The sequence below is a fragment of the Serratia sp. Tan611 genome (genome assembly GCF_905188235.1).
GTDB lineage: Bacteria > Pseudomonadota > Gammaproteobacteria > Enterobacterales > Enterobacteriaceae > Serratia_B > Serratia_B rhizosphaerae.
In genome coordinates this window covers 3,898,954-3,956,624 of sequence record NZ_LR994655.1, presented here as the reverse complement: position 1 = coordinate 3,956,624, position 57,671 = coordinate 3,898,954, and the positions used below count along the sequence as shown (strand labels likewise).

Here is a 57,671-nt window from a genome sequence, read left to right as displayed (position 1 = left end):
CTGAGGTATATCAGGAACAGGCGCGCAGGCAGGGCGGCGTTAATCTGGACTATTGCTCGATCCATGATGATAACCGCGCCATTGCCGGCAATCTGACGTCCGCGCTGCTGGAGGCGGCCGACCATCAGCGCAATATCATTATTTTTCCGGATATTACGCCGGATTATACGGTAACCACCAACCGTGCCCGTACGGCGAAACTCCCTTGCCGATTGTTTGACCGTCCTGCCAATGTGCACAGCGGCGTGGTGCGTTTGGCGCGCGCGCTGTCCGCCAGCGTGGTGTTTTATTACCTCTACTATGACCGCGGCATCAGGATTCATATTTTCCCGCCGGTAGAGGCCGGTGCACTGCAGCAGGCGTTGCCGACGGTTATTGAGACCGCATTGCGACAGCGCCCTGAAGCCTGGATGCTCTGGCATGCGCATTCGTTGTTTTTTATCAATGAATAACCTGGAACTGTAAAAAAAGATCATGGAAAAGATAATCCCGACGCAGGTGTTTCAAAGCGAAACCAACGAATGCGGCCTGGCCTGTATTGCGATGCTGGCGGAAACACAGGGAATTGATGCGCCACTGGAAGCGTTGCGCACGCGTTTTCCTGCCTCCCAGCACGGCATGTCGCTGGCGACCTTAACCACCATCCTCGGCGAATTGGCTATTCCAGCCTATCCGGTATCCTTTGAGCACCAGGAACTGGCGGAGCTGCCGCTGCCGGCGATCTTACACTACGGCGCCAGCCATTACGTTCTGTTGGCCTATCGTAAAGGCAACCACGTCTGCGTGATGAATCCGGCGATCGGTCAGCAGTTACTGCCGCTGGAGGCGCTCAAACAGGAAATCAGCGGCTATGCGCTGGTGCTGGATCATGAAACGCCGCCGGATGCCGCGGCGCTGGCCGGTGTGAAGCGCAGCCAGCGTTTCAGCGCGCTGGAGTGTATGAGCATGCAGGAAACCTCGCGTCTGCCGGGCATCTATCGCCTGATGACGCTGGCGTTTCTGATATCTCTTACGCTGTTTATTATGCCGGTGATGGTCAGCAGCGCGATTAATGACGTTTTTTCAAGCGCCGGCGAGACCGATTTCCCCTATTTTTATTACCTGTTGGCGTTTGTTATCTCCACCTCACTGGCCTTTGGTGTAAGGCTGATTACCGAACGCTTTATCAAACGGTTCGTGGTGCTCAACAGCGTGGCCGGTTTTTCCCGGCTGTTAGCCAACTCGTTAAACTTTTTTGATAAACGCGCGCCCGGCGAAATATTCAGCCGTTTTGCTAACTGGCAGTCGGCCGCTGGGCAAAAGATAGAGCTGGATAACGGCCTGCGTACCGACTGGATCGTCGGGGCGATCGCGCTGGGAGTGATGTGCTATATGAGCCCGCTTCTGGCGCTGGTATCCGTCGTCGGCGTGACGATGATGGGGCTGGTCAGCGTATGGGCCATTTACCGCGACCGTTACTATACCCAGCAGCTGCAGGAAAAAAGCGCCGAACAGAGCGACTTTATTCTGGAGACCATTCAGGGATTCTCCACCATCAAATCCGCCGGGCTGGCCAGCCTGCGCAAAGGGGCGTTTGCCCAGTATGCGCTGTCGCTGTTCACCTGCCGGCAAAAGCAGAAAGTTTATGAGCAGATCAAGGGCAGTATCTATCAGCTGATCGGCAGCCTGGAGATGGTGTTCTTTATGTTGCTGGCTCTGCCTTTGCTAAAGAGCGGCGCGTTAAGCCTGGGGGAGTTTTTTGCCTACAGCTTCGTGCGTGAGATTTTTACCTCGTATATCACCAAAATCTTCTTTGCCATTTTGCAAAAAAACCAGCTGCACGTGATAGATAAGCGTGCGCGCGACTTATTCCCTGTGGGGGAGACGACGTCGGCTGGGGCATCGTCGGTTCCAGCGGCCGTGCCGCCGTTTATCCGCAGCCTGGGGTACCACGATATCGTGTTCGCCTATGATGCCCAGCAGCCGGTGCTGCAGGGCCTGTCGTTTTCGCTGCGGCGGGGGGAAAGCATTGCCATTGTCGGGGAGTCCGGTGCGGGTAAAAGTACGCTGTTGAAAGTGATGTGCGGCCTGATTCCTCCCCAGCAGGGCGATATCGTCGTGGATGACGGCCCGATTGACTATCACCAGGCACACGCGCTGTTTTTCCTGCAGAGCCAGGAGGATATTTTGTTTAACGCCTCTGTTCTACAAAATATCACGCTGTTTGATGAAGATTTTGATGAAGGCCGGAGAGCCGAGATTGAGCGCTCTCTGCGAGGGCTTAACCTGGAACCGGCGATCGCCAGGCTGCCGGGCGGCATGAACGCGCTGATTCGTGAAAGTCACGCCGGCCTGTCGCTGGGGCAGCGCCAGCGGCTGCTGCTGGCGCGCGCCATGTACAGCGGCCGTCCGGTTCTGGTACTGGATGAGCCTACCGCCAATCTGGATGAAGAGACGGCTCAGCAGGTGATGGACACCCTGCTGGCGCACTGTCGCGAGCAGGGAAAAACGCTGATTACGGTGACGCACAGCGAAAGCGTGCTGCCGAAGTTTGACCGGATTTACCGTATGGCGGAAGGCCGGATAGAGACGATGACGTCATCAGCAGTGCGGCCGGCACCCTCGCCGATACCGTGCGGAGAGGTCTGCTGATGCCGTTACGAAAAAATCGCAAAGCTGCTCTTGCGCTGCTGCTGTTACTGGCGATGGCCATTGTGGCGGCCATCAGTTTTTACATGCGCAGCTCGGCAGAGCATATCCCTGAACTCACCGCCGTAGTCAGCCGCGGCGATATCGAAAAAACCGTATTAGCGACCGGTATTTTGAAACCGTCGCTGCAGGTTAACGTCGGCGCACAGGTCAATGGTCAGCTGACCAAGCTGTATGTCAGTCAGGGGGACCGGGTGACCAAAGGTCAACTGCTGGCAGAGATTGATCCGACGCTGCAGGAAAATGAAGTTCGTAAATCGGAAGCACAGCTGCAAAGTGCGGTCGCGCAGAAACAGGCTTCAGAAGCGAGCTTGCTGCAGTATCAACTGGAGCTAAAACGTCAACGCCAGCTGGATCGCGATGGCGCCGGGGTGAAAAGCGATTTGGAAAAGGCGCAGGCGCAATACGCCACCCAGGTTGCCCAGGTGCGGATGAACGAAGCGCAAATCGTGCAAATGGAAATGGCGCTGGAGACGGCCAGGGCCAACCTGGGCTATACCCGCATTCTGGCGCCGATTGATGGTGAAGTGCTGGGTATTGTCACCAAAGAGGGGCAGACGATCGTATCGTCACAGAGCGCGCCAACGATTCTGGTGTTGGCGAATGCCGACACCATGACGGTGCATACCCGTATCTCAGAAACCGATATTTTGAAAGTACGTGTCGGACAACCGCTGTGGTTCTATGTCGTGGCCGATCCCAAACGCCGTTATGACAGCGTGATGGGCTCGGTGCAGGAGGCACCGAATGAAGCACTGCGGGAGGACAGTCCGGCCTCATCGTCCAGTCAGCAGCCGACGGCGGTGTACTACAACGGCGTATTTGCCATTGCCAACCTTGAGCGCCAGCTGCGTACGTCGATGACCGCGCAGGTGTTTATCATCACCGACCAGGAGAAAGATGCGTTGCGGATCCCGTTGGCGGCACTCGGGCAGCCACAGGGAAAAGACCGTTATCAGGTACAGGTCCGGCGGGGCGCTACGCTTGAGCCGCGCACGATCGTCACCGGCATCAGCGACCGGCAGTTTATCGAGGTTAAAAGCGGGCTGAAAGAAGGGGAAAAAGTGGTGCTGACGCAGATTGCAGGAGGGCAATAATGGCCGCCGCTGAACCTATCATTGCGTTAAACGACATTTCACGCCGTTTCTCTTCAGGCACTGAAACCGTAGCGGTGCTGAAAAATATCTCGCTGACGATTAACGCGGGAGAAATGGTGGCTATCGTCGGCGCCTCGGGATCCGGTAAGTCGACCCTGATGAATATCATTGGCTGCCTGGATAAACCTTCGTCGGGCGAAATGCGCATTAAATCGCTGTCGACACGGTCAGCGAGTGGTGAGCAGTTGGCACAGCTGCGCAGCCAGTATGTCGGCTTTATTTTCCAGCGTTATCACCTGATGCCCTATCTGAATGCCGCGGAAAATGTGGCTATTCCCGCGCTGTATACCGCAATGCCGACGAATCAACGTCAGGAACGGGCTGAGTACCTGTTGCAGCGGTTGGGATTGCCGCATCGTATGGCATACAAACCGGCCCAGCTTTCCGGTGGTCAGCAGCAGCGGGTCAGCGTTGCCCGGGCCCTGATGAACGGCGCTGAAATTATTTTGGCCGATGAGCCGACGGGAGCGTTGGACCGCGCCAGCGGTCAGGAACTGATGGGAATATTGCATTCGCTGCATCAGAGTGGCCATACCATCATCATCGTGACCCACGATCGCGACGTTGCCAGACAGGCGCAGCGCATTATTGAAATCAGCGACGGTGAAATTATTGACGACCGTTTGAATGATGGCGTCGCCCAGAGCGAGCAGCCTCAGGCTCTGCCTGTGGCGGCGGCCACCGGGCGGGCGCCCTTGTGGCAAAGCATACGCGAGGCCGTGCGTATGGCATGGCGTTCTTTGTTAGGCCATCGGGTGCGCGCTTTTTTATCGATGCTCGGCATTATTATCGGGATCTCATCGGTGGTATCCGCTATCGCCGTGGGAGAGGGCGCCCGACAGAGCATTCTGGAAAAGATCAGCCAATTGGGCACCAGTTCGTTAGAGATTCGTCCCGGCCTTGGCTGGGATAAGCCGCGTCCTGATTTTGAACGTTCGCTGACGATAGAGGACGTGGAGATGTTGGCAAAGCAGCCCTATATCGATGGTATTTCGCCGCTGATTAATAAATATATTCGCATTATTCGCGGCGGAAAGGAGGTGATGGTCTCGCTCTCCGGCATCAGCGGTGATTATTTTCATGTGCAGGGCGTGACGCTGGTCAGCGGCAATGCGTTAACCGAGCGTGATCTTGAAGAGCGCGAACCGGTGGTGGTCATCGATGCAGAGCTGGCAAAAACCCTGTTTCCGGATGGCGAACAACCGCTCGGCGCGATCGTACAAATCGGCGGGACGCCGTTTCGCGTGAGCGGCATCGCAACGAAAAAGGGCCCGTTTATGGGCGGGCGACTCAATGCCTGGATGCCGTATACCTCGCTGCAGGTGCGTCTGGCGGGCGATGCGCCGTTGGAATCTATCTCACTGCGGGTGGCCGACGGTTATCCGTTGGCGCGTGCGCAAAAAGACGTGGAGCAGCAGTTGGAGGTGTTCCACGGCCGCCGCGACTTCTTTACCCAAAGCAATGACCAGATGACGCAGACCATTCAGCAGGCGTCTGATTCCATGCAGCTGTTGATCACCGCGATTGCCGGCATTTCTCTGCTGGTCGGCGGGGTTGGCGTAATGAATATCATGCTGGTGTCCGTTACCGAACGGACGCATGAAATCGGTATCCGCCTCTCGGTCGGTGCCCGTCCGGTGGACATTATGCGTCAGTTTTTAATTGAGGCGATGGTGATCTGCACGTTGGGGGGGATGGTCGGCATCGCCGGCGCGACGTTGGCGGGCGTTATTTTCTCCTGGTTCACCGATGAGTTCACGATGGTCTTCACCTGGCCGCCGATTGCGCTGGCCTGTGGATTTTCCGCGCTTATCGGGCTGGGATTTGGCTTTTTCCCCGCGCGTAATGCGGCGCGGCTTCACCCTACGGAGGCGCTGGCGCGCGAATGAGGCAGAAAATAATCGTGGTTCTGTTGAGCAGCTTGACGTTGTCCGGCTGTGGCGCGTTGGTAAAAAGCGAATATCAACAGCCAACGGTATCGGTTCCGGCGCAGTGGCGTACGGAGATTACCGGGCCGGCTTATTTGGCAAATAGCGAACATTGGTGGGATAGCTTCAACGATCCGCAGCTTTCGCAGCTGATAACCAACGTATTAAGTAGTAATAACGATCTGGCGCAAGCGGGCCTGCAGTTGCAGCAGGCACGCCTGGAAGCCGGGTTGAGCAAAACCAATCTGACGCCGGACGTGACGGTGAGCGGCGGCGCCAGCAACAGCCAAATGATGCGCGGCGGCAGTGCGAGTGAAGATTATCGCTCTTCACTGAACCTGAGCTATGAGCTGGATCTGTGGGGAAAACTGGCGCGTACGCGCGAGCAGGCCGGCTGGTTGGTGCAGGCTTCTGAACAGGATCGGCAAAACGTTGCGCTGACGCTGATTGGCAATACTGCTGACTATTATTGGCAGATTGCCAGGCTCAATCAGCAGCTTGAGGCGCAGCAAGCGATGATGACTAACGTACAGGAGACGCTCCGCCTGGTGCGCGCACGTCATGCCGCCGGCGCCGCCAGTCAAATTGAACTCCTGCAGGCGCGTCAATCGGTGAACGACAGGGAAAATCAACAGCGAAGCCTGCAGCAGCAGCGCGAAGCGGCGCGCAATGCTCTGGCTATTTTATTCAATAACTCGCCAGACGTGCGTCAGCCGGAGCTGCGTGGGCTGGATATCAGCCAGGAGGTACCGATCGCCACGAGCGTGCCGCTGGCGGTAATCGGCCGCAGGCCGGATGTGCAGGGGGCAGAGAGGCGCTTGCGTGCCGCGCTGGCCGGCTCTGATGTAGCGCGGCTCAATTTTTATCCGTCGCTGTCGTTGACGGCTTCGCTGAGCGCCGGCAGCGCCATATTTCAGCAGTGGTTTAGTCAGCCGATCAGAACGCTGGGCAGCAGCGTCGCGTTGCCTTTCGTGCAGTGGAACACGATGAGGTTAACGGTAGAAAAAGCCCAACTTGATGTGCAGCAGCAGATCATTACGTTTCGTAGTGCGGTATATAACGCGCTTTCTGACGTGGATAACGCGATGGCGCAACGGTTGAGTTATCAGCAACAGAGGCTGCGCCTGCTGGAAAACTTACGGCTCAGCCAACAGCGGCTGACGTTGGCGGAGAGCCAATACCGCGCTGGTGCGGTGTCGTTCCAAACATTGATCGATGCACAGGATGCCCGCCTGAGCAGTGAAAACAGCCTGGCGGAAATGCAATACAACTACCTGAATGCCACGATGAAATTATGGCTGGCATTAGGGGGCGCAGTGGGTAAGGACGTAACGACAAAGGGAAATGCTCATGAATAACATGTCTTCGCCACGCCGGGTAGTGGTTACCGGCTACGGGGCGGTTACGCCGCTGGGAGAGAATGCGCAGCAGAGCTGGGCGGCAATAATGGATTACCGGTTAGGCTATCAATATCACGATCGGTCCGCTGCGGGGATTCAGTCGCGCTTCTTTGGACTGGTTGCGTCAGAACCTGATTTGAAGTCGGTACCGGCGGCGATTCGCCGCCGCTTGCCGCGCTTTGCGCGTTTGGCGCTTGGGGCGGCTAAAGAAGCCGTCGAGATGGCCTTCCAAGGCGCTGCGCCCGTCGATTCTTACGACCCGCTGGAGTGCGGCGCGATTATCGGCAGCGGCTGGGCCGGGCAGGATGAAAGTTACGACAATTTTGATATGTATCAGCGCAGCGGCTTGGGATCGCCATTTGCCTGTTTCCTTTCCATGCCGAACGTCGCGACTGCCGCCTGCAGTTTGCTGTGGGGGCTGCGCGGCTATCAGAATACGCCAATCGCCGCCTGTGCCACCGGTACTATTGCAATCGGTGATGCGTTTGAGGCGATTCGCCACGGGCGAGCATCCATGATGTTGGCAGGCGCGGGCGAATCGCTGCGCTCCGATCCGGCTGTGTGGGATATTGACGTATTGCGCGCTTTGGCGCGAGAACAACAGGATGCCGCCAAAGCCTGCTGCCCATTTAGTCTGGACCGCAACGGGTTTGTGCTGTCGGAAGGGGCGGCGGTGCTGTGCCTGGAAGAGCGTGATGCCGCACTGGCGCGTGGCGCCGTTATCCTCGGCGAGATAAAGGGTTACGGCAACTATTCCGATGCGTTTGATTTCACCGCGCCGGCCGACGATAAGGTCGCCAGGGTTAAAACTATCCAGCGGGCGTTGGTGCAGGCCGGTATTGGCGTGCATGACGTGGATTACATCAATGCGCACGGGACGTCGACGCCGCTGAACGATCTTAATGAGACCGAGGCAATTAAACTGGCCTTTGGCAAGGCGGCATATACCACGCCGCTATCGAGCACCAAGTCTTATTCCGGCCACCTTATCGCCGCCGCCGGTAGTTTTGAATCCATTATTTGCTTACAGGCGATGCAACATCAGCTGATGCCAGCGACCTGTAACCTGAAAAGTCCCGATCCGGCCTGCGATCTGGATTACATCAGCGAAGGCCACCGGGCGGCGAAGTTGCGCCACACGCTAAACCTGAGTTTTGGCTTTGGCGGCGCCAATGCCGCACTGGTGATCGGCAGAGGTAACGATGCGGTTTAACTATACGCGTAGCGATGCGGAGCAATGGGCGGCATTTTCCGGAGACTACAACCCGATACATTTTGACCTGCAATGGGCGCGTAAGATTGGCAGTGAGCGGCTGACGGTGCACGGCATGCGCGCCATGCTGGATATGAAGCAGGCTCTAAGCGAGGCGTTGCGGCCTGCATCGCCGGATGCGCATTTTTTCCGCTTTAGCGCCCGACTGCGACAGCCGGTACGCTGCGAACTTGATTATCGCCTGGACGTCGCCACCACGGAGCATCAGGCAAGCGGCAGACTGTTGGATGAGTGCAACGATGAGTGCTGTTTCAGCGCCAAATTGATCCCTTCTGCGGCGTTTGACATCACTGACGCACCTCTTGTTCAGCGGCTGGAACGGCAGGAAGTTGAGATGCTTCGGCGGCGCTTTCCAGGAACTCCGGAGGCAGCGCTGTTGCAGTGGAGCTTTTTGGATGCGCTGTTGTTCCAACGCATCGTGTCGTCGACGGAGATCTTGTCGGCCATCAAAGAGCGATTGCCGACAATGCAGGCGCAGACGCTGATTGATGTTTTTGCCCAGCTGTCGGTAGTACAGACACATCATGACGTGCATTTTCACGCCAGTTTGTTTATGCCCGGAGCACTGGGCTGCGTTGAGAGCGTTTTGCACTACGCCATTTTGCCGCCGCTTATTGTCGGTGATGGCGACAGCGGATTGGTGGTGCAGATAGAAGTACAGTGCTGGACGCCGCAAGGCCCTCTGCTGGCAACTGCGGTAACGTTAAAAACGGCGAGTTATACGCAACGGTAAGATTGCATAAAAACATTGATAAATAAGGATTTAATCATGGAAAGATATCAACAAGTTTATGACATCCTGTGCGAGATGATTTGTGATGCCAAAGATCTGGATTCATCTCAGCTTTCCCCTGATATGCCGCTGCACCAGCTGAAGCTGGATAGCCTGGACTATGTCGAGATGATGGTGCTGGCGAAAAGGGAGTTTGGCGCTACGTTGAACGCGGAAATGTTTATTGAGCATCCCAATATGACGCTGGGCGAGCTGTGTCATGCTCTGGCCGAACAGAAAAAGTAAGCCGATGGATAACTGGGTGTTAGTGACCGGCGGAAGCCGGGGTATCGGCCGAGCGCTGGTGGAGGAACTGGCACAGCGCTGGAATATTGTTTTTACCTGGCGCAGCGGCGAGCTGGCCAGTAACGAGGTGGTTGCCGCCTGCACCGGCTTACCCGGTTGGGTGGTTGGTTATCAGTGTGACGGCAGTAAGCAAGACGATGTTGACCGCTTGGCGCCTGAATTGCTGGCCCGTTATGGTGCCCCCCATGCGGTTATTCATAATGCCGGCGTTACGTTAGACGGATTGCATATTCAGCAACATGGGGATACCTGGCGTCAGGTAATGGAAACCAATCTTAATGCGGTTTTCTACTGGAATAAGCATCTGTTGCCGGCAATGATATCGCAAGGGGAAGGCGCGCTGTTGCTGATGTCTTCGGTCAGTGCGATTAAAGGTAATGTAGGACAAACGGCCTACGGTGCCAGTAAGGCGGCAATGGTGGGGTTGGGGCGTTCCTTGGCTCAGGAACTGGGGCGCTTTGGCATTCGTGTCAATTGTCTGCTGCCGGGGATTATCGACAGCGATATGACGCGTAATATGCCGCCGGAAGCGTTAAAGGGGCTACGTAAACAAGTTCCGCTGCGACGGCTGGGGACAGCACAGGAAGTCGCGAGCGTGACGGCGTTTATGATTGGTGAAGAGAGCCGTTATATGACGGGACAGGCGTTGGTGCTTGATGGAGGGCTAACCGCCTGACTGACGCGTTATCAGTATGACAACGACAGCTCAAAAGGAACAAGCTTGGCTTGTTCCTTTTTTTATCCGAATTGGCTCGAATAGATACTATTGATGATACTAGTGCTTATTTTGATAAATATATCTGTGACATATTTAACCCTCGCCGTGGGATAAATAAGTATAGTGAATGTCATGTGGTGTTTATTCAGGTTTTTTTACCGATCGTTCAGAATTTTCTCTGTTATTAGCGTAGGAATGCTATTTTTTATCGCCATTTTTTCTCTGACCTTATAGGAAAATCCGGGGAGCCGTTTTTATTGATATTGGTTTTTTACGGGGTTCATATTTTCTCTATTTTATGTCGACTTTAAAATTCTCCATCTTTCGTTCGTTATGGGGAATATCAATCCTTTGATCCCGGTAGAAACATCCGCGTTAACAGGTCAATAATCACCCACCTCCAGGGGAGAGCTGTATGCGGCTGTTCCCTGAAAACAAATCCGCTATACTCGTCACAGGATTGAGGATCTATCCTTTTAGATGGAGTAACGGCTCCAAACATCAGTTGTGGACATAAAGAGGGAATTAATAAATCCACATTTCCTTTGTGAGAAACAATGAGGCACTATGAAAAACCGCAAACACCTAACCCCATCCGAAGTGGAGAAATTGCTTGAGGCAACACTGAGAGGTAAGAATCCAGAGCGAGATTACTGCTTGATTTGGATGTGTTTTATTCATGGGTGCCGCGTCAGTGAGATCAACAGTTGGCGGTTGTCAGACATCGATCTGGAAGGGGGGAATATTTATATTCATCGCTTAAAAAATGGTTTTTCAACCATTCATCCAGTATACGTGCGTGAAAGAAAATGTTTGCAGCGTTGGTTGGCGAAGAGGAAAACCTACCGTGGGGCAGACAGCGAATGGTTATTTCTTTCCAACCGTGGCTCCCGACTGTCTCGCCAGCGGATTTACTGGCTGATTAGAAATTATAGCCAGGCCGCAAATTTGGAAGTGAACGCACATCCTCATATGCTACGCCATGGCTGTGGATATGCATTAGCCGATCGTGGAATTGATACGCGCTTGATTCAGGATTATCTTGGCCATAGAAATATTCAGAACACCGTATTATATACGGCAAGTAACGCCGGGAGGTTTAAAGAAGTATGGTAACTAGCTAGTTACTAAATATTACTAATGAGTCATTTTGAACTAAATTGCAACATACTCTAAATTCGCCCCCAAATAATGTCAACACTCGTAATGACAGAATTGCATTTCCTGTGAAAAATCCTTTTTAAACATCGTGTTGTCTGCGATTTTTCCGTCGCCCATCACCTTGGGTGGGAAGGGAGTATTCTCGTAAAAACATAGAGAAAAATCCCAGCAAGATTTCCCACGCTTAACTCATTAGTTTAAAGTAACAAAGATTGGTGAGTTTTAAGTTTTATATTCTGAGATGTTCATTTTTATTGTTGTGATTTAGTTTTATAAACTAAACGAGTCATTTTAGTTCAAAATGAATCGTTTGGTTGGAAAAGTTAACACTGCCCAAACTTACGGCTGAGGTGGCTTCCGCGGTTCACGAACTAAATATCAAGGAATGGCGTAACGTTACGCCAGGAATATTCAAATGCATTTCAATGCATTATTTCTAAAGGAAAGGAAGTATGAAAAAGAATCTGCTCGCTGTTGCTGTGTTGGCCGCATCTGCGTTTTCCACCGCGGCTCTGGCTGCTGATGGTCAGGTTAACTTCACCGGCTCCATTACCGATGTAGCTTGTGAAATTGACGCGAACTCCAAGAATCAGACCGTTAACATGGGCAAGATTGCCACGACCGCGTTTGCTGGCGCAGGCTCCACTGACAAAGTCACCGCAGGTGACAGACGCTTTAGCCTGATTCTGAAAAACTGCCCAGCTTCTGTAACGGCGGCGACCGTACGCTTCGGCGGTAAAATGGTTCCGGGTGCTGACGGCGTACTGGCGCTGACCGATATGCCGGATATGGCTGAAGGCGTTGGCGTTCAGATCACTGACGAACACAATAACGTGATCAACCTGGGCCTGGATTCTGCAGTATTCCCTCTGGTTAGCACCGCTGACAACAAACTGAACTTTATGGCGAGCTACTACGCGCTGGCGAGCACGGTAACTCCTGGTTCTGCTAACGCTGTAGCACAGTTCACCATTGTCTATCAGTAAGGTTCTAACCGCCTGAGTTTGTTCAGGCGGCGTAAATCCAGCCAGGGTAGTTCAGGCTGCCCTGGTTGTTTTCTTCACGGTTTAACCAGGCAGGCAATACGAATGAAAGTTTGGCAGAGAGCGCTGGTCGCAGCGTTATTGATGACAATGGGTGCTCAGGCTCAGGCCGGTGTGATCATCGGTGGGACGCGCGTGGTATACGACGGTGGGAAAAAAGAATCTTCCCTGAGCATCAGTAATCCGGACAAGGTGCCGTATCTGGTTCAGTCCTGGATTGATGCTGGCGAAGACAACGCCGTTAAGGCACCGTTCGTTATTACTCCACCTTTATTCCGTCTGGACGATGGACAAAATAACATCCTGCGCATTGTGCGGGCTGGTGGTGCGTTGCCGGAAGATAAAGAGTCATTATATTGGGTCAATATTAAATCGATCCCTTCCGCACCGAAACAGGATAATACGCTGCAAATTGCGGTGAAAACACGTATCAAACTGATTTACCGGCCGAGAGGCCTGGAAGGAACGCTGAATGACGCCGCGCAGAAGGTGACATGGCAGCGTAATGGCAATGCCCTGCAGGTTTCCAATCCCTCGCCTTATTACCTTACTTTTTTTGACGTTAAGGTCAATGGCGTAGCAGTAAAAGACGCCACGATGGTTGCTCCGCGTTCTAGCGCGCGTTTCACCTTGCCGTCAGGTAATTCCGGCGGTGCATTGACTTGGAAAATTATTAATGACTTTGGTGGGGCCAGTAAAGCGTTCACGGCCAATTTATAAGGCACTTTGACCGTCTTTACATAAATATCCTTGGGCACAGGCAGTGCCGGGGAAGGACGCGACTGCCGGCGAGTCGGCATCGCTGAAAAATGGAGTTATAAGGATGAATAACCCGAAGCGTAGCAGCCCTCGAGGGTTCAGACAAACCCCGCTGGCTTGGTTGATCTCTTGCCAAGTAGCGATAGTGATGGGCTTTTCCGGCTTGGCGCAAGCACGTGACTACTTTAACCCTGCGCTATTGGAAATTGATAATCCTGACCAACGAGGTGTCGACCTTTCGGTGTTCGAAATGGGGGATACTCAGGCACCAGGAAAATATCGCGTAGATGTCTATGTTAACCGTGAAATGGTAGAGACCCGCGATATTGATTTCTTTCTGAGTCGAGACAGCCGCGGTCAGAATAGTTTGCAGCCATGCCTGGACAGTGAGCTGTTGGAAACCTTGGGGGTGCGTGTCGATGCTATTCCCGCCATAAAAACGGCTGGAAAATGCGTTAATATCGCGCAGGTGATTCCCCAGGCTTCATCTACGTTCCGTTTCGGCCAGCAGCGCCTGGAATTAAGTATTCCTCAGGCGGCCCTTAAGACGCAGGCTCGTGGTTACGTTTCACCCCAAAAATGGCATTCCGGCATACCGGCATTGCTCGCCAACTATAGTTTCAGCGGCGCTAACGATAAGGCGCGACGCGGTGATAGTCATAACAGCGACAGCTACTATCTGAATTTGCGCTCCGGGCTCAATCTAGGCGCTTGGCGTCTGCGTAATTACTCCACGTGGAATCGCGACAGCACCGGGGGGAGCCAGTGGCGTTCCATTAATACCTACCTACAGCGCGATATTATTGCGTTAAAAAGCCGTTTAACCCTCGGCGATAGCAGTTCGGCTAGCGATATCTTCGACAGCGTACCGTTCCGTGGTGCCCAGTTAGAGTCTGATGACGACATGCTGCCAGACAGCATGAAAGGCTATGCGCCAGTGGTGCGCGGCATTGCTAAAAGCAACGCGCAGATCACCATCCGGCAAAGCGGCTACGTGATTTATCAAAGCTATGTGCCGCCAGGACCATTTGAAATCAATGACCTCTATCCGACTTCGGGTAGTGGTGACCTGAAAGTCACGATCAAAGAAGCCGATGGCAGTGAACAGAATTTAACGGTGCCGTTTGCCTCGGTGCCGGTGCTGCAGCGTGAAGGGCGTTTCAAATACAGCATCGCCAGCGGTCAGTTCCGTTCTTATCTCGATAACGTAGATAAGCGGCCGTTCACCCAGGTGACAGGTATCTATGGTCTGCCGTGGGGGGCAACAATTTACGGTGGTATGCAAGCGGCCAGTAAATATCAGGCGTTAGCATTGGGTTGGGGGCAAAACCTGGGCTTGCTGGGGGCTCTTTCTGCCGATGTTACACAGGCTTGGACCAAGCCGGAACTACAACCAAAAGAGCATGGTCAGTCTTGGCGTCTGCGCTACGGCAAGAGCTTTGCTGAAACGGGCACCAGCTTCAGTTTGGCAAGTTACCGTTATTCGACCAGAGGTTTCTACACGATGCAGGAAACGTTGGAAACCTATACCAACGGAGCGTCGATCCGCTTCCCGCTGCATAAGAAGAGCCGCTCTGAGCTCACCATGAACCAGAACCTGTGGGAAGGTGCCGGGGCGCTGTCATTGAGTCTGATGAACGAAGAGTTCTGGAACGATAATCGCCGTAGCCAATCTGCCAGCATGGGTTATAACAACAGTTGGTCGGGTGTCAGTTACGGGTTGTATTACACCTACATAAAGAATGGTTATAACAGCGACGGTAATCGCACCAACAATGAAGACCATGTCGTAGCCTTTAACGTCAGCGTGCCGCTCAGCCGTTGGTTACCAAGTAGTAATGCGACCTATAGCGTTAACAGTAGTCGTAACGGTAAAACTTCGAACCGGATCGGGTTACATGGTTCGGCGCTGGAGGACAGAAACTTGAGCTATAGCTTGAGCCAGGGCTATACCAGCCAGGGGCAGGGTGCCAGCGGTAACGTCAACGTTGACTATCGTGGTGGGTTAGGTCAGATGAACGTGGGTTACGGCTATGACCGTGATACTCAGCGCCTGAGCTATGGCCTGCAGGGCGGTATCTTGCTGCATGAAAATGGTCTGACGCTGTCTCAGCCGCTGGGTGACACCATTGCGTTGGTCAAAGCACCAGGTGCGAAGGGTGTCCGTATACAAAACCAAACCGGTGTGACCACCGATTGGCGAGGTTACGCCGTGGTGCCTTATCAGTCGCCTTACCGCCGCAACAATATCAATCTGGATACCACAACGTTGCCGGACGATGTCGATATGACATTAACCAGCCAGTCGGTGGTGCCGACACGTGGTGCAGTCGTGCGTGCTGAGTTCAAAGCCAACGTGGGTCAGCGTGTGTTGATGACTCTATTACGTCAAGGTGGTGCTGCGGTGCCATTTGGTGCAACCGTCACCGATCTGCTTAATCCGGATAACAGCGCGGCTATCGTCGGCGATGGGGGCCAGGTGTACCTGTCTGGTCTGGCGGATAGCGGCAAGTTGAATGTGAAGTGGGGGAATGGGACTTCGCAGCAGTGTCTGGTGACCTATAGCTTGGGGGCTCAAGTGCAGAGCTCTACTATCCGTACGGTTAATGCTCAGTGTTTATAAGGTTATGGCTATGAAATTTAGTAATTTATTTAAAAGATTACCGCTTCTCACGACCTTCACCGTGGGGATATTTGCCGCACCGTCTCTGTTGGCAGCACCTGCTCCTGGAACTTGTGAGAATACCTCTGACGGGACAACAGAGTATCCGTTTTCATTTGATAGGAAATTCGACAGTCCGGATCAGAACGTTGGCGGACAATTCTTTAGAAATATCTATGAATGGAACTTAAATAAGTCTTATATCGCTAATTGCGGCTGTTCAAGAATGAGAGAGGCGTTTTTTACAGCCAAATCCACGCTGCCTGAAGATATCGGTGTTTCGGATGGTGAAAACCCAGGGTTACAGTATTTTAAGCTGAATGATTTTTTGTCAGTGGCAAGTGAGGTGTATATTGCCGGACGAGAAAGGTCATATTTCAAAGTTCCTTTTAATCAGATAGGGAATAAAAACTCACAGGCTGCTGATGAGGTGGCCTGTAATGCTACAAAAAACACCTATAAAAGTGGTTCTATCGGGAAAGTTCATATTTATTTCCGTCGTCCATTTGTTGGTACGCAAGTTATTCCTCCAACCCGGTTGCTGGAGGTTTATATGACATCTTCGCGGGATGCTATAAGTGCTCTGCCGGTATCATACGTGATGATGAGCGGCACCGTTACTGTCGATCAGCAATGTGTGCTTAACGGGCTAGGGGCTGGGCAGCCTATTAGCATAAACTTTGGTAATATTATGTCGACGGAGTTTAAAACCAAAGGGGCGATGCCAAAAGAATTTACCCCTCATCGAAAAGAGCTCCGCCTGGCATGTAATAACATTTCTGATGGCGTGAAAGTTAACCTTTCATTCCATGGCGAACCTGACCCCAATGTTTCTACGGCGTTGAAAACGGATAGTAACCCGGATGTTGCAGTTAGAATAGATGACCCTATGGGAACTCCTATTTCTCCCGCAGGGGGGCGTTTACCTATAAATATGAATTTTGGTACTACGGAGCAAACAGGTAGTACTGAAATTACTGTTTACCCTATTAATACCACCGGTGAGTTACCTAAGGTCGGTGTGTTTAATTCATCGGCAACCATTAAAGTAAATATAGAGTAGTTTTTTCTCTGGTTCTGGTGTTGTACTACAGCGTGTTTTATAAGGATATTACTAATGAAGGAACTCAAATTGAACGTAATTAAAGGTAGCATCGCGGCATTACTGACTGCAGCGTTGGGGATGAGCCATACTGCATTGGCGGATACCCAGTTAAATATTACCGGTACCATCAAGGCTTCACCGTGTAATGTGGTTAATGATACCGGCAACGGCATCTCGGTAAACTTGGGCGATAACATCCAGGCGGCGACGTTGGGGCAGGCGAATACTTTTACCGAGTGGAAACCTTTCAAACTGATTCTGGAAGACTGTCCGACAACCACCACATCCGTAACGGCAACCTTTAGCGGTACGCCATCGGATGAAAGTGCTGATTTGTATAAAAACACCGGTGAAGCGAGAAACGTGCAAATTGATTTGCAAGATGCTACCGGTGGTACCGGCTTGGGTAACGGCAAGAGTCTGAAGCAATCTATCGTGAGTAATGCCACGACTTACAACCTGCAGGCTCGTGCCTACTCTACTGCGGGTAGCGCAACGCCAGGTTCTATCGTGGGTACGGTAATGGTTGCCTTTACCTACGAGTAAGTGAAGCCTTACTCATAATAAAGCTCCCTCCAGAAATTCGGAGGGGCTTTATTAGATAGTTATACGGTGAGGTATATTAAATGGAATTAATGATGCTGTTCTCTTTCTTGCTTTTCCTATTTGTTAGCATATTTTCTTTTTATATGCATGCGAGATTTATGGCAAAAAGAACAATTCATTCAGTCAGGATGATTGTTAATAGCTAGTGCTATTCCCGTTGCATCTGTAAATGTGTAATAGATCGATCCCACAAGGAACAGGGAGAATTGCTATGACGGTAGCTCATTCTTATCAGCGGGAGAGTGCCCACTCACCTGGTACTAATGGAAAAAGCGGACAGGGCGTGATTGTTATGGAAGCCTGTCCGATGACGGCTCTTGGTATGCGTAATATTCTCGCGCAATCCTGTACGCAGCCAGAAAATATTAAACATGTTAATAACTTGGCTGCTATTCCTAATCTGATGCGTAGCCAGCCGACTTCATTGTTGATTATGGAGCTGTGCGGCGAGTCTGAATCCGTATTGGACGGGTTGCGCTTGATCTCTATGTGCTTGGAGCACTGGCCATCGACGGCGATTGTCGTTTGCACCGCGCTCGACGACCCGCGGGTATTGCAATTGCTCACGGTTTCAGGCGTAAAAGGATTGGTTTTAAAGCAGGAACCGGCCATTGCGTTGGCGCAGTGTGTCCAGCAGGTTTTGGCCGGGCGCCGTAGCTATAGCCATAAGGTACGCCAGCTTTTGGCTAACCAGTCCATTGGTGGTAAGGCTTTGACTGCGCGCGAACTGGATGTATTGGCGTACCTGTTCTCTGGTAAAAGCGTCACTGCCGCAGCATTGATGATGCATCGTGATGTACGCACCGTCAGTACGCATAAACGCAATGCCATGCTGAAGCTGGGGTTTCACAATGATGGTGAGCTCTTTCTGCAAGGGAAATGGATGGCGAAAACCGGCCCGGTGTTTGCCAACTGATTCCTGATTGGCGGGAATTATTTCTCGAATGGGTTATGCAAGTTATTGAGACAGGAGGTCTATATGCAGCCTTTAACGCCAAACTCTACCAGTATCGCCTTAATGGATCGTTGCCCGCTAACGTTAGTTGGGTTATCGAGTTTCATTGAGGATCTTAATGCCCCAAGTCAGATTGTCGTGCAGGAAACCAGCATGTCGGTAGTTTCTGAGGCATTACTGTATCAGCCAACCGACATTCTTATTACTGAACTCAGTGGGTTGAATGAAACTATCGCTGAGGGACGGAAAACATTACTGGAATTATGTGTACAGCTCCCGTCATTAAGAGTCATCGTGTACACCCGCTGTCAGTCTGGTGATGAGTTAAAAGCCTTGCTGGAACAGGTCAATATCAGCGTGATTGCTCGTGATGATACATTGCCTCAGGTGGGTGAATTTTTCACCCGTGTTTTTGACGGCGAGCGCGTATTGAGCCCGTTAATCGGCACATGTTTGGCGCGTAACGACAGCGAAGAAATGTCTAATCTGCATCATTTAACGCGTTGCGAGAATGACGTGCTGACCTTTTTATTTAATGGCATGAGTCTGCGTCAGATTGCTGAATTACAGCGGCGTAGTATTAAAACGATCAGCGCACACAAGTGTAATGCCATGCGTAAATTACAGGTAAAAAATGACAGCGAACTGTTCTCACTAAAGAAAAATATCACCCAGCAGTTTGTTGTGAATGAGTAATGAAATCGGCAGCGCTTGTCATGGCCGTTGAGGAGTATTTGGCTTAGTGGGCGGTTATTTGCCTTTCATGGATAAGGATATGACGGTAGACAGCCAATCAATATCGCGTATTGCACTATTAATCTCCTGTCAGTTAACTGCTTACGGGCTTGAGCGATTGTTGGCGCATGGTATGTCACATAAGCGAGAGTTTTGGCGTTTAGATTCTCTGTCCGGTACTTGCCAGCGGTTATTACAGCATGCCGATATGCTGATTATATCATTCAGCATACAGCAGTCAGACTGGCACGCGCGCTTACTGATGTTGGAAGCGCTGCGTAACCTTCGGCCGGCAATGCCGATTGTGGTGATCATTGATGCCCATATTCCATTTTTATTACAGCAACTTGATGTTCTGCATATTAACGGGATTATCAGTCAGCATGATTCATTGAATGAAATTGACGATGTACTGATGCAAATCTTTGTTGAAGGCAGCCCATCTCGGCACGGCCTGAAAAGTTCGCTGGCAGGTCAGGCCGCCGCCAGTGTGTTATCTCAACGGCTTAGTACGTCGGAACTACGGGCGCTGCGTTATTTGCTCAATGGCTATTCATTACAACAAACGGCTGCAAAGATGCAGCGTAATAAAAAATCGGTTATCGCATTGAAAAATAAAGGTATGCGCAAGTTGGGAATCAACCATAGTGCCGGGCTGGTTGCGATACGCGGCATGTTGGAAAACCAATACCGTCAACGGTTGCCATCGTCCAATACGTCTATTGATAACCGTAAGCCAGTTACGGCAAGCCGCTAGGGAACATTGCCGGAAGCGGGATTGAAAGCAGTAAAAACAGAGTTGCCGCCGTGAATTATGGCTATGCCAGGGAAGCAACTACGGGTCATTCTCCAGTAAGAAAGGAAAAGGTAAATAGTGAAACATTTGCAGATAACCAATGGACATGCGCGTTTGCTGATCGGCGTCATGATGGCGGGGAGCCTGTTGCTTACCGGTTGCCAGAGTAAAAAACCACGCAGCCTGGTTTCTCCTCCTGTCACGGTTGCGCCTGTACCCGCTCCTGTTGTTCCGCCGCCACCAGAAAAGAAAGAGAGCCGTATCAGCCTGTGTCAGAGTGAACTGGCGTCGCTGAAAAAGGTGAATCCTAAAGCCTACGCGTTACGAAAAGCCTATTTTGACAGCCTGGTCAATAGCGTGTCGGTGTATGGCGCGGTGCGTGGCAATGTTAATACTCAGACCAAGGATACCCTTGATGCGTTGTATAAATATAAAACGAATCAGGCGTGTTCGATGATTGAACGTGATGTGCTTGATGCGTTGATCCGTAAAGGGGAGAGCGTGAAGTGAATCAGGGTATTAAGTATGGCTTTTTGTTTGCTCTGACGCTGCCGTTTGGCGCTGGAGCCGCAAACAGCTTCAGTGATGAGCAAACGTTACAGTCGCTGGATGCCATCACCCGCAGAGTTGACGATGCGCCAGCACTTTTGTTACTGACGCCTTCCCAGTTGGAGGCAATTGATTCGCCACCGGAACAGAAAGCGGCACAGCAAGCCAAAAGCAGTAATCAGTTGGATAAGAGAGCGGCGAAGCAAAGCGCCGCTTCTTTACGAGAACTGAAGTCTCAGCAGGCGAAAATCAATCAGCTCAATGCCGCCTTGGCCAAACAGAATCGAGAGTTGAAAAAGCTGCGAGAGGCGGCACGAGCGGATGGAGACTCACGTACTGAAGTGGAACGGCTGAAAAAGTCGTTGCAGGCAAGCTTACAAAAAACGGAAAACATGCAGCAGCAGCTGTCGGCAATGAATGCTGCGAAAAGTGATAAACAGCAGGATAGCACCAGGTTACGGCAGGCGTTGGAGAAGAGTCAGCAACAAAGCTCAGAATTACAAAAACAGGTTGCGGCGTTAACCGTTGCGCAGGACGAGCGCGTAAAACAGCATAAATCTATGCAGGCCACGCTGGATGAAAACCGGAAGCATGCCGAAGAGTTGCAAAAGCGGCTGGCGGCGTTAACCGATCAGCGCAAACGCAAGGATAAGGGTAGCGCAGTGTTGCAGAGCGCTCTGGACGACAGCAAGAAGCATGGTGAAGAGCTGCAAAAACAGCTGACGACCCTGATATCTCAAGCTAAGGCGAAAGAAAAAGATGCTGCAGCGTTGCAGAAGGCGTTAGATGAAAGTAACAAGGGGCGGGGCGAGCTGCAAAAGCAGCTGACGGCGCTGGCTGCTCAAGGCAAGACGAAAGAAAAAGATACCGCCGCGTTGCAGAAGGCGTTAGATGAAAGTAACAAGGGGCGGGGCGAGCTGCAAAAGCAGCTGACGGCGCTGGCTGTTCAAGGCAAGACGAAAGAAAAAGATGCCGCCGCGTTGCAGAGCGCGCTGGAGGAAAGCAAGAAAAACGGCGCAGAGCTGCAGAAGCAGCTGACGGCGCTGGCCGCCCAGGGTAAGACGAAAGAGAAAGATGCCGCCGCCTTGCAGAAGGCGTTGGATGAAAGCAACAAGGGGCGGGGCGAGCTGCAAAAACAGCTGATGGCGTTGGCCGCTCAAGGCAAGACGAAAGAAAAAGATGCCGCCGCGTTGCAGAGCGCGCTGGAGGAAAGTAAGAAAAACGGCGTAGAGCTGCAGAAGCAGCTGACGGCGCTGGCCGCCCAGGGCAAGACGAAAGAGAAAGATAGCGCCGCGTTGCAGAGCGCGCTGGAAGAAAGTAAGAAAAACGGCGTGGAGCTGCAGAAGCAGCTGACGGCGCTGGCCGCCCAGGGCAAGACGAAAGAGAAAGATAGCGCCGCGTTGCAGAGCGCGCTGGAAGAAAGTAAGAAAAACGGCGTGGAGCTGCAGAAACAGCTGACGGCGCTGGCTGCCCAGGGCAAGACGAAAGAGAAGGATGCCGCCGCGTTGCAGAGCGCGCTGGAGGAAAGCAAGAAAAACGGCGTAGAGCTGCAGAAACAATTGGCGACGCTGGTGGAGCAGGGGAAAGCGCAAGCAAAAGACCACGTTGCGTTACAGCAGGAACTGGCTGTACTGAAGAAAGAGCGTGCCGTTCGTAAAGACGCCGTGGCACCGCCGAAAACGGCCGATGAGATCCGCGATTATGCGATCGGCAGTTCATTAGGCAATGACGTATTGGCGTTACTGCAAGAAAAAATTGCTCAGGGGATCAAAATCAACCAACGCATGGCATTTTCCGGCGTGCAGGATGCTTTACAAGGCAAGAACAAGCTGGGGCAAGATAAGATCGCCAAGGCGTTGTATGAAACCGAAGTGGCGCTGAACGAGAAAGAGAAGAAGTTAAAGGCGGAAACCGAACGGCAAGGTTTACGCTACGTTGAGCAGTTCAGGAAGAAGAAGAGCGTTAAGAAATCCTCAAGCGGTTTTTATTATCGGGTTGATTACCTGGGCGCAGGGAAAATTGACGATAGTGATACGGTAGCCGTTGTCGTGAAGGAAAGCCTGACCAGCGGTAAAGTAATTAAGGATATGGATATTGCTGGCACCTCTATTTCACAGCCGCTGAGCAGTTATCCGGCCATGTTCCGTGATGCGATTAAGCAATTGCAGAATCATGGCACGATGACAATGGTGGTACCGCCTGAACTGGCATATGGTGATAAGGGACTGGCTCCGGATATTCCTCCGGGTTCAACCATGGTTTATAACATCAGAATTCTTGATGTATTGCCAGCAGACGGTGCAGCTGGCAATAAAAAATAGCGCTGTTATTTATATCTGGAGTAAGTTGAGCGCATTGATGGTTGGCTTAAATATGTATGACCCGAAAGCGCTCAACATTACTTGCGGTGTAAATAACGGTGTTTTGAATGTTTCGATGCCCGAGGTAATCCTGGATGAGCCGGGTGTCGACGCCTTTATCCGCTAGAGCAAACCCGCAGGAGTGGCGCAGCATATGCGGATGTACCTGAACGCTAATGCCGGCAAGTTGCCCATAGTTTTTCATCAGGCGATAAAGCTGCTGGCGCGATATTTGTCCGCCATGTCGTGATAGGAACAGCCATGGGCTATCAGCTTCTAAATAGCGTGGTCGTTGGCTGAGCCATTGCTTGATGGCCAGGCGTTCTCGGATCTGAATCGGGTGCTGCACGGAAAAGCCGTTTTTCAGCCGGGCAACGTGCAGGCGGTTGGTATTAAGGTCAATGTCTTCTAATCGCAAACCGCGTAACTCACTGACTCGTAAACCGTGGATAAAACACATCAGTAACATACAGCGATCGCGGGCAGAATTGAGGCCTTGAGGAACGGCATCTATCATTTGTTCGACTTCAATATGAGTGAGGTATTTGCGTTTTTTCATACTCTTCCTTGATGAAAACAAAGAAGCCATCATGGTTTCCTTGTAACTGAATTAAAGCACTCAGACCATTTGTTAAGCAAATAAATAAGAGGTCATGTAAATAGGAATTGTCTGTAAAAATGTTTTGTGAACTGGGTGGGATAATGCGGTGATGGAAAATCTCATGTGAGAAAAAATAGCAAATCAGATCGTAATTTGATCGTTTTTAACAGAGGGGAGTTGATCTAAATTGAGTTTTATCGGGCGAGAATATAGCGATTTATTTGTGGATTTTGATTTTTTTTGTTGTTTTGTTTGTATGGTGTTATTGGTTTGTTGGTTTTTATCTTGTCCCATCCCCATATTTTAATATTTAACCTCCTATTTATTGCTTTGTCTATTATTTGTGAGTGGATACTTCTCGGCATGGGTTCTTACGTGGCGCAGTGACCCCGAGTGCTGATTGCAATAGAGGAGATGTGAGGTAAGGGACGGGTTTCTGTGACGCCGCATGGTGATGAGAATTGTTATTGCTATCACTCCCATGCCTATTACAATGCCAGCCATTGCATTCTGTTTAGAGGTGACTCATGGAGTTGCTACGGGTGGTATATCACCAGTATCGTTGGCCGTTTCTGGCGGTGATGGCCCTGACGTTGGCTAGCGCCGCGTTGGGCATTGGCATTATTGCTTTCATTAATCAGCATCTGATGGCGGCGGCGGCGGAGAATCCATTGGCTATTTTGCCGCAGTTTCTCGCTTTGCTGGGTATCTTGATGGCGGTCACTTTAGGTTCGCAGTTGGCGTTGACCACATTAGGTCACCATTTTGTCTATCGCCTGCGCGGACAATTGGTTAAAAGCATTTTGGATACCAATATTGAGCGCATCGAACATCTGGGCAGTGCCTCTTTGCTGGCCAGTTTATCCAGCGATATCCGTAATATCACCATGGCGTTCGTACGTTTGCCTGAGTTGGTGCAGGGTGTGGTATTGACGATCGGTTGCGCGGCTTACTTGGGATGGCTATCGCCGGCGATGCTGGCGGTGACGGCCGTTTGGGTAGCGATCACCATTCTGGTCAGTTGGCTGTTGGTGTCTCGAGTATATCGGCATTTAACTCAGGTGCGGGAAGCTGAAGAGCTGCTGTATCAGGATTACCAGGCGGCGATCGACGGGCGGAAAGAACTGGCGTTGAATCGTGACCGTGCGCAGCGTTTGTATCAGCAGACTTACCGGGCCAACTCTGATGAATACCGGCACCACATTATTCGCGCGGACACGTTCCATCTCAGCGCGGTGAACTGGTCGAATATCATGATGCTTGGCGCTATCGGGCTGGTGTTCTTTATGGCGAATGGCCTGGGATGGTCCGATACGGCGGTGGCTGCGACTTATTCGCTGACGCTGTTGTTTTTACGTACGCCGTTGCTACAGGCGGTGGGGGCATTCCCGATGCTGCTTGGCGCAGAAGTGGCGTTCAAAAAAGTGAAGTTGCTCAAGTTGGCGGAGTATCAGCCACACTTTACGCCGACGGTCGCCATGCCTTGGCAAACGCTGGAGCTGCGCAATGTGTCATTCCACTATGCGGCGGGTGAACAGGCGCAGGGGTTTGCCGTAGGTCCGTTGAACCTGACGCTAACGCGTGGTGAGCTGGTGTTTTTGATCGGCGGCAACGGTAGCGGGAAGTCGACGTTGGCGAAGTTGTTAACCGGGCTTTATCAGCCGGTGAGCGGACAGATAATTATTGATGGTGTGGCGCTGCAGGCGGCGGATCAAGATAATTACCGTCGCCTGTTCTCAGCTATTTTCACCGACTTTTACCAGTTCGACCGGTTACAGGGCGCCGATGGCGGGGAGCCGGATGCGGAACTGGTGGCAAACTGGCTCGAAAAGCTCAATATGCAGAACAAACTGGAGTTTGACGGCGATCGCGTGACTAACCCTCAGCTCTCCCAAGGGCAGCGTAAGCGGTTGGCGTTGCTGCTGGCGGTTGCGGAGCAGCGGGATATTTTGCTGCTTGATGAATGGGCGGCCGATCAGGATCCGCAATTCCGTCGTATCTTCTATCGTGAACTGCTGCCGGCATTACGTGCGCTGGGTAAAACGGTGTTTGCCATCAGCCATGACGATCACTATTTCGAACATGCCGACCGGCTGTTAGAGATGCGTAACGGCAAGCTCAGCGAGCTGACCGGTAGCGAGCGTGAGCGCGCCAGCCGGGATTCCGTGTCACAAATCGATTGATCTCCGCTTCCCGGCGCCTGATGCGCGCCGGGTTAGGCGACTTTTCTTTTCCCCGCGCGTATCGCTTTCCCGCCATATTAGAAATCATGATTAATAAATATCAATAGGGAATAACAGCTTTATCTATAGCTTTAAGCAATCGATGGTTTGTTTGTAATTAGTGTAATCTATAGCCGATAAACTATTAAACGGGCATGGGCCGGCGTGTTGAACGCGTTTGTCATGTGCTTACACAATAGCAATTTTAATTGGGCTATGGCCGTGTAGTAACTGACTGGATTTTTTCTGTTTAGGGAAAAGCAATGGATAAGAAAAAAATTGAGACGGAGAAACAGCGCGTGTATCGCAGCAAAACGAAAATTCCGCCATCATGGCAGTTGAACGAAGCGCAGCGCGCGTTTATTGAAGACCTCTGGCAGGATGATGCGCCGGAGGCGGAAGCGCCTCGCCCAGTGAAAAAGGATTCGCCTTAGCGAAGGCCCGGAGCTATCCGGCGAAACGAGCTTGACGGTATGGCAGAGCCTGCCATACCGTCACCCAGCTTTGCGTTATCTCACATTCCAACCATCGTTGAGTTTTTCTTCCCTCACGCAGTTCCGGGCAGAGGAGCTGGTGCGATCCGGGCCGGTCCTTCCGTCTGACGGCTAAGGCGCCAGCAGGTTTGGTGGTACTTCGCCACGCTGTTGCGATGCGCGACGCTGACCAGCGTAACATCCGGCAAGGTCGTAACCAGACGTTCATACATCAGCTGTTCAGTTTCGTCATCCAGTGCGCTGGTCGCTTCATCCAGGAACAATATGTCAGGACGGGTGAGCAGTGCGCGTGCGAATGCCAGCCGCTGCTGTTCGCCGGGAGAAAGGCGCTGGCTCCAGTTATTCACCGTATCCAGCCAGCGTTGCAGCGGTTGCAGATGGCATACCTCCAGTACATCCAGCAGTTGCTCGTCATGGTAGGTATGTGCCGGGTGCGGATAACTCAGCGCTTCCCGCAGCGTGCCGATGGGAATGTAGCTGCGCTGTGGCAGGAACAGGGCGCGCAGCGAGGTATCGCGGCGAATGCTGCCTGCGCCGTAAGGCCAGATGCCGGCAATGGCGCGCAGCAGCGTTGATTTACCACAGCCGGAAGGGCCGGCGATTAATACGCGCTCGCCGCGCGGCAGCGTTAACGAGATATCTTGTACCAGCGGCTGACCATCTGGTAACTGCAGACTGAGCCGACTAAGTGTAAGTGGTTGTTTATTATCCTGCTCCAGTGTGATGCCTCGAGGTTGGTGATGCGCCTGCTCCACGGCGGCGTTAAAGCCGGCCAGACGGTTAACGCAGGCTTTCCAGGCGGCCAGATCGTTAAAGGCATCGATAAACCATGACAGGGCGCCCTGTACCTGGCCGAAGGCCGAAGCGATTTGCATCAGTCCCCCCATCTGAATGGCGCCGGAAAAGTAGCGCGGCGCGGCAACCAGCAGAGGGAAAATAATGGCGAACTGACCGTAAAAGTTACTGGCGATATTCAGCCGGCGGGTAACGCGCATAATAGACCACCAGTTATTACGGATGGTGGCGAAGCGTTCGCCCAACTGTTGGGCCTCCTGCTTTTCACCCTGATACAGCGCAATGGCATCATGGTTTTCCCGGATGCGGATCAGGCCAAAACGAAAGTTCGCCTCATAGTGCTCCTGATCAAAGCCCAGCCGCACCAGCGGCTTGCCGACCCAGCCGATAATCACCGATCCCAACAGCGCATACAGCAAGGCAAACCACACCATATAGCCTGGCAGCGTAAAGGTGTGTCCGTGCAGCGCAAAACTTAACGGCCCGCTGACGTGCCACAGAATACTGACGAAGGAAAAGAGCGTCACCAGGCTGGACAATAGCCCCAATGACAGCGAGAGCGTGTTACGCGTCAGAACATTAAGATCTTCGGCAATACGCTGATCCGGGTTATCGACCAGCTGTTGCTGTTCGCTGTGGTAATAGGCTTGGTGCGCCAGCCATTTATCCATAAACTTTTCCGTCATCCAACTGCGCCAGCGCATCTGCAGCCCCTGCGTCAGATACACCTTAAATACTGCCAGCACGATGAAGCTCAGCGCCAGATAGGTAAAGCGCCACAGCTGCTGTTTGAATACCGGATAGTTTTTATTCTGTAGTGCATCATAGAACACCTGATTCCACTGATTGATCAGGACGCTGATATAGACCAGCCCCAGCGACAGCGCGACGATGGCGATAAGCATTCCCCAGGCGCGCCATTTCTCCTCGGAAACCCAAAAAGGTTTAATTAACTGCCAGACGGCATGTTTTTGTGTGCTGTTCATAAGTTCTCGCCGTGAAAAACATGGCAGACAGCATCGCCAAGCCAAGGGCAACAAGCAAATTGCGAGTTGTAAGCAGGTTTAACACCTTCTAATCCCAAGGGATATTAGGGTGAATCGCGAAAGATGAAGCCGGCGGGCCAGACGGTTATACTGGCGGCGATTTGAAACGCGACCCTGAGAAGGAAGAGCTATGAGGGCATTGTTGCCGCCGCTGCTGGCCTGTAGCGCTATGGCCAGCTGGCCGGCGCTGGCGCAGATTGATGAACCGGATATCCACGCCGATTGCCAGAAGGTGGCCGGCTACGCCGAACTGGGGCATAGCGCATACCAGAATGGCGACTATACGAAGGCGGCAGGTATTTTTCGCGATCAGGCGGCCTGGAGTGAGTTTTGCGGCTTCAGCGAGCGCGCTACGGCGACGGCGTATAACAACGTCGCGCTGGCGCTGATGCGCGCCGGGCAGTTGTTGAAGGCGCGCGCCTATCTGCTGCTGGCGCCGGACGATGACAAATCACGTCACAATATGGCATTGCTGGAACAGCGGCTGGCGCAACAGCCGCCGGCGACCGGCCCGGCCGGTGTTTACTGGCAGTATGCCGGCCGCGGCGTCTGGAGCGAAGTGACGGTAGTGCCGCGCGGCGATCTGTGGCAAATCGATTATGCCGGCTATTACATGCCGGGCATGGGGCTGTATTACGGCCCCAATATGGGGGAATTCGCCGACGTATTGCCGATTCAGAACGGGAAAGCGTTATACCATCAGGACGATGAGGATGATGAGTCGGCCTGCGATGTGACCCTTACCTTCAGCGATGATGCCGTGGATCTGAATTCCCAGGGCGACTGCGGCTTTGGGCATAACGTTCAGGCGGCGGGACATTTTATTCGGGTCGAGTAAAACGCCGTGCCGCCTTACGCTAAGGCGGCGGCGCTGCTCAGTATTTCCTTCCAGCCAGCAACGTTGTCCAGATAGTTGCCAGCCGCGATGGTATGCAGATCGCCATTGCTGTCCTGCAGGGCGAAGGTCGGGAACCCCTGGCCGTGCACTTTGGCGAGGAAGGCCCGGCTTTCAGCGATATGCTGGGCGGTAGGGGCGCCGCGGTTAAAACGCATCTCGGCGATAAACGGCGCCGAGGGCAGCCCCAGTTCGCGCGCCAGCGCTTCCAGCACCGGTAAATCGGCGATGCGTCGTCCTTCCTGATAGTGCGCCCGTTGCACCAGGTGCAGCATATCCAGTCCCCGGCCGGCCAGCTGTTGTGCCGCGAGGATCGCGGTTGTCGGCGGCTCGGAGTCCATGACTGCCGTGTTGTCGCACAGCAAGCCGTTGAAATAGGCGTCGCCGAAGGGCTGCCCGGTGAGTTCGGCGATGCGTTTATCCTGCGGAATGACATAGTTGCGCCATTCCGGGGTGATTTGACGGCGGTTGCCGCCGGTCAGCATGCCGCCGCCATGCAGGGCGATCGCTAATCCGGGAATGGTCTGCGCCGCCTTGACCAGCGGGGCAGCGCCGTAGCACCAGCCGCACAGCGGATCATACACGTAATGCAGCGTTACGTTGCTCATGGAATACCTCTTGTCTTGTCGATGCTGCGTCGGATCATGCGGCGCAGCATTCCTGTTGGCTCGTCTCAGTAGCGCTTTACTGCGGCCATTTCATTTCGCCTTTCAGCACCTTGGCGCTCAGCTCCAGGCTGGAAACGTCTTTCAGCGTCGGGTAGTGTTTTTCCATCGCGGTTACCAGCTGTTTGGCATCCTTGGCCTGCGGCAGCTCGGCCTCCAGCACCTTCAGATAGTTCTGGGTAAAGGTGACGGATTCCAGCGTTTGCGCGGCGCCGGGCAGATAGTGCCCAGGAACGACCCGCTTCGGCTGCAGCGTCTGGATACTGGCCAGCGTTTGCTGCCAGTGCGCGCGCGATTCTGCGCTTTGGTTATCGGCAATCCACGGGTGGATATTATTGCCGGCCACCGCCACGCCGCCCACCACGGCTTTCAACGCCGGGATCCATACATAGGTTCGCGCCGGCGTCGGGCCGTTCAGGCCTTTTACCTCAACTTTTTGCCCGTCGATGGTGAAGCTGTCGCCCGCCAGCGGTTGCGGGACAACCACGTGGGCCGGCGCATTGTCTTTCAGAATCGGCCCCCAATAGGCAATTTTGCCCTCTTTGGTCGCCTTGATTTCTTTGATGGTGCCAGGTGTCGCGATAATTTTTGCTTCAGGGAAGGCGGCCTGAATCACGTCCAGACCGAAATAGAAGTCTGGGTCGGAATGGCTGATATAGACGGTGGTCAGTTTTTTACCGGTCGCCTTGATTTTATTGACCAGTTGCTGCGCATCATTGCGCTGGAACTGGGCATCGATCAGCGCCACTTCATGCGGGCCGCTGATGATTTCAGAAGAGACCGGGAACACGCTTTTTTCCCCGGGGTTATAGACCTCCATCGTCAGCGTATCGGCGGCGTTGGCATAGGTGCTGATAGCGGCGACGCCGGTCAGCGTCAGAGCGATAAGTGATTTCTTAAACATTGTCGGGTTGTCCTGTTGGTTTTAACGTTGCACAGATGTTATGTTGCATAAATCGAATAAAAAACCGGATAATTTGCAATTATTAGTTTCATAAATCGGACGAATTATGGATCGCATCACTGCCGCTGAAGTTTTTGTCGCCATTGTCGAGAGCGGCAGCATGATTGCCGCCGCTGAGGCGCTGGATATGTCGCGCGCCATGGTGACGCGCTATCTGGCGCAGATGGAGCAGTGGGCGGGGGCGCGTCTACTGCACCGCACCACGCGCAGACTCAGCCTGACCGATGCGGGCGAGCGCACGTTGGAACGCTGCCGGCAGATGTTGGCGGTCGCCGGGGAGATCGATCTGGTCGAGGCGGAAGCCAATGTGGAGTTACGCGGTTTGCTGCGCATCACCTGCTCGCAGTCGCTGGGGCAAACCACGCTGGCGGCGGCGGTGACGCACTACCTGCGGCGCTATCCCCAGGTGGCGGTGGATTTGCAGATGAACAACCGCGCGGTCAACCTGGTGGAGGAACGCATCGATTTGGCGCTGCGCATCACCAATGAACTCGATCCGAATCTGATTGCCCGACCGTTATCGCGCTGCGCTTCGGTGGTCTGCGCGACGCCCGACTATCTGGCGGCGCATGGGACGCCGCGTCAGCCGCAGGATCTGGCGCTGCATAACTGCCTGACATACTCCTATTTTGGCAAAAGCCTGTGGCATTTTGAGCATCAGGGCGTGAAGTCGGCGGTGGCGGTCAGCGGCAACCTGAGCGCCAACGAGTCGGTGGTGCTGCTGGCCGCTACCCTGAAGGGGGCCGGTATTTCATTGCAGCCTTACTACTCCGCGGCGCCGCTGCTGGCCAGCGGCGAGCTGGTGGAGTTGATGCCGGAGTACCAGCCGCAGTCGATGGGGATTTATGGTATCTACACCTCGCGTCGCCAGCTGCCGGCAACCCTGCGCACCATGCTGGATTTTCTGGTGGAGTGGTTTGCCAGCGATGAAAAGTGGTTGGCGACGCTACGTAAGTAGCGTATGAGGACAGGTAACATATCGTCACAGTTTTCATCGTCAGGCCATTCAAGCGCTTAGCGTCGGAATGACGGCTTTTTATACGCGCCGGACAACCTGCGCTGGTTTTCCGGTTGGCCGGCGTGTTATTCCTATCTCGTGTAAATGGCTATTTATTCTTAATAATTATAAGGTTATATCCTTTATTTAGCCCGATTTCACACCTCCATCACCCTAATTACGGGCGACCATTCCGGTCGGCCCGCGTTTGTTGTTGTTTGTCTCTGGTCCGCGGCGTCAGACGCCGGGACGCTTTAAGATTGGGAGCGTAATACATGCCTGTTTCTTTGTTGGCGCTGGCACTCAGTGCATTCGCCATCGGCACTACCGAGTTTGTCATTATGGGGTTGTTGCCCGACGTGGCGGGCGATCTGCAGGTTTCCATCCCCTCTGCGGGATGGTTAATCAGCGGCTATGCCCTCGGCGTGGCGATCGGCGCGCCGATTATGGCGCTGCTGACCGCGCGCCTGCCGCGTAAAAAAACGCTGTTGCTGCTGATGGCGATTTTTATTGTCGGCAACGTGATGTGCGCATTGGGCTATAGCTACGGCTTCCTGATGCTGGCGCGCATTATCACCGCCCTGTGTCACGGCGCTTTCTTTGGTATCGGTGCGGTGGTGGCCGCCAATCTGGTGGCCCCTAATCGTCGGGCTTCCGCAGTGGCGCTGATGTTTACCGGCCTGACGCTGGCTAACGTGCTGGGCGTGCCGCTGGGCACCGCGCTGGGGCAGGCGCTGGGATGGCGTTCCACCTTCTGGGCGGTGGCGCTGATTGGCGTTGCGGCGCTGCTGGCGCTGTACAGTAAATTGCCGACGGTCAGCGATGAGGCGCCGACCGAGCTGAAAAAAGAGCTGGCGGCGTTGCGCGGCGCCGGCGTCTGGCTGTCTCTGCTGATGACGGTGGCCTTTGCGGCGTCGATGTTTGCCCTGTTTACCTATATTGCGCCGCTGCTGACCGAGGTGACCGGCGTATCGCCGCAGGGCGTCAGCTGGACCCTGCTGCTGATGGGCGTCGGCCTGACGCTGGGCAATATTCTGGGCGGCCGGCTGGCGGACTGGCGGCTGGGCGTGACGCTGGCGGGGATCTTTCTGGCGATTGCGCTGTTTGCCGCGTTATTCAGCTGGACCAGCGGCGCGCTGATCCCGGCGGAGATTACACTGTTCCTGTGGGCCGCTGCGTCGTTCGCCGCGGTGCCGGCGCTGCAGATCAATGTGGTGACCTACGGTAAGAAAGCGCCGAACCTGATCTCTACCCTGAATATCGCCGCCTTTAACCTGGGTAATGCGCTGGGCGCCTGGTTGGGCGGCCTGGTGATTGCCCGGGGGCTGGGGCTGACGGCGGTGCCGCTGGCGGCTGCGGCGATGGCGCTGGCGGGGTTGCTGCTGTGCCTAATTACCTTTGGCCGGGCGCGTCGCCGGGCTGCCGGGCAGTAAGCGCCGCCAGACGGGCGGGGAAAGACGCCGCCTGTTGGTGTAAATGATCGATAAAAGCGCTGACCAGCGTGGAAGAAGGGCGGTGCAGCGGCCGGATCAGGCTGATGGTGAACGGCACCTCGATGCTGAACGGTCGCAGTTCCACGCCGCCGGCGGCGGCATAGTCCAGCGCGGTCAGCGGATTGACGATGGAGAGGCCGATGCCGGCCTGCACCATGGCGCAGACCGAAGCCGCGCTGTGGGTCTCCATCACCATGCGTCGGTTAACCTGCTGCTCGCTGAACAGCGCGTCCAGCAGCTGCCGGTAACTGTCGGTATTCGACAGGCTGATAAAATTCTCGCCGCCGAAGTCCTGCGGCGTGAGTTGGTCATTGGCCAGCAGCGGATGCCCGCTCGGCAGCACGCAGACCTCATTCAGCGTCATCAGCGGAATGCGCTCCGTGCCGGCCGGCGTCAGCGTATTCTCGGTCAGCCCCAGATCGTGGCGCTGCGCCGACAGCCACTCTTCCAGCAGCGGCGATTCCTGCGGCACCACGCTGAAGCTGACTTCCGGGTAGCGATCGAGAAACGGTCTGCATACCGCTGGCAACAGCGACTGTGAAAATACCGGCAGGCAGGCGATGGAAAGCTGCGCCTGGTGAAACTGGCGAATGCCGTCCGCCGCGGTCTTAATGCGTTCCAGGCCGTAATAGGAGCGCTGCACCTCTTCAAACAGCCGTAATCCCTCCACGGTCGCCACCAGGCGACCCCTGATCCGATCAAACAGCCGCAACTGTACCTGCTTTTCAAAGCGCGCCAGCTCACGGCTGACGGTGGGCTGTGAGGTATGCAGCAGCGCGGCCGCTTCGGTGAGGTTGCCGGTGGTCATCACCGCATGGAAGATTTCAATTTGGCGCAGACTAATGGCGGACATGGCTTCTCCGGCGCGGGCTGAGACATAAAGCCATATCATAAATGAATAGACTTACGCTAAATAGATATTTTTCTCCCGCCCCGGCTTGCGGCACAATGGCGTCAACAGAATGCATCATTATTTGGGAATTGCCGCCATGCCACGCGCTTTACATGACACCTCCACTGCATTGAACGCCGCCAATTTACTCACGCTGCCGGCCCGCTTCGGCTGCCCGGTTTGGGCCTACGATGCGCAGATCGTCCGTGAACGTATCGCACAGCTGCGTCACTTTGACGTGATCCGCTTCGCCCAGAAGGCCTGTTCGAATATTCATATTCTGCGCCTGATGCGCGAGCAGGGCGTCCGGGTGGATTCCGTATCGCTGGGAGAAATTGAGCGTGCGCTGCATGCCGGCTATCAGCCGGGTGGTGAAGAGATTGTCTTTACTGCCGACGTGCTGGATCAGGCGACGCTGGCGCGCGTCTGCGAGCTGAAAGTTCCGGTAAATGCCGGTTCTATCGATATGCTGGAGCAGTTGGGGCAGCACGGCGACGGGCATCCGGTGTGGCTGCGCATCAACCCGGGCTTTGGTCATGGGCACAGCCAGAAAACCAATACCGGTGGTGAAAACAGCAAGCACGGCATTTGGTATGCCGATTTGCCGCAGGCGGTGGAAGTGATTCAACGCCATGGCCTGAAGCTGCTGGGCGTACATATGCATATTGGCTCAGGCGTGGATTATCAGCATCTGGAGCGGGTATGCGATGCCATGGTGCAGCAGGTGATTGCGCTGGGGATGGATATTGGGGCGATTTCCGCCGGCGGCGGCCTGTCGATTCCGTATCAGGCCGGCGAAGAGGCGATCGATACCGAACACTATTTTGGCCTGTGGAACAGCGCGCGCGAGCGCATTGCCGCCCACCTGGGGCACCCGGTCAAACTGGAGATCGAGCCGGGGCGCTTCCTGATGGCCGAGGCGGGCGTGCTGGTAGCGGAAGTGCGCGCGGTGAAAGATATGGGCAGCCGTCACTTTGTGTTGGTCGACGCCGGTTTTAACGACCTGATGCGCCCGGCAATGTACGGCAGCTATCACCATATTTCGCTGCTGCCTGCCGACGGACGCGCTACCGATGCTCAACCGCTGCGCGATACGGTGATTGCCGGGCCGCTGTGCGAATCCGGCGATGTGTTTACCCAGCAGGCGGGCGGCGGGGTGGAAACCCGGGCATTGCCGCCGGTGCAGGTGGGCGACTATCTGGTGTTCCACGACACCGGCGCTTACGGTTCCTCCATGTCCTCCAACTACAACAGCCGGCCGCTGCTGCCGGAGGTCCTGTTTGATCGGGGTGAGGCGCGGCTGATTCGTCGCCGGCAGACCATTGAAGAGCTGATCGCGCTGGAACAGGTATAACGCAGGCGCAGGCGCCCGCTAGCCGGCATAGGGACCGGGCGCCACCGACTCACGCAGCCTCAGTTCGCCGGTAAACGGCGTCAAAGGTTGTACCTCTTCGCCGTTAAGCAGCCGGAACGCCTGGGCGATAGCGGCTTCAATCATCATATCGATCGGCAGATAGACGGTAGAGAGCGCCGGCTGCAGATAGGCGGCGCTAGGTTCGTCATCGAAACCAAAAATAGATACGTCCTGCGGCAGACGTTTGCCGGCCTGGCACAGCGCCTTCATGGCGCCGATCGCCATGTCGTCATTGCTGGCGAACAGCGCGCTGAAATCGACGCGGGCATTCAGCAGCGTTTGGCAGCCGTGATACCCGCTGGGTACGCTGCTGTCGCCGTGCGCCACCCGCGCCGCGTCAAAAGCAATCTGATGGTGCTCCAGCGCCTGCCGATAACCCGCCAGCCGCGCCTGAGCGGTCGGCGTGGCGATCGGGCCGGTAATACAGGCTATTTCCCGGTGTCCCTGCGCAATCAGATAGGTAACCGCATCGAACGCCGCCTGCTGCTGTTCGAAGAACACGCAGCGCTCGCGCGCCAGAGGCAGATCGCGGTTGATCACCATCACCGGCACCGGCAGGCGCTCAAACAGCGCCATCAGCGCTGCTTCATCGGTAAAACGGGTGTAGAGAATAATGGCGTCGCAGCGGCGGTCGGCCAGCAGTTGTACCGCCTGCAGCTCATCCTCCGGCGTATCGTGTCCGTCGGTCACCACCAAATGTTTGCCGCTGGCTTCGATCAGTTTGGCGGCCTGACGCAGCAGCCGGCCGAAATAGGGGCCGTCGAAATTGGACACCACCAGGCCGATGCTGTTGGAACTTTTGTTAGCCAGCGACTGGGCGAGAAAGTTCGGCCGGTAGCCCAACTCATCCATCGCTTTGAACACCGCATCCCGCGTGCTCTTTTTCACCTGTCCGGTGCCATTTAACACGCGCGATACCGTGGCTTTCGACACGCCCGCGCGAATGGATACATCCAACATGGTGATCATGACCGGCTAACCTCTGTCTGCAAACGTCCGCTGTGGAAATGCTGGCAGTCTAGCATAGCGGCAGCCCAAGGGCAGCGCGCGACATCATGCCGGATTGGCGAACACTTCCTGACGCAGCAGCACGATCTCCTGCGCCAGATCGTGGCACAGCATGGCGGTCATCAAATGATCCTGTGCGTGCACCATGATCAGATTCACCGGGATCTTGCCCGCGCCTTCATCCAGGCCGATCAATTGCGTCTGTACGGCGTGCGCCGCGCGGGAGGCGGCTTGTGATGCCGCCAGCGCCTCCTCCGCCTGCTGCCACTGCCGCTGACGGGCCGCCTGAATTGCCGTCATGGCGTGAGATCGCGCTTCACCCGCATTGATCAATAATTCCATTACCGTCTGCTCCAGATCTATGCTCATTCTATGTCCACCGGTATGCCAAAATTGGTTTTTTCATCATATTGGAATTCCAATATTGACTTGTGAGAGTGCGATCACAGAAAAATAATCCAGTTAACCTATTTTTTGGTATGCCAAATCGCGAGAGACGCGGTACGCGAATCGGTCATCTGATCAAGCACAACACAATAGGGGCGTGTCATGTCATTTCGGGACCGGCTTATAGACTCTCTGGGAGCCTTTGCCAATAAATTCAATAGTTACAGATATATAATGGCTATCAAGGCATCGTTTATTACGCTGATGCCGGTAATTATCGTCGGCGCTTTTTCGGTGCTGATCTCGAATATGGTGATGGATCCCAAGAATGGTCTGGCGAGCTTCGCCATGTTCTCATTCCTGGCGGATCTGAAACCGATCATGAGCAGCATCAACTACGCCACGCTGAGTTTCCTCAATATCGGCGCGGTGTTTCTGATTGGCATAGAACTGGGCAAGATCAACGGCTCGCGATCGCTGTTTCCGGGGCTGCTGGCGGTGATCTGCTTTATCGCCGTCACGCCGACCAACGTCGAGCTGATGGTGAATGACCAGATGCAGATGGTGAAAGACGTGCTGGCCAAGCAGTTCTCCGATACCCGCAGTCTGTTCCTCGGTATGTTTATCGCCATTTTATCCGTGGAGATCTATTCCAAACTGGAAACGCTCGATCGCCTGAAGATCAAGATGCCGGAAAGCGTGCCGCCCAACGTCTCCGCCTCATTCTCGGCGCTGATCCCGGCGATCATCACCGTGGTGGCGATCGCCACGCTGGGGTTTGTCTTCCACCGCGTCAGCGGCATTTATCTGTATGACGCCGTCTATCAGGTAGTGCAGCGGCCGCTGGAGACGGTGGTGCAGAGCCTGCCGGGGATCCTGATCCTGATGTTTGTCGCCCAGCTGTTTTGGGTGATCGGCATCCATGGCAATCAGATGGTAAAACCGATCCGCGAGCCGCTGTTGCTGGGCGCCATCATGGTCAATATGACCGCCTTCGAGCAGGGGAAAGAGATCCCGAATATCATCACCATGCCGTTTTGGGACGTTTATATGAGCATCGGCGGTTCCGGCATTACGCTGGGCCTGCTGTTTGCGGTGATGATCGCTACCCGGCGCAAAGAGATGCGTGAAATCAGCAAGCTGTCGCTGGGGCCGAGCTTTTTCAATATCAATGAACCGGTGATCTTCGGCATGCCGATCATGCTGAATCCGATCCTGGCGATCCCCTTCATTATCACGCCGTTGATCACCGGCACTATCGGCTACTTCGCTACCAGCATCGGTTTTGCCGGCAAGGCGGTGGTGATGGTGCCGTGGACCACGCCGCCGATCATCAACGCCTGGCTGTCTACTGCCGGTTCGATGGGCGCGGTGGTAACCCAGCTGATCTGCATCGTGGTCGCCACGATTATCTATCTGCCGTTTGTCAAAGTCGCCGCCCGCCGCGCGGAACAGGCGGAGCAACCCGTTATTCAGAACGCATGAGGTGAGCAATGAGTCAGGTTTCAATGGAGATTCCCCAGGATTTTATTCTCGGCGCGGCGGCTTCCGCCTGGCAGACCGAGGGCTGGAGCGGCAAAAAACAGGGGCAGGATTCCTATCTCGATCTGTGGTACCAGCATGACCGTCACGTCTGGCATAACGGCTACGGCCCGGCGGTGGCGACGGACTTTATCAACCGCTACCGCGAAGACGTGGCGCTGATGAAGCAGAGCGGCGTCGGCCACTATCGCACCTCCATCAACTGGTCGCGCTTTCTGACCGACTATGAGCAGGGCGTGGTGGATGAAGAGTATGCGAGCTATATCGACGCGCTGCTCGATGAGATGAAGCAGCAGGGCATCGAGCCGATGCTGTGTCTGGAGCACTATGAGCTGCCGGGCTACCTGCTGGAAAAATATGACGGCTGGCGCTCCAAACGGGTGGTGGAGCTGTTCGTGCTGTACGCCCGGCGGGTGTTTGAGCGCTTCGGCGGCAAAGTCACACGCTGGTTTACCTTTAACGAACCGGTGGTGGTGCAGACGCGGGTCTATCTGGATGCGATCCGCTGGCCGTATGAGCAGAACACCAACACGTGGATGCAGTGGAACCACCATAAGAATCTGGCGACCGCCAAAGTGGTGCAATGCTTCCGCCAGATGGGCTGTGCCGGCAGCATCGGCGTGATCCTTAACCCGGAGGTCACCTACGCCCGCTCCGGCGCGCCGCATGACCAGCGCGCCGCCGAGCTGTACGATCTGTTCTACAACCGTGTGTTCCTCGACCCGGCGATTAAAGGCGAATATCCGGCGGAGCTGCTGACCCTGCTGCAGCAGCACGACGTCAGCGTTGACTGGACGGCGGAGGAGATGGCGACGATCCGCGATAACACCGTGGACGAGGTGGGCATCAATCTCTACTACCCGCACCGGGTCAAGGCGCCGAGTCGCGCATGGTGCAGCACCACGCCGTTTCATCCGGCGATGTATTACGAGCACTTTGAGTTGCCGGGGCGGCGGATGAACCGTTCGCGCGGCTGGGAGATCTATCCGCGCATCGTGTACGACATGGCGCTGCGCCTGCGCGATGAGTACGGCAACATTCCGTGGTTTATCTCGGAAAACGGCATGGGCATTGAGCAGGAAGAACGCTTCAAAAATGCCGAAGGGGAAATTCAGGACGATTACCGCATTGAATTTATCCGCGAGCATATTTACTGGGCGCTGAAGGCGCGCGAAGAGGGAGCCAACTGCCAGGGCTATATGCTGTGGGCCTTCACGGACAACGTGTCGCCGATGAACGCCTTTAAAAATCGTTATGGCCTGATAGAAATAGATTTGGACAACCAGCGCAACCGGCGGCAGAAAAAGTCGGCGCACTGGTTCCGCGCGCTGAGCGAGAGCCGCCGTCTGAGCTTCACCCTCGATGATGAAAACCGATAAGGAGTGACCGATGAAACGTATCGTACTGGCCTGCTCGGCGGGCATGTCCACCTCGCTGGTGGTGACCAAGATGGAAAAAGAGGCGCAGACGCGCGGGCTGGAGCTGAAGATTTACGCCATTCCCGAGCAGAACCTGCGTGATGAGCTGCAAAGTTACGGCGGCGATATTCTTGCGGTGCTGCTTGGCCCGCAGGTGCGCTTCAAGCTGACAGAAAATAAAAAGCTTACCGACGCGTATCAGATCCCGATTGCGGTGATCGATTCTGTGGCTTATGGCACGTTAAACGGCGCAAAAGTACTCGATCAGGCGCTGGGTTTGGTAGACTAATCTGATTGTGAACCTACACAGGCCAGATACCTCGCCGCCGGCGGGGTATGGCATGGACAGACGTTTTTCAGGGTGAAACGGTGGATAAAGTCGTGATTCCGCAGGAAAAAAAGCAGTATCAGGAAATTGGCCGAGACCTGCGGCAGAAAATTCAGCAGGGCCATTTCGCCATTGGCACGCGCCTGCCCCCGGAGCGCAATATTGCCGAAACCTACGGCGTCAGCCGTACTATCGTGCGTGAAGCGCTGTTAATGCTGGAGTTGGAAGGAACGGTGGATATCCGCCAGAGCTCCGGCGTTTATGTCATACGCATTCCCAATGAAAACGCGGAGGAAGAGGATCCTATCCTGCACGGCGAAGTCGGGCCGTTTGAAATGCTGCAGGCGCGTCAGCTGCTGGAAAGCAATATCGCCGCCTTTGCCGCCAAAATGGCCACCAAAACGGATATCGAAAATCTGCGCCGCACGCTGGAGCAGGAACAGCGCGCCATCGTCGCCAATGATGAAAGCGGCGACAACGACAAAATGTTCCATTTGCTGATTGCCGGCGCCACGCAGAACCAGATGCTGCTGGACACGGTAAAAAGCATCTGGCAGCGGCGGGAGGCCAGCCCGCTGTGGCAACAGCTGCACAGCCGCATCGCCACCAAAGGCTACCGGCTGAAATGGCTGGCGGACCACCAGAACATTTTGGCTGCGCTGCGCCGCCGCGACGTGATGGGGTCGTATCAGGCGATGTGGCAGCATATGGAAAACATCAAGGGCACGCTGATGGAGCTTTCCGACGTCGATGCGCCGGAATTTGACGGTTACCTGTTTGAGTCGGTGCCGATCTTCCAGGGCAAGCTGGTGTAATACGCGCTTAGCGCGTCTCTGACGCCTTGCCCTGGCTGGCGACGGAGTGGCGTCGCACCAGCGTCGGGCTGAACATATTGGTGATTTCCGGCAGTGGCTGGTTGTTGGCCAGCGCCAGCGCCAGTTCCGCCGCCTGCGTCGCCATGGCGACCACCGGGTAGTGGATGGTGGTCAGTCTGGGGCGCAGATAGCGTGAAATCAGCACGTCATCAAAGCCGATCAGCGACATCTGGCCCGGCACGTCGATGCTGTTATCGCTCAGCACCGACAGCGCTCCGGCGGCAACCGGGTCGTTATAACAGGTAACGGCGGTGAATTTTTTGCCGCGGCCGAGCAGTTCAGTCATTGCCTGCTCGCCGCCGATCTCATCCGGTTCGCCATAGGCGATCAGCTTCTCATCCACCGCAATGCCGTGTTCCTGTAGCGCGTCCAGATAGCCTTGCAGACGGTCGGCGGCGTCGGAAATCTGGTGGGTGGAGCAGATAATGGCGATGCGCTGATGGCCCTGCTGAATCAGATGACGCGTGGCCAGCCAGGCGCCGTAGCGATCGTCCAGCGCGACGCAGCGCTGCTCAAATCCCGGCAGCGTACGGTTGATCAACACCATGCCGGGGATCTGCCGCATCCAGCCGCTCAGCTCATCATCGGTCAGCTTTTTGGCATGCACCACCAGCGCAGCGCAGCGGTGACGCACCAGCTGTTCGATCGCCTGACGCTCTTTTTCCGCCTCATGGTAACCGTTGCCAATCAGCAGGAAATTATGCGTGGCATACGCCACCTGCTCGACGGCTTTCACCATGGTGCCGAAGAACGGGTCCGAGACGTCGGCCACCACCAGACCGAGGGTTTCGGTTGACTGCTGCGCCAGCGCGCGGGCATTGGCGTTCGGGTGATACTGCAGCTGTTCCATGGCGGCCAGCACCGCGTTACGCGAGGTTTCGCTGGCTTTGGGGGAATGGTTTATTACGCGAGACACCGTGGCTACGGAAACACCCGCCAGCCTGGCAACATCCTTTATCGTAGCCATATTTGCTTCAACTTATCCTAGGGTAATCGCTTACATTCCTCAGTCTTACGGAAAACCGCGCGGGCTGCAAGTTATTGCCCGCGTGTCTGTGGCGTCACCGGCAGATTTTGGTCGGCGAGCCGGCTTTTTTGCAGGTAAAAGTCAGTGCGTTAGCGAAAAGTATGGGTGAAGATGCCGCCTCGGGCGATTGCCGAGCCGGTAAAGCTGACTAAACGGTATGGTTATTCTGTCGCGATAAATAACGTTTTTATTGCTGCCAATAATATAAAAATATCGATATTAATAATTAATTCATTCTATTTGTTGATATATAAAAGTCGAAAACTCTCGGTCGTGTCATATTTATCATTATCTATTGCCCTTATACTGTATTTTAATTATTTGTTTATCAAGGAGAGAGTGATGAAAAAATCATTGGGGAAAGGAATATGTTTGCCATTATTTACCGCTGCGGCATCGATATTATTCGCCGCCACTTTTATGCCTGCCACTTCATTGGCCCAGAGTAAGTTTAACATGTCTGGTTTTTTACAGCAGAATCCTGACTTTAAGCCCGGCGCCGCCAACTGGTCAGCGCAAGAGTTGATGCCTGATATGTCCTCCTATGTTACAACCTACACAGACAATGGATTAATCTTGGTTAAACTCTCGCTGGAAAAGTATAGCAAGTTCGGTAATCATGCCGTTTTACATCAATGTGAAAGGATAGGGGATAAGTATATCCGCTGCGGTTTTTCTTATCAGCCGTATAGCGCCGGCTCTCGACCTGTTAGCTATAGAGTAACCTATATGCTGACTTCTCCTAGCTATTATCCGAATATATTAAGGTGTTCTGTCGATGGCTACTTTAATTACGGCTATCAGGAGTGCGTTACGAAAAATGACTGGCGCGGTTTATTAAATTGACGCCTCGCGGCGGGCTGTCCGGCCCGCCCTGTTGACCGCGTCAGGCCCGGCGCCGCGCTGAGGTGATTTGTTCTTGGGCGCAGCGCGGCGGCGGTGTTATTTTAGGGCCATCATTTGCTACCTGAGTACATCATGCCGATTAAACGTTATCCGCAACTTGCACACTGGGGGGCGTATACCGCCGTGGTGGAAGACGGGCGGCTGATTCGCTGCGAACCTTTCGCTAACGATCCGCACCCTTCGCCGATGCTGGACTCCATTGTTCCGATGACCTATTCGCCGACGCGCATCCGCAAGCCGGCGGTGCGGCGTTCATGGCTGCAAAAGCGTGAGGGCAGTGACCGCACGCTGCGCGGGCGCGAGGATTTCGTCGAGGTCGACTGGGACGTAGCGCTCGATCTGGTGGCGGAAGAGAACCGCCGGGTGCGCGATCGCTACGGCGCGTCGGGCCTGTTTTGCGGCTCCTACGGCTGGTCCTCCGCCGGGCGGCTGCATCACGCCAGCTCGCAGCTGCGTCGCTTTTATTTCGCCGGCGGCGGCGGCGTTGACCAGATGGGCAACTACAGCTGGGGGGCGGCGCAGTTCTTCCTGCCGTATGTGATCGGCAACTTTGCGCCGCTGACCGGGCAGGCGACCAGCTGGCCGAACGTGGTGGAGCACTGCGAACTCTTCCTGGCGTTCGGCGGTCTGGCGCTGAAAAATTCCCAGGCCTCCTTCGGCGGCGCGGCGGAACACTCGCTGAAGTCATGGCTGGAGAAGCTGGCGGCCAAGGGTACGCCGATCGTCAGTATCAGCCCGACGCGCGACGACACTCCGGCCTTTATCAATGCCGAATGGATCCCGATCCGCCCTAATACCGACGTGGCGCTGATGCTGGCGTTAGGCTATGAGATTCAGCGTAACGGCGCATTGGACAACGATTTTCTGTCCAGCCACTGCGTGGGTTACCCTCAGCTGGCGGATTATCTGTGCGGCGTGAGCGACGGCGTGGCCAAAACGCCGCAGTGGGCCAGCGCGATCACCGGCATTCCGGCCGCGCGGATTGTGCGTCTGGCGCAGCAGCTCAGCGGTGCCCGCAGCTTCCTCACCTGCTCCTATTCGGTACAGCGCGCCCACCGTGGCGAGCAGCCTTACTGGATGATGATCGCCCTGTCGGCGATGCTGGGGCAAATTGGTCTGCCGGGCGGTGGCTTCTCCTTCGGCTATGGCGCGATGAACGGCATGGGCAACCCGCGGCTGAACACGCCGGCCCCCAGCCTGCCGGTCGGCGATAATCCGGCCGGGCTGGCGATTCCGGTGGCGCGTATTTGCGACATGCTGCTGCAGCCGGGCGAACCCTATTCGTTTTGCGGTGAAACCCGGGAGTACCCGGATATTCACCTGGTGCACTGGGCCGGCGGCAACCCGTTCCATCATCACCAGCAGCTGAACCGGCTGGTGGCCGGTTGGCAAAAACCGGATACGGTGATTGTGCAGGACATCTGGTGGACTGCCGCAGCGAAAATGGCGGATATCGTGCTGCCGGCGACCAGCGCGCTGGAGCGTAATGATATTGGCGGCTCGGCGCGCGATCCCTACGTGCTGGCGATGCATCAGGCGATCGCGCCGCAGCATCAGGCGCGCAATGATTTTGATATTTTCGCCGATCTGGCGGATCGTCTTGGCTATCGCCAGCAATTTACCGAGGATCGCAACGAGCGGCAGTGGATTGAGCATATTTATCAGCGCTGCGGACAGGCGCAGATCCAGGCCGGCGTAGCATGGCCGGAGTTTGACGAGTTCTGGCAACGGGGCCATGTGAAGCTGCCGGCGCCGAAGCAGGACACGGTGTTTCTGGACGCATTCCGTGCCGATCCGCAGGCGCATGCGCTGCGAACGCCCAGCGGCAAAATCGAGTTGTTCAGTGAAAAAATCGCCGGCTATCGCTATGACGATTTCGCGCCGCATCCGCAGTGGCAGCCGCCGGTCGAGTGGCTGGGGGCTGAGTTGGCGAAGCAGTGGCCGCTGCATTTGATCACCGTTCAGCCGGCTGACCGTCTGCACAGCCAGCTGGATCCGTCGCCGCAGGCGCAGGCCAATAAAACGGCCGGACGCGAAACGCTGCTGATGCACCCGCATGATGCGGCGCCGCGCGCGCTTGCCGACGGCGCGCTGGTGAAGGTGGTCAATGGTCGCGGCGGCTGTCTGGCCGGGGTGCGGATCACGGACGGCGTGACGCCCGGCGTGGTGGTGATGGCGACCGGCGCTTGGTTCGATCCGGGCTTCGGCGCAGAGCGCCACGAACTGGAACAGGCCGGCAACCCTAATGTGCTGACGCTGGATATCGGTACCTCGCCGCTGACGCAGGGGCCTAACGCCATGAGCTGCCTGGTGGAGGTCTGCGCGCCATAGGCCGCACCGGGGAACGCTGAGATTTTATTGCGCTATTAATGAGGATAACCAGAAATTTACAGCTGGTTTCATTTCAAGCATAACTCTTGCGATTCCTCGGTAGTTTCTTAATCGGCACCTCTCTAAAGTAGGTAGTCCCAGAGGTATTGATTGGTGAGAAATCAACATACTCTGTATGTTGAAGCCATTTTCAATTGCACCAACCTACGCAGATGCGTAGGTTTTTTTTTGCCGGTCGTATAGTATCCTTTCCCTTACAACGTGTTATGCCGCCCAATGACTGGGGGATAACGTGCTAACGCTTATCTGGCCGTCGCTGCCAGAATGCTACAGGGAGAGTCGTATGTTCATGTCTGTTATGCGCACGCTGTTTCGCCTGCTATTTCGCGTGCGTGTTGAAGGGGATGCCCGGCATCTTAATCAGCAGAAGCTGCTGATTACCCCCAACCATGTCTCATTTTTGGATGGCGTGCTGTTGGCGCTGTTTTTACCGATCAAGCCGGTGTTTGCCGTTTATTCCAGCGTGTCTGACAGCTGGTTTATGCGCTGGCTGAAGCCCTACATCGATTTCGTTTTCCTCGATCCTACCAAGCCGATGGCGGTTAAACATCTGGTGCGTGAAGTGCAGAAGGGGCGGCCGATTGTGGTCTTCCCCGAAGGACGCATAACCGTTACCGGTTCTCTGATGAAAGTCTATGACGGCGCGGCGTTTATTGCCGCCAAGTCCGGCGCGACGGTGGTGCCGATCCGCATTGACGGGCCGGAGTTCAGCCTGTTCGGCCGTATGAAAGGCGTGTTTAAACTGCGCGCGTTCCCGCAGATTACCCTCCACATTCTGCCGCCGACGCTGCTGCCGATGCCGGAAGCGCCGCGCGCCCGCGACCGCCGCGTGCTGGCGGGCGACCATCTGTATCAGATAATGCTGCAGGCGCGCATGGCGACCCGACAGCCGCAGACGCTGTTTGGCGCGCTGCTGGCGGCGCAAAAGCGCTACGGCGCCGGTAAGCCCTGCATTGAAGATATTGCCTTTAAGGAAGACAGCTACCGCACGTTGATTAAAAAATCTCTGGGCGTCAGCCGTATCCTGCAGCGGTTTACCGCCGAAGGCGAGCATGTCGGCATGCTGTTGCCGAACGCCACCATTACCGCCGCGGCGATATTTGGCGCTTCGCTGCGCCGGCGCATCCCGGCGATGCTGAACTACACGGCCGGTTCCAACGGCCTGAAAAGCGCGATGACCGCGGCAACCATTAAAACCATCGTCACCTCGCGTCAGTTTTTGGAAAAGGGCAAGCTGACCCATTTGCCGGAACAGGTGCCGGAAGCCAACTGGGTTTATCTGGAAGATCTGAAAGATACCGTCACGCTGGCGGATAAGCTGTGGATCCTGCGCCATCTGCTGCAGCCGCAGCGCGCCATGCTGCCGCAGCAGGCCGATGACGCCGCGCTGGTGCTGTTTACCTCCGGTTCGGAAGGCCATCCGAAAGGCGTGGTGCACTCGCACGCCAGCCTGCTGGCCAACGTGGAGCAGATCCGCACCATTGCCGACTTTACGCCGCGCGACCGCTTTATGTCCTCATTGCCGCTGTTCCATTCATTCGGCCTGACGGTCGGGCTGTTGACGCCGCTGATGACCGGCAGCCGGGTATTCCTGTATCCCAGCCCGCTGCACTATCGTGTGGTGCCGGAGCTGGTGTACGACCTGAACTGTACCGTGCTGTTCGGCACCGCGACCTTCCTGAACAACTACGCCCGCTTTGCCCATCCGTATGACTTTGCCCGCGTGCGTTACGTGGTGGCCGGCGCGGAAAAACTGGCGGAGAGCACCAAACAGATTTATCAGGACAAATACGGCATCCGCATTCTGGAAGGCTACGGCGTGACCGAATGTGCGCCGGTGGTGTCGATCAACGTGCCGCTGGCGACCAAGGTGGGCACCGTCGGGCGCATTATGCCGCAGATGGAGGCGCGCCTGATGCCGGTGCCCGGCATTGAGGAAGGGGGACGCCTGCAGTTGCGCGGGCCGAACATCATGAAGGGCTACCTGCGCGTTGAACGTCCGGGCGAGCTGGAGCCGCCTGCCGCTGAAGATGAAAACGGCAATCTGCAGCCGGGCTGGTACGATACCGGCGATATTGTCACGCTGGACGAGCAGGGATACTGCACCATTCGCGGCCGGGTGAAGCGTTTTGCCAAACTGGCCGGTGAGATGATTTCGTTGGAGATCGTCGAGCAGCTGGCGCTGCGTGCGGCGCCGGACGGCCATCACGCCGCGACGGTGAAAAGCGACAGCAGCAAAGGCGAAGCCCTGGTGCTATACACCACCGACAGCGAACTGACCCGCGATGCCTTGCTGCGCGCTGCGCGTGAGCAGGGTACGCCGGAGCTGGCGGTGCCGCGTGATATTCGCTGGCTCAAGACGCTGCCGGTGCTGGGCAGCGGCAAGCCGGATTACGTCACCCTGCGTAACATGGCCGAACAGCCGGAGAATGCATCATGAGCCAAACGTTGAGCGACAACGCGCCGTTGCTGTCGCGCGGCATGATCGCGGTGATTTGCGCGCAATTTTTATCGGCATTTGGCGACAATGCGCTGCTGTTTGCCACGCTGGCGCTGATTAAACAGCAGCTCTACCCCGACTGGAGCCAGCCAATTCTGCAGATGGCGTTTGTGGCGACCTATATCATTCTGGCACCGTTTGTCGGCCAGTTCGCCGACAGCTTTTCCAAAGGGCGGGTGATGATGGTGGCTAACGCGCTGAAATTGGCGGGTGCGCTGGCAATCTGTCTGGGGCTTAACCCGTTCCTGGGTTACAGCCTGGTAGGCATCGGCGCGGCGGCATATTCGCCGGCCAAATACGGCATCCTGGGTGAAATCACCAGCGGTGAAAAACTGGTTAAAGCCAACGGATTGATGGAGGCCTCAACCATCGCTGCGATCCTGATAGGTTCGGTGGCCGGCGGGCTGTTGGCGGACTGGCATATCCTGATCGCGCTGGCGGTGTGTGCGCTGGTGTACGCAGCGGCGGTAGTGGCGAATCTGTATATTCCGCGGCTGGCGGCGGCGCGGCCTGCACAGTCATGGCACCCGCGTGCCATGACGCGCAGCTTTTTTGCCGCCTGTGTCACTCTGTGGCGCGACGGCCAAACGCGTTTCTCACTGATTGGCACCAGCCTGTTCTGGGGAGCCGGGGTGACGCTGCGCTTCCTGCTGGTGTTATGGGTGCCGGTGGCACTGGGAATCGTCGATAACGCCACGCCGACGCTGCTCAATGCGATGGTGGCGGTGGGCATCGTGGTCGGAGCCGGTGTGGCTGCGCGTTTTGTCACGCTGGAAACGGTCAAGCGTTGCATGCCCGCCGGTATTTTAATCGGCGTCGCGGTGGCGTTCTTTGCGCTGCAGACCACCATGTTTAACGCTTATGCACTGCTGCTGGTTATCGGCATGCTGGGCGGTTTCTTTGTGGTGCCGCTGAATGCGCTGTTGCAGGAGCGCGGTAAACATTCCGTCGGCGCCGGCAATGCGATTGCCGTGCAAAACCTCGGAGAAAATACCGCGATGCTGCTGATGTTGGGCCTGTATTCGCTGGTGGTAAAAATCGGCGTGCCGGTGGTTGGCGTCGGCATTGGGTTCGGCGTGGTATTTGCGCTGGCGATTAGCGTGTTGTGGTTCTCCCAGCGTCGGAGTTAATAAAAAAATAGGGCGCAGTATAACGCTGCGCCCTGAAGCAATAACCTGTTAACCATAATATTAATAGAGGGGTTATGAATCGGCGTTATATTTTACGTCAGACCCAGTGAAGTGACGGCGTAAATTCAGTCAGCAACCTACTGCACCAACCTAACGTTGTTAAACCTGACAAATGACACGATTCGTGTTTGATTATACGATCGCCTAACCCCTTGTCCAGTAAGGCGGATCAAATAAAAGAGCATTCTGGATATTAAAAGAGGTTATTTCCTGAGGAATATAAACTCCAGGTATTTATTATTTAAATTAGCGGCTGGGATATATTTTATCAGCGCCAGTGATAAAGAATGGGACGGTATTTCCGTCCCGCTCTGGCGTAATGCTTTACGGCGCCGGGATGGTAAAGCGGCTGTGAATTTCTTCCAACTGTTGCAGTACTTCCTCATCCAGCGTCAGGTTGAAGCTGTCGATATTGGTCTTCAGCTGTTCAAGCGTTGTCGCGCCTAATAGCGTACTGGCAACAAACGGCTGCTGTCTGACAAAGGCCAGCGCCATTTGCGACGGATCCAGACGGTGCTTTTTCGCCAGCGCGACGTATTCGGCGATTGCCCGTTGCGCCTGCGGCGAGGAATAGCGGGTAAAGCGGCTGAACAGCGTATTGCGCGCGCCCGCCGGTTGGGCGCCGTTCAGGTATTTACCGCTCAGCGTGCCGAAGGCCAGACTGGAGTAAGCCAGCAGTTCCACGCCTTCAAACTGGCTGATTTCCGCCAGACCGATCTCAAAACTGCGGTTAAGCAGGCTGTACGGGTTCTGAATGGAGACCATGCGCGGCAGTTCATGCTTTTCCGCCAGGTGCAGGTAGCGCATGACGCCGTACGGCGTTTCATTGGAGACGCCGATATAACGTATCTTGCCGGCGCGTACCTGCTCATTCAGCGCTTCCAGCGTTTCCAGCAGCGTAACCGTCGCCATTTCATCGCTGTATTGATAGTTCAGCTTGCCGAAGTAGTTGGCGCTGCGCTGCGGCCAGTGCAACTGATACAAATCGAGGTAGTCGGTATTGAGGCGCTTCAGGCTGTCGTCCAGCGCGGCGCGGATATTTTTGCGGTCCAGCGCCTGCTGCGGACGGATGGCGCTGTCGTTATTGCGCGTCGGGCCGGCGACTTTACTGGCCAGCACGATTTTCTCGCGGTTGCCGCGCGCCTTGATCCAACTGCCGATATAGCGCTCGGTCAACCCCTGGGTTTCCGGACGCGGCGGTACCGGATACATCTCGGCGGTGTCTATCAGATTGATACCAGCAGCCAGTGCGTAATCCAGCTGTGCGTGCGCATCGGCCTCACTGTTTTGTTCGCCAAAGGTCATTGTGCCCAGTCCCAGCACGCTCACTTCTAAAGAACTGTGGGGAATTCGGTGGTATTGCATTAACGGCCTTCCTTAACTTATGTCGCGCGACGGGCGGCGCCCGGTGTTACTGCCGCCGGCTCAGGTTGACGCCGGTAAGGCTATTGATACCTTGTCCGACTATAACCAAGCCGTGTGGATGGTGAAAGGGGATTTACGCGACGGGAGAAGAGCAGGCTACCGCGGGGGGCGATAGCCATAGCGGAACGCAATCAGCGCTCGATAACCTGAGAAACCTGGTCGCCGTTGATCTGGCGATAGTTGCCTTTTTCATCTTGGTAGCTGATAAGGCCGGTGTCTTTATCGATCTCGGGCTTGCCCTGGGTCAGAATCATATTGCCGTCTTTGGTCGCCATCACGTAGTCGCTGGAGCAACCGGTTAAGCCAACCATCATTGCCAGTGCGGCGGCGGCCATTACCCACTTTTTCATACTGCGGATCCTCAATAGGAAAGAATATTTATAAGATTAGCAAATTAACGCCGGGAACTTGTCTCAGATAACTCTTATCTCCCAGAGGATAAAGAAGAAAGGCGCTAACGGCGCGCCTTTTATTGCTTATTCTGCGTTCGTCGATTTTTTGCCGCGCATCAGGTTGAGCGCTTCGACCGTCATGGAGAAGAACATGGCGAAATAGATATAGCCTTTTGGCACGTGCACCTGGAAGCTTTCCAGCATCAGGGTGAAACCGACCAGGATCAGAAACGCCAGCGCCAGCATCTTCACCGACGGGTGGCGGTCGACGAACTCGCCGATTGGCCGGGCGGCGAACATCATCACGCCGACGGCGATCACCACGGCGGCCATCATGATAAACAGATGATCGGACAAACCAACGGCGGTAATCACCGAATCCAGACTGAAGATAATATCCAGCAGCATAATCTGCACGATGGCGCCGAAGAAGCTGTGCACCTTGGTGTGGTGCTCCTCTTCCGTGCCCTCAATGGTTTCATGGATCTCTTTGCTGGCTTTCCAGATCAGGAACAGGCCGCCGAGCAGCAGAATTAAATCTCTGGCGGAGATATCATGCTCCATCACGCTGAACAGCGGATGGGTGAGGCGGATCACCCAGGCGATGGACGCCAACAGGGCCAGACGCATCAGCATCGCGGCCGCCAGCCCCATTCTGCGCGCCTTGTTTTGCTGCGCCTTTGGCAGCTTCGCCACCACCAGGGACAGGAAGATGATGTTATCGATACCCAAAACGATCTCAAGTATGGTCAGCGTGCCTAACGCCAACCAGGCATTGGGATCCATAATCCATTCAAACATTGCCCAGTACACCTTAAAAAATTCAAAGGGAAAATTATACGCATTTATTGGTGCGGCGGCACCGTTGATTAAACGCAAATTAAACGACAGCGATTTAGATTAAGAAATGTCTTGCCAATAGCGCCGCGGTGAAACTCTTTTTCAGATAGAAACCGCGCGGCAGCGTCATGATCGGCTGCCCCTGCTCGCCGATGGCTTCGGTCAGCGCTTTACTGTTGGCGGCCTTGGGGCGCAACTGCAGGACTTCACCATGGCGTGCGGTGATGCGCTCGACATGGCCGAGTACGATCAGATCCATCAGCTCTTCCCAGTCGCGACGCAGCATCTCATCCTCTTCTTCGTTAGGGCTCCACAACAGCGGCGAACCGATGCGCCGCTGCGCCAGCGGAATTTGCCGTTCGCCTTCCACCGGGATCCACAGGACGCGCGCCAGTTTATGGCGCACATGGCTGCTCTGCCAGGTGACGCCGCTGTTGCCGGTCAGCGGGGCAACGCAGACAAAGGTGGTTTCCAGCGGCTTGCCGGCGGCGTCGATCGGAATAGTTTTCAACTCAATACCCAGTTCGGGGAAATCCTGTTCTGGCTTACTGCCGGCCATGGCGCCGAGATACAGCTCCAGCAGCATGCCGACCCAGCCCTTATCGCGTTTCAGATTTGCCGGGATGGCGATCTGCGCCCGGGCGGCCAATTCGCCAAGACTAAACCCCGCCAGACGCTGGGCGCGTTCCAGGAGCTGTTGTTCGTTTTCCGGCGGAGGCGGCAGAGGGGATAAAAACGCCATAAATTAAAGCCTGTTTCTGGTGGTTAAAAAATGCACGGCATTTGCACACAACCCTCAAGGTAAAAGGTGGGTTGGGGAAAACAATAATAGTAGCATGATTTTACATGGTTTTTTTTGCCGCTGGCCGAGTGGGAAACATTTGTTTTGCCGCTTGTGCACCTGAAGCCACCGACAATGAACAGGATCTTACACCTATTTATCCACAGATTTATGGGATAACCCAAATTTTTCCTGATTACTGGTTCGATCTACAGCCTTGACGACGGGCGTTTTTTACGAATTCGTCCGATTTGTGCCTAACTATGACGAATAATCTGTGGATAAAAACGGCGTTGGTGGATCTTTCGCCAGGGTGAGATCCTGACCGTGCACAGATCACATTTTGCCTCTGTACATAACTGACGAAAACGATTTACATTGTTGTTATTAAAGTTAAAAAATAAAATAACCTGCCGGCGGGTTTTAGCATGTCGCTGAGTTTTACCGGCTTATTCCTGGAGTTCTTCACATACCTATCCACAGAAAAAGTGAATAAAACCGGCCGAAAACCCCGCCCTATGTTTATAACTTTGCCAATATCTGTGAGTTATCCCAATGTTATCCGGCGCGCAGAGCCGTAAAGCAGTGGTTTACCGCCTGTAGCTTGTGTGAAACAATCAGAGCATCTTTACGAATTTAGCTTATCGAGGTAGTCCGGTGATCGACGATGATGGCTACCGCCCGAATGTTGGTATCGTAATCTGTAATCGTCAGGGGCAGGTCCTGTGGGCCCGCCGTTACGGTCAGCACTCCTGGCAGTTTCCCCAAGGTGGGATTAACCCTGGCGAAACCGCGGAACAGGCGATGTACCGTGAGCTGTTCGAAGAAGTGGGGTTGAGTAAAAAGGATGTGCGCATCCTGGCCTCGACCCGCAACTGGTTGCGCTATAAATTGCCAAAACGTTTGGTGCGTTGGGACACAAAGCCGGTTTGTATCGGCCAAAAACAGAAGTGGTTTCTGTTGCAGTTAATGTGCAGTGATGCGGATATCAATATGCAGCGCAGCAGTACGCCGGAATTTGACGGCTGGCGTTGGGTGAGCTTCTGGTATCCGGTTCGCCAGGTGGTATCGTTCAAACGGGACGTGTACCGCCGGGTGATGAAAGAATTCGCCGCAACCGTGATGCCGCTGCAGCAGCCGTCAGCGCCGCGGCAGGCGCCCGCTTATCGCCGAAAAAGAGGTTAACTCAAGCAGACTATGCTCACGCGCTTGCGAGAAATTGTTGAGAAGGTGGCCGCGGCGGCCAGTTTGACAGACGCGCTGGATATTTTGGTCAATGAAACCTGTCTGGCGATGGACACCGAAGTTTGCTCTATCTATCTGGCGGATAACGATCGCCAGTGCTATTACCTGATGGCGACGCGCGGGCTGAAAAAACCGCGTGGGCGCACCATTGCCCTGGCGTTCGATGAAGGGGTGGTAGGGCTGGTGGGCAGCCGGGCGGAGCTGATTAACCTGGCGGATGCGCAGAGCCACCCCAGCTTCAAATACATTCCACAGGTTAAGGAAGAGCACTTCCGTTCCTTCCTCGGCGTGCCGATTATCCATCGTCGCCAGCTGTTCGGCGTGCTGGTGGTGCAGCAGCGCGACCTGCGGCAGTTCAACGAAAGCGAAGAATCTTTCATGGTCACCCTGGCCACGCAGATGGCCGGGATCCTCTCGCAGTCTCAACTTAATGCGCTGTTTGGCCGCTATCGGCAGACGCGGGTGCGCGCGCTGGCGGCCTCGCCGGGCGTGGCGGTGGCTGAAGGTTGGCAAGACAGCAGCCAGCCTTCGCTCGATCAGGTGTTTAAAGCCTCTACGCTGGATACCGTCAGCGAACGCGAGCGCCTGACGCTGGCGTTGGAAGAGGCCGGCGCGGAGTTTCGCCGCTTCAGCAAACGTTTTGCTGCCAGCGCGCAAAAAGAGAGCGCGGCTATCTTCGACCTTTACTCCCACCTGTTAAACGACGCGCGTCTGAAACGCGAACTGTTTTCTGAAATTGACGCCGGCTCGGTGGCGGAGTGGGCGGTCAAACAGGTGATTGAGGTATTCGCCGCCCAGTTTGCCGCGTTGCAGGACACCTACATGCGTGAGCGCGCCAGCGACTTGCGTGCGCTCGGCCAGCGGTTGCTTTTCCATCTTGACGATACCACGCAGGGCGCGACCCAGTGGCCGCAGCGCTTTGTGCTGGTGGCCGACGAGCTGACGGCCACCCTGCTGGCGGAGGTGCCGCCGGACCGGCTGGCCGGGGTGGTGGTGCGCGACGGCGCCGCCAACTCCCACGCCGCGATTCTGGTGCGCGCCATGGGCGTGCCGACGGTGATGGGGGCGGATATCCAGCCTTCGTTGCTGAACCGCCGGATGCTGATTGTCGACGGCTATCGCGGCGAGCTGCTGGTTGATCCTGAGCCGGTGCTGCTGCAAGAGTATCAGCGGCTGATTGATGAGGAACTGGCGTTAAGCAAACTGGCGGAAGACGACGTCGAGCAGCCGGCGCAGATGAAAAGCGGCGAACGTATCCAGGTGCTGCTTAATGCCGGTTTAAGCCCGGAGCACGAGCAACTGCTGGGCGGGCGGGTCGACGGCGTCGGCCTGTACCGCACGGAAATACCGTTTATGCTGCAGAGCGGCTTTCCGTCGGAAGAAGAGCAGGTGGCGCAGTATCAGGGCATGTTGCAGCTGTATCCGACCAAACCCGCGACGTTGCGCACTCTGGATATCGGCGCTGACAAGCAACTGCCCTATATGCCGATCAGCGAAGAGAATCCCTGTCTGGGCTGGCGCGGCATCCGCGTGACGCTCGATCAGCCGGAGATCTTCCTGATCCAGGTGCGGGCGATGCTGCGCGCCAATGCCGGCACCGGCAACCTGGGCATTCTGCTGCCGATGGTCACCAGTCTGGATGAGATCGATGAGGCCAAAAGCTTGATCGAGCGCGCCGGGCATGAGGTGGAAGAGATGCTGGGCTATGCGATCCCCAAGCCGCGCATCGGCGTGATGCTGGAAGTGCCGTCGATGATCTTCCTGATCCCGCAGTTGGCCGAGCGGATCGATTTTATCTCGGTCGGCACCAACGATTTAACCCAGTACCTGTTGGCGGTAGACCGCAACAATACCCGCGTGGCGTCGCTGTATGACAGCCTGCACCCTTCCATGCTGCGGGTGCTGCAGACGATCGTCGAGCAGGGTGAAGCTGCCGGCCTACAGGTCAGCCTGTGCGGTGAACTGGCCGGCGACCCGATTGGGGCGTTACTGTTGGTAGGCATGGGCTATCGCCATCTCAGCATGAACGGACGCAGCGTGGCGCGCATCAAATACCTGCTGCGGCATATCGATCTGACGGATGCGCAGCGTCTGGCGCAGCTGGTGCTGAGCGCTTCGCTGACCAATGAGGTGCGTCACCTGGCCGTGACCTTTATGGAACAGCATAATATGGGCGGCCTGGTGCGCGGCGGGCGCTGAGTCGCATTCAGACTGATTTTTTTACAGAACTTTTCCCTGCGGCCGTCCCCGGGCGTCGTTAAGCTTATGTTATGATGCGGGCCTTCCGCGGCGCGCTATGCCGGCGCCAGGCAGCGGAAAAGACCCATCTAGCGATGTAGACCCAAGATTATTCAGGTTGCCGCCGGTCGGCAACGGACTGCGACCCCGTTGGGGAAGAATAACAGACGAGTTGTGGTGATAGATGAGCAATAGCTATCTGAGATTTCCTGAGTTTGATCCGGTGCTTTTTTCCGTCGGCCCGGTCTCCCTGCACTGGTACGGCCTGATGTACCTGGTTGGCTTTGTCTTTGCCATGTGGCTGGCGATTCGCCGGGCCAACAAGCCGGGCAGCGGCTGGACGAAAGACGAGGTGGAAAACCTGCTGTATGCCGGTTTCCTTGGCGTATTTGTCGGCGGCCGTGTGGGGTATGTCCTGTTCTATAACCTGCCGTTGTTCCTTGAGAACCCGCTTTATCTGTTCAAAGTCTGGGATGGCGGCATGTCGTTCCACGGCGGCCTGATGGGTGTGATTCTGGTGATGTTCTGGTTTGCGCGCCGCACGAAGCGCACTTTCTTCCAGGTGTCTGATTTTATCGCCCCGCTGATTCCTTTCGGCCTTGGTGCCGGCCGGCTCGGTAACTTTATCAACGGCGAACTGTGGGGACGCGTGACGACCGACGCGCCGTGGGCGATGCTGTTCCCTGGCTCGCGCAGTGAGGATATTGCCATTGCCGCCGCCGACCCCGGCAAGTGGCTGCCGCTGCTGAACCAGTACGGCGTGCTGCCGCGCCACCCGTCGCAGCTGTATGAACTGCTGCTGGAAGGCGTGGTGTTGTTTATCATTCTCAACCTGTTTATTCGCAAATCGCGGCCGATGGGCGCGGTTTCCGGCCTGTTCCTCATCGGCTACGGTGCCTTCCGTATTATTGTGGAGTCATTCCGCCAGCCGGACGCGCAGCTGGGGCTGTTTGACGGCATTATCAGCATGGGGCAGATTCTGTCGATCCCGATGGTGTTGGCCGGTATTATTATGATGATCTGGGCGTACCGCCGTCGCCCGCAGCAACAAACTTCGTGAGGAAACATGAAACAGTATCTGGATTTAATGAAAAAAGTGCTCGATGAGGGCACCCCAAAAGCAGACCGCACCGGCACCGGCACGTTGTCGATTTTCGGTCACCAGATGCGTTTCAATTTGCAGGAAGGCTTCCCGTTGGTGACCACCAAAAAGTGTCACCTGCGCTCCATCATTCATGAGCTGCTGTGGTTCCTGAAAGGGGACACCAACATTGCCTACCTGCGTGAAAACAAGGTCACCATCTGGGATGAGTGGGCCGATGAGAATGGCGACCTGGGGCCGGTTTACGGCCAGCAGTGGCGCGCCTGGGGCGCAGCCGACGGTCGTCAGATCGATCAGCTGAGCAAGGTACTGCAGCAGTTGAAACAGGATCCGGACTCACGCCGTATCATCGTCTCCGCCTGGAACGTCGGCGAACTGGATCAGATGGCGCTGGCGCCTTGCCATGCGTTTTTCCAGTTTTACGTGGCGGACGGCAAACTGTCTTGCCAGTTGTATCAGCGCTCTTGCGATGTCTTCCTCGGCCTGCCGTTCAATATCGCCAGCTATGCGCTGCTGGTGCATATGATGGCGCAGCAGTGCGATCTGGAAGTGGGCGATTTCGTCTGGACCGGCGGTGATACGCACCTGTACAGCAATCATATGGAGCAGACCCGGCTGCAGCTGA

General features: G+C 55.3%; 50 protein-coding genes (2 of these 50 only partly in view). 38 read left to right on the top strand and 12 right to left on the bottom strand.

The window, feature by feature from the left end; all coding sequences use genetic code 11:
- From TAN611_RS18635 to TAN611_RS18540, 20 genes are all read left to right on the top strand, one after another.
- Positions 1 to 452: the 3' portion of an ABC transporter gene (locus TAN611_RS18635; protein WP_203066849.1), read on the top strand. The gene continues 496 nt to the left of window position 1, outside the view; the window shows 452 of its 948 coding nt (coding positions 497-948); its start codon lies off the left edge, out of view; it ends in the stop codon at positions 450 to 452.
- Positions 453 to 474: 22 nt separating this feature from the next.
- The gene (locus TAN611_RS18630) at positions 475 to 2,631 is read left to right on the top strand and encodes a peptidase domain-containing ABC transporter (RefSeq protein ID WP_105232377.1); all 2,157 of its coding nucleotides are present in this window, start codon (positions 475 to 477) and stop codon (positions 2,629 to 2,631) included.
- A gap of 83 nt (positions 2,632 to 2,714) precedes the next feature.
- The gene (locus TAN611_RS18625) at positions 2,715 to 3,785 is read left to right on the top strand and encodes an efflux RND transporter periplasmic adaptor subunit (protein WP_370576265.1); all 1,071 of its coding nucleotides are present in this window, start codon (positions 2,715 to 2,717) and stop codon (positions 3,783 to 3,785) included.
- Positions 3,785 to 5,734 carry an ABC transporter permease gene (locus TAN611_RS18620; RefSeq protein WP_203066847.1) on the top strand — a complete coding sequence of 650 codons (1,950 nt, stop codon included), beginning with the start codon at positions 3,785 to 3,787 and terminating at the stop codon, positions 5,732 to 5,734. Before TAN611_RS18625 ends, TAN611_RS18620 begins: the two co-directional genes overlap by 1 nt.
- A complete protein-coding gene (locus TAN611_RS18615) occupies positions 5,731 to 7,131 on the top strand; it encodes an efflux transporter outer membrane subunit (RefSeq protein WP_203066846.1) in 1,401 nt (466 codons plus the stop codon). The genes TAN611_RS18620 and TAN611_RS18615 overlap by 4 nt, the downstream gene beginning before the upstream one ends.
- Positions 7,124 to 8,386, top strand: a complete 1,263-nt coding sequence (locus tag TAN611_RS18610; protein ID WP_105233503.1) for a beta-ketoacyl synthase — start codon at positions 7,124 to 7,126, stop codon at positions 8,384 to 8,386. The genes TAN611_RS18615 and TAN611_RS18610 overlap by 8 nt, the downstream gene beginning before the upstream one ends.
- Positions 8,376 to 9,179: a MaoC/PaaZ C-terminal domain-containing protein gene (locus TAN611_RS18605; protein WP_111736541.1), complete on the top strand. Its 804-nt coding sequence runs from the start codon at positions 8,376 to 8,378 to the stop codon at positions 9,177 to 9,179. The genes TAN611_RS18610 and TAN611_RS18605 overlap by 11 nt, the downstream gene beginning before the upstream one ends.
- 36 nt (positions 9,180 to 9,215) lie before the next feature.
- The gene (locus tag TAN611_RS18600) at positions 9,216 to 9,464 is read left to right on the top strand and encodes an acyl carrier protein (protein WP_203066845.1); all 249 of its coding nucleotides are present in this window, start codon (positions 9,216 to 9,218) and stop codon (positions 9,462 to 9,464) included.
- Between the two features lie 4 nt (positions 9,465 to 9,468).
- Positions 9,469 to 10,200 carry an SDR family NAD(P)-dependent oxidoreductase gene (locus tag TAN611_RS18595; protein WP_172606257.1) on the top strand — a complete coding sequence of 244 codons (732 nt, stop codon included), beginning with the start codon at positions 9,469 to 9,471 and terminating at the stop codon, positions 10,198 to 10,200.
- A gap of 609 nt (positions 10,201 to 10,809) precedes the next feature.
- Entirely contained in the window at positions 10,810 to 11,358 is a 549-nt protein-coding gene (locus tag TAN611_RS18590) for a tyrosine-type DNA invertase (RefSeq protein ID WP_105232371.1), read from the top strand.
- Positions 11,359 to 11,855: 497 nt separating this feature from the next.
- Positions 11,856 to 12,389, top strand: coding sequence for a fimbrial protein (locus TAN611_RS18585; protein WP_105232370.1), 534 nt, complete (start codon positions 11,856 to 11,858; stop codon positions 12,387 to 12,389).
- Between the two features lie 102 nt (positions 12,390 to 12,491).
- A complete protein-coding gene (locus TAN611_RS18580; RefSeq protein ID WP_105232369.1) occupies positions 12,492 to 13,166 on the top strand; it encodes a molecular chaperone in 675 nt (224 codons plus the stop codon).
- Between the two features lie 103 nt (positions 13,167 to 13,269).
- Positions 13,270 to 15,828, top strand: a complete 2,559-nt coding sequence (locus TAN611_RS18575; protein ID WP_111736542.1) for a fimbria/pilus outer membrane usher protein — start codon at positions 13,270 to 13,272, stop codon at positions 15,826 to 15,828.
- 10 nt (positions 15,829 to 15,838) lie between these two features.
- Complete coding sequence (locus tag TAN611_RS18570) at positions 15,839 to 16,930, top strand: fimbrial protein (protein ID WP_158684835.1); 1,092 nt, start codon at positions 15,839 to 15,841, stop codon at positions 16,928 to 16,930.
- 54 nt (positions 16,931 to 16,984) lie between these two features.
- A complete protein-coding gene (locus TAN611_RS18565; RefSeq protein ID WP_105232366.1) occupies positions 16,985 to 17,518 on the top strand; it encodes a fimbrial protein in 534 nt (177 codons plus the stop codon).
- 271 nt (positions 17,519 to 17,789) lie between these two features.
- Complete coding sequence (locus tag TAN611_RS18560) at positions 17,790 to 18,494, top strand: response regulator transcription factor (protein ID WP_105232365.1); 705 nt, start codon at positions 17,790 to 17,792, stop codon at positions 18,492 to 18,494.
- 63 nt (positions 18,495 to 18,557) lie between these two features.
- A complete protein-coding gene (locus tag TAN611_RS18555) occupies positions 18,558 to 19,229 on the top strand; it encodes a response regulator transcription factor (RefSeq protein WP_105232364.1) in 672 nt (223 codons plus the stop codon).
- A 79-nt stretch (positions 19,230 to 19,308) separates the two neighbouring features.
- Positions 19,309 to 20,025, top strand: a complete 717-nt coding sequence (locus TAN611_RS18550; RefSeq protein WP_158684834.1) for a hypothetical protein — start codon at positions 19,309 to 19,311, stop codon at positions 20,023 to 20,025.
- Positions 20,026 to 20,142: 117 nt separating this feature from the next.
- On the top strand, positions 20,143 to 20,574 hold the full coding sequence (locus TAN611_RS18545) for a hypothetical protein (protein ID WP_105232362.1): 432 nt from the start codon (positions 20,143 to 20,145) through the stop codon (positions 20,572 to 20,574).
- Positions 20,571 to 22,934, top strand: coding sequence for an FKBP-type peptidyl-prolyl cis-trans isomerase N-terminal domain-containing protein (locus tag TAN611_RS18540; protein WP_203066844.1), 2,364 nt, complete (start codon positions 20,571 to 20,573; stop codon positions 22,932 to 22,934). Before TAN611_RS18545 ends, TAN611_RS18540 begins: the two co-directional genes overlap by 4 nt.
- A 46-nt stretch (positions 22,935 to 22,980) precedes the next feature.
- On the opposite strand, the gene TAN611_RS18535 is transcribed toward TAN611_RS18540, so the two are convergent.
- On the bottom strand, positions 22,981 to 23,532 hold the full coding sequence (locus TAN611_RS18535) for a tyrosine-type DNA invertase (RefSeq protein WP_105232360.1): 552 nt from the start codon (positions 23,530 to 23,532) through the stop codon (positions 22,981 to 22,983).
- A gap of 569 nt (positions 23,533 to 24,101) precedes the next feature.
- Between TAN611_RS18535 and TAN611_RS18530 the strand changes: the two genes are divergently transcribed.
- Complete coding sequence (locus TAN611_RS18530) at positions 24,102 to 25,757, top strand: multidrug ABC transporter permease/ATP-binding protein (RefSeq protein ID WP_105232359.1); 1,656 nt, start codon at positions 24,102 to 24,104, stop codon at positions 25,755 to 25,757.
- 302 nt (positions 25,758 to 26,059) lie between these two features.
- Positions 26,060 to 26,230 (top strand): hypothetical protein, encoded by a 171-nt coding sequence (locus TAN611_RS18525; protein WP_172606258.1) that lies wholly within the window; start codon positions 26,060 to 26,062, stop codon positions 26,228 to 26,230.
- Between the two features lie 113 nt (positions 26,231 to 26,343).
- Here TAN611_RS18525 and TAN611_RS18520 read toward each other — a convergent pair whose 3' ends face one another.
- Positions 26,344 to 28,071 carry an ABC transporter ATP-binding protein/permease gene (locus TAN611_RS18520; protein ID WP_111736546.1) on the bottom strand — a complete coding sequence of 576 codons (1,728 nt, stop codon included), beginning with the start codon at positions 28,069 to 28,071 and terminating at the stop codon, positions 26,344 to 26,346.
- 190 nt (positions 28,072 to 28,261) lie between these two features.
- On the opposite strand from TAN611_RS18520, the gene TAN611_RS18515 reads away from it, so the two are divergent.
- On the top strand, positions 28,262 to 28,969 hold the full coding sequence (locus tag TAN611_RS18515; RefSeq protein ID WP_203066843.1) for a tetratricopeptide repeat protein: 708 nt from the start codon (positions 28,262 to 28,264) through the stop codon (positions 28,967 to 28,969).
- 14 nt (positions 28,970 to 28,983) lie between these two features.
- Here TAN611_RS18515 and TAN611_RS18510 read toward each other — a convergent pair whose 3' ends face one another.
- Positions 28,984 to 29,634 (bottom strand): DsbA family protein, encoded by a 651-nt coding sequence (locus TAN611_RS18510; protein ID WP_105232356.1) that lies wholly within the window; start codon positions 29,632 to 29,634, stop codon positions 28,984 to 28,986.
- A 76-nt stretch (positions 29,635 to 29,710) separates the two neighbouring features.
- Positions 29,711 to 30,595: an MBL fold metallo-hydrolase gene (locus TAN611_RS18505; protein ID WP_105232355.1), complete on the bottom strand. Its 885-nt coding sequence runs from the start codon at positions 30,593 to 30,595 to the stop codon at positions 29,711 to 29,713.
- A gap of 106 nt (positions 30,596 to 30,701) precedes the next feature.
- Between TAN611_RS18505 and TAN611_RS18500 the strand changes: the two genes are divergently transcribed.
- Both TAN611_RS18500 and TAN611_RS18495 read left to right on the top strand, forming a co-directional pair.
- On the top strand, positions 30,702 to 31,613 hold the full coding sequence (locus TAN611_RS18500) for a LysR family transcriptional regulator (protein WP_105232354.1): 912 nt from the start codon (positions 30,702 to 30,704) through the stop codon (positions 31,611 to 31,613).
- Between the two features lie 314 nt (positions 31,614 to 31,927).
- Positions 31,928 to 33,085 carry an MFS transporter gene (locus TAN611_RS18495; protein ID WP_105232353.1) on the top strand — a complete coding sequence of 386 codons (1,158 nt, stop codon included), beginning with the start codon at positions 31,928 to 31,930 and terminating at the stop codon, positions 33,083 to 33,085.
- Here the strand turns inward: TAN611_RS18495 and TAN611_RS18490 are convergent.
- On the bottom strand, positions 33,045 to 33,998 hold the full coding sequence (locus tag TAN611_RS18490; RefSeq protein WP_203066842.1) for a LysR family transcriptional regulator: 954 nt from the start codon (positions 33,996 to 33,998) through the stop codon (positions 33,045 to 33,047). The two genes, TAN611_RS18495 and TAN611_RS18490, sit on opposite strands and share 41 nt — an antisense overlap.
- A 136-nt stretch (positions 33,999 to 34,134) precedes the next feature.
- On the opposite strand from TAN611_RS18490, the gene lysA reads away from it, so the two are divergent.
- Complete coding sequence (gene lysA / locus TAN611_RS18485; protein WP_111738022.1) at positions 34,135 to 35,391, top strand: diaminopimelate decarboxylase; 1,257 nt, start codon at positions 34,135 to 34,137, stop codon at positions 35,389 to 35,391.
- Between the two features lie 18 nt (positions 35,392 to 35,409).
- Here lysA and TAN611_RS18480 read toward each other — a convergent pair whose 3' ends face one another.
- Both TAN611_RS18480 and TAN611_RS18475 read right to left on the bottom strand, forming a co-directional pair.
- Positions 35,410 to 36,420: a LacI family DNA-binding transcriptional regulator gene (locus TAN611_RS18480; RefSeq protein WP_105232351.1), complete on the bottom strand. Its 1,011-nt coding sequence runs from the start codon at positions 36,418 to 36,420 to the stop codon at positions 35,410 to 35,412.
- An 84-nt stretch (positions 36,421 to 36,504) separates the two neighbouring features.
- Positions 36,505 to 36,828 (bottom strand): PTS lactose/cellobiose transporter subunit IIA, encoded by a 324-nt coding sequence (locus TAN611_RS18475; RefSeq protein WP_105232350.1) that lies wholly within the window; start codon positions 36,826 to 36,828, stop codon positions 36,505 to 36,507.
- A 180-nt stretch (positions 36,829 to 37,008) separates the two neighbouring features.
- Between TAN611_RS18475 and TAN611_RS18470 the strand changes: the two genes are divergently transcribed.
- From TAN611_RS18470 to TAN611_RS18455, 4 genes are all read left to right on the top strand, one after another.
- Entirely contained in the window at positions 37,009 to 38,331 is a 1,323-nt protein-coding gene (locus TAN611_RS18470; RefSeq protein ID WP_105232349.1) for a PTS sugar transporter subunit IIC, read from the top strand.
- A gap of 8 nt (positions 38,332 to 38,339) precedes the next feature.
- Positions 38,340 to 39,767, top strand: coding sequence for a glycoside hydrolase family 1 protein (locus tag TAN611_RS18465; RefSeq protein WP_203066841.1), 1,428 nt, complete (start codon positions 38,340 to 38,342; stop codon positions 39,765 to 39,767).
- Positions 39,768 to 39,777: 10 nt separating this feature from the next.
- Positions 39,778 to 40,095: a PTS sugar transporter subunit IIB gene (locus tag TAN611_RS18460; RefSeq protein ID WP_111736550.1), complete on the top strand. Its 318-nt coding sequence runs from the start codon at positions 39,778 to 39,780 to the stop codon at positions 40,093 to 40,095.
- 80 nt (positions 40,096 to 40,175) lie between these two features.
- Positions 40,176 to 40,949 carry an FCD domain-containing protein gene (locus tag TAN611_RS18455; protein WP_105233497.1) on the top strand — a complete coding sequence of 258 codons (774 nt, stop codon included), beginning with the start codon at positions 40,176 to 40,178 and terminating at the stop codon, positions 40,947 to 40,949.
- Positions 40,950 to 40,956: 7 nt separating this feature from the next.
- Here TAN611_RS18455 and galR read toward each other — a convergent pair whose 3' ends face one another.
- Complete coding sequence (galR, locus tag TAN611_RS18450) at positions 40,957 to 41,976, bottom strand: HTH-type transcriptional regulator GalR (RefSeq protein WP_197950972.1); 1,020 nt, start codon at positions 41,974 to 41,976, stop codon at positions 40,957 to 40,959.
- A 402-nt stretch (positions 41,977 to 42,378) separates the two neighbouring features.
- Between galR and TAN611_RS18445 the strand changes: the two genes are divergently transcribed.
- The 4 genes from TAN611_RS18445 to lplT all read left to right on the top strand — a co-directional run bounded on the left by TAN611_RS18445 (position 42,379) and on the right by lplT (position 48,963).
- Complete coding sequence (locus TAN611_RS18445; protein WP_187044202.1) at positions 42,379 to 42,882, top strand: hypothetical protein; 504 nt, start codon at positions 42,379 to 42,381, stop codon at positions 42,880 to 42,882.
- 132 nt (positions 42,883 to 43,014) lie between these two features.
- Positions 43,015 to 45,273, top strand: a complete 2,259-nt coding sequence (locus tag TAN611_RS18440; protein WP_105232345.1) for a molybdopterin guanine dinucleotide-containing S/N-oxide reductase — start codon at positions 43,015 to 43,017, stop codon at positions 45,271 to 45,273.
- 343 nt (positions 45,274 to 45,616) lie between these two features.
- Positions 45,617 to 47,773, top strand: a complete 2,157-nt coding sequence (aas, locus tag TAN611_RS18435; protein ID WP_111736552.1) for a bifunctional acyl-ACP--phospholipid O-acyltransferase/long-chain-fatty-acid--ACP ligase — start codon at positions 45,617 to 45,619, stop codon at positions 47,771 to 47,773.
- Positions 47,770 to 48,963: a lysophospholipid transporter LplT gene (gene lplT / locus TAN611_RS18430; protein WP_105232343.1), complete on the top strand. Its 1,194-nt coding sequence runs from the start codon at positions 47,770 to 47,772 to the stop codon at positions 48,961 to 48,963. Before aas ends, lplT begins: the two co-directional genes overlap by 4 nt.
- Positions 48,964 to 49,347: 384 nt before the next feature.
- On the opposite strand, the gene TAN611_RS18425 is transcribed toward lplT, so the two are convergent.
- The 4 genes from TAN611_RS18425 to mutH all read right to left on the bottom strand — a co-directional run bounded on the left by TAN611_RS18425 (position 49,348) and on the right by mutH (position 52,422).
- Entirely contained in the window at positions 49,348 to 50,388 is a 1,041-nt protein-coding gene (locus TAN611_RS18425) for an NADP(H)-dependent aldo-keto reductase (RefSeq protein ID WP_105232342.1), read from the bottom strand.
- A 191-nt stretch (positions 50,389 to 50,579) separates the two neighbouring features.
- Positions 50,580 to 50,798 (bottom strand): YgdI/YgdR family lipoprotein, encoded by a 219-nt coding sequence (locus TAN611_RS18420; RefSeq protein ID WP_105232341.1) that lies wholly within the window; start codon positions 50,796 to 50,798, stop codon positions 50,580 to 50,582.
- A 126-nt stretch (positions 50,799 to 50,924) separates the two neighbouring features.
- On the bottom strand, positions 50,925 to 51,641 hold the full coding sequence (locus tag TAN611_RS18415; RefSeq protein WP_105232340.1) for a TerC family protein: 717 nt from the start codon (positions 51,639 to 51,641) through the stop codon (positions 50,925 to 50,927).
- A gap of 94 nt (positions 51,642 to 51,735) precedes the next feature.
- Positions 51,736 to 52,422 carry a DNA mismatch repair endonuclease MutH gene (gene mutH, locus TAN611_RS18410; protein ID WP_105232339.1) on the bottom strand — a complete coding sequence of 229 codons (687 nt, stop codon included), beginning with the start codon at positions 52,420 to 52,422 and terminating at the stop codon, positions 51,736 to 51,738.
- Between the two features lie 696 nt (positions 52,423 to 53,118).
- Here mutH and rppH point away from each other — a divergent pair.
- From rppH to thyA, 4 genes are all read left to right on the top strand, one after another.
- On the top strand, positions 53,119 to 53,646 hold the full coding sequence (gene rppH / locus TAN611_RS18405; RefSeq protein ID WP_015673597.1) for an RNA pyrophosphohydrolase: 528 nt from the start codon (positions 53,119 to 53,121) through the stop codon (positions 53,644 to 53,646).
- 12 nt (positions 53,647 to 53,658) lie between these two features.
- Positions 53,659 to 55,905, top strand: coding sequence for a phosphoenolpyruvate--protein phosphotransferase (gene ptsP / locus TAN611_RS18400; RefSeq protein WP_203066840.1), 2,247 nt, complete (start codon positions 53,659 to 53,661; stop codon positions 55,903 to 55,905).
- Between the two features lie 223 nt (positions 55,906 to 56,128).
- On the top strand, positions 56,129 to 57,004 hold the full coding sequence (lgt, locus tag TAN611_RS18395) for a prolipoprotein diacylglyceryl transferase (RefSeq protein WP_105232337.1): 876 nt from the start codon (positions 56,129 to 56,131) through the stop codon (positions 57,002 to 57,004).
- A gap of 6 nt (positions 57,005 to 57,010) precedes the next feature.
- Positions 57,011 to 57,671, top strand: partial view of a thymidylate synthase gene (gene thyA, locus TAN611_RS18390; protein ID WP_187044205.1) — the 5' portion only. It continues 134 nt past the right edge of the window; 661 of the gene's 795 nt are visible here — the first part of the coding sequence; it begins with the start codon at positions 57,011 to 57,013; its stop codon lies off the right edge, out of view.

Excerpts from the sequence above, each read along its gene's own strand:
- TAN611_RS18630 (WP_105232377.1), top strand. The coding sequence starts at position 475 with ATGGAAAAGATAATCCCGACGCAGGTGTTTCAAAGCGAAACCAACGAA.
- TAN611_RS18625 (WP_370576265.1), top strand. The coding sequence starts at position 2,715 with ATGCGCAGCTCGGCAGAGCATATCCCTGAACTCACCGCCGTAGTCAGC.
- TAN611_RS18620 (WP_203066847.1), top strand. The coding sequence starts at position 3,785 with ATGGCCGCCGCTGAACCTATCATTGCGTTAAACGACATTTCACGCCGT.
- TAN611_RS18615 (WP_203066846.1), top strand. The coding sequence starts at position 5,731 with ATGAGGCAGAAAATAATCGTGGTTCTGTTGAGCAGCTTGACGTTGTCC.
- TAN611_RS18610 (WP_105233503.1), top strand. The coding sequence starts at position 7,124 with ATGAATAACATGTCTTCGCCACGCCGGGTAGTGGTTACCGGCTACGGG.
- TAN611_RS18605 (WP_111736541.1), top strand. The coding sequence starts at position 8,376 with ATGCGGTTTAACTATACGCGTAGCGATGCGGAGCAATGGGCGGCATTT.
- TAN611_RS18600 (WP_203066845.1), top strand. The coding sequence starts at position 9,216 with ATGGAAAGATATCAACAAGTTTATGACATCCTGTGCGAGATGATTTGT.
- TAN611_RS18595 (WP_172606257.1), top strand. The coding sequence starts at position 9,469 with ATGGATAACTGGGTGTTAGTGACCGGCGGAAGCCGGGGTATCGGCCGA.
- TAN611_RS18590 (WP_105232371.1), top strand. The coding sequence starts at position 10,810 with ATGAAAAACCGCAAACACCTAACCCCATCCGAAGTGGAGAAATTGCTT.
- TAN611_RS18585 (WP_105232370.1), top strand. The coding sequence starts at position 11,856 with ATGAAAAAGAATCTGCTCGCTGTTGCTGTGTTGGCCGCATCTGCGTTT.
- TAN611_RS18580 (WP_105232369.1), top strand. The coding sequence starts at position 12,492 with ATGAAAGTTTGGCAGAGAGCGCTGGTCGCAGCGTTATTGATGACAATG.
- TAN611_RS18575 (WP_111736542.1), top strand. The coding sequence starts at position 13,270 with ATGAATAACCCGAAGCGTAGCAGCCCTCGAGGGTTCAGACAAACCCCG.
- TAN611_RS18570 (WP_158684835.1), top strand. The coding sequence starts at position 15,839 with ATGAAATTTAGTAATTTATTTAAAAGATTACCGCTTCTCACGACCTTC.
- TAN611_RS18565 (WP_105232366.1), top strand. The coding sequence starts at position 16,985 with ATGAAGGAACTCAAATTGAACGTAATTAAAGGTAGCATCGCGGCATTA.
- TAN611_RS18560 (WP_105232365.1), top strand. The coding sequence starts at position 17,790 with ATGACGGTAGCTCATTCTTATCAGCGGGAGAGTGCCCACTCACCTGGT.
- TAN611_RS18555 (WP_105232364.1), top strand. The coding sequence starts at position 18,558 with ATGCAGCCTTTAACGCCAAACTCTACCAGTATCGCCTTAATGGATCGT.
- TAN611_RS18550 (WP_158684834.1), top strand. The coding sequence starts at position 19,309 with ATGACGGTAGACAGCCAATCAATATCGCGTATTGCACTATTAATCTCC.
- TAN611_RS18535 (WP_105232360.1), bottom strand. The coding sequence starts at position 23,532 with ATGAAAAAACGCAAATACCTCACTCATATTGAAGTCGAACAAATGATA.
- TAN611_RS18530 (WP_105232359.1), top strand. The coding sequence starts at position 24,102 with ATGGAGTTGCTACGGGTGGTATATCACCAGTATCGTTGGCCGTTTCTG.
- TAN611_RS18525 (WP_172606258.1), top strand. The coding sequence starts at position 26,060 with ATGGATAAGAAAAAAATTGAGACGGAGAAACAGCGCGTGTATCGCAGC.
- TAN611_RS18520 (WP_111736546.1), bottom strand. The coding sequence starts at position 28,071 with ATGAACAGCACACAAAAACATGCCGTCTGGCAGTTAATTAAACCTTTT.
- TAN611_RS18515 (WP_203066843.1), top strand. The coding sequence starts at position 28,262 with ATGAGGGCATTGTTGCCGCCGCTGCTGGCCTGTAGCGCTATGGCCAGC.
- TAN611_RS18510 (WP_105232356.1), bottom strand. The coding sequence starts at position 29,634 with ATGAGCAACGTAACGCTGCATTACGTGTATGATCCGCTGTGCGGCTGG.
- TAN611_RS18505 (WP_105232355.1), bottom strand. The coding sequence starts at position 30,595 with ATGTTTAAGAAATCACTTATCGCTCTGACGCTGACCGGCGTCGCCGCT.
- TAN611_RS18500 (WP_105232354.1), top strand. The coding sequence starts at position 30,702 with ATGGATCGCATCACTGCCGCTGAAGTTTTTGTCGCCATTGTCGAGAGC.
- TAN611_RS18495 (WP_105232353.1), top strand. The coding sequence starts at position 31,928 with ATGCCTGTTTCTTTGTTGGCGCTGGCACTCAGTGCATTCGCCATCGGC.
- TAN611_RS18490 (WP_203066842.1), bottom strand. The coding sequence starts at position 33,998 with ATGTCCGCCATTAGTCTGCGCCAAATTGAAATCTTCCATGCGGTGATG.
- lysA (WP_111738022.1), top strand. The coding sequence starts at position 34,135 with ATGCCACGCGCTTTACATGACACCTCCACTGCATTGAACGCCGCCAAT.
- TAN611_RS18480 (WP_105232351.1), bottom strand. The coding sequence starts at position 36,420 with ATGATCACCATGTTGGATGTATCCATTCGCGCGGGCGTGTCGAAAGCC.
- TAN611_RS18475 (WP_105232350.1), bottom strand. The coding sequence starts at position 36,828 with ATGAGCATAGATCTGGAGCAGACGGTAATGGAATTATTGATCAATGCG.
- TAN611_RS18470 (WP_105232349.1), top strand. The coding sequence starts at position 37,009 with ATGTCATTTCGGGACCGGCTTATAGACTCTCTGGGAGCCTTTGCCAAT.
- TAN611_RS18465 (WP_203066841.1), top strand. The coding sequence starts at position 38,340 with ATGAGTCAGGTTTCAATGGAGATTCCCCAGGATTTTATTCTCGGCGCG.
- TAN611_RS18460 (WP_111736550.1), top strand. The coding sequence starts at position 39,778 with ATGAAACGTATCGTACTGGCCTGCTCGGCGGGCATGTCCACCTCGCTG.
- galR (WP_197950972.1), bottom strand. The coding sequence starts at position 41,976 with ATGGCTACGATAAAGGATGTTGCCAGGCTGGCGGGTGTTTCCGTAGCC.
- TAN611_RS18445 (WP_187044202.1), top strand. The coding sequence starts at position 42,379 with ATGAAAAAATCATTGGGGAAAGGAATATGTTTGCCATTATTTACCGCT.
- TAN611_RS18440 (WP_105232345.1), top strand. The coding sequence starts at position 43,015 with ATGCCGATTAAACGTTATCCGCAACTTGCACACTGGGGGGCGTATACC.
- aas (WP_111736552.1), top strand. The coding sequence starts at position 45,617 with ATGTTCATGTCTGTTATGCGCACGCTGTTTCGCCTGCTATTTCGCGTG.
- lplT (WP_105232343.1), top strand. The coding sequence starts at position 47,770 with ATGAGCCAAACGTTGAGCGACAACGCGCCGTTGCTGTCGCGCGGCATG.
- TAN611_RS18425 (WP_105232342.1), bottom strand. The coding sequence starts at position 50,388 with ATGCAATACCACCGAATTCCCCACAGTTCTTTAGAAGTGAGCGTGCTG.
- TAN611_RS18420 (WP_105232341.1), bottom strand. The coding sequence starts at position 50,798 with ATGAAAAAGTGGGTAATGGCCGCCGCCGCACTGGCAATGATGGTTGGC.
- TAN611_RS18415 (WP_105232340.1), bottom strand. The coding sequence starts at position 51,641 with ATGTTTGAATGGATTATGGATCCCAATGCCTGGTTGGCGTTAGGCACG.
- mutH (WP_105232339.1), bottom strand. The coding sequence starts at position 52,422 with ATGGCGTTTTTATCCCCTCTGCCGCCTCCGCCGGAAAACGAACAACAG.
- ptsP (WP_203066840.1), top strand. The coding sequence starts at position 53,659 with ATGCTCACGCGCTTGCGAGAAATTGTTGAGAAGGTGGCCGCGGCGGCC.
- lgt (WP_105232337.1), top strand. The coding sequence starts at position 56,129 with ATGAGCAATAGCTATCTGAGATTTCCTGAGTTTGATCCGGTGCTTTTT.